Below are 57671 nucleotides of genomic sequence, written 5' to 3'. Positions count from 1 at the left end.
GCACGCGCGACGCATCGGCGAAGCGCGAGTACTTGCCGAACGAATCGAGCAGCACCATCACGATCGGACGGCTGTGAATCGTCGTCTGCATCACGAGGCACTCGCCCGCTTCGTTGATGAAACCAGTCTTCTGCAGGCCGATGTCCCACGAAGGATTGCGCACGAGCGCATTCGTGCTGTTGTACGCGAGCGTCCGCTTGCCGGTGTTCACCTCGTAGCTGCGGTCGGTCGAGAACTTGCGGATGAGTGGGTACTGATACGCCGCGTTCACCATCTTCACGAGATCGCGCGCGCTCGACACGTTCTGGCTCGACAGCCCAGTCGAGTTCTCGAAATGCGTGTCGGACATGCCGAGCGCCTTCGCCTTCGCGTTCATCGCGGCGATGAACGCCGGACGGCCGCCCTGGTAGTAGCGCGACAGCGCGGCCGCCGCGCGGTTCTCCGACGCCATCAGCGCGATGTGCAGCATGTCCTCGCGCGACAGCACCGAGCCCACCGACAGGCGCGAACCCGTGCCCTTCTCGTAATCGCGATCCTCGTCGGTCACTTCGACCTCGTCGGTGAGCTGCGACTTCGAATCGAGGACGACCATCGCGGTCATCAGCTTCGTGATCGACGCGATCGGCACGACCGCGTGCGAATTTTTGTCGAAGAGCGGCTCGGACGTGTTCTGGTCGACGACGTAGGCGACGCTCGAGCGCAGCGCGAGCGAATCGGGCGTGTCGTGCAGGCCGAACGCCTGGCCGACCGACGGCGGCCGCGGCTGGAACGCGACGCGGCGCACGCCGCTGTGGTGACGGCCGTTCGACACGTAGGTCACGCGCTTGCGCGCGCCTTTCGCGCGCGGTTCGGCGCTCGACGACGCGGCGCGCAGTGACTTCTTCGCCGCGCTCTTCTTGCCTTTCGCGCTCTGCGCGGTCTTGGCGGTGGCGGCGAACGCGTCCGCGGGCGCGACGGCGGCCGTCGCCACCATCAGCGAGACGGCGACCGAAACGGCGGTGCCGAGCGCCACGCTCTGCATCATCCTGAGCGGTGCAAACAGTTGGGCTTTCATTGGGGTCCGAACAAAACGGCGGGAGGTTTCCGCAAGTGTAGTAAAAGCTGAAAAAATAAGCAATATTAGGCACTTACCGATCTTCGTTAAACCGAAATGTAAGAATCGATCGTACCAGACCAATCGGCTCCGTCTCTTCCATCGAAAAATACGATGAAGAAAACGAAGCTCCCGACGCGCGCGACACACAAATCACCCACCGGTTGACCAGAATATCGGCGGCGCGACGGACAAGCTGAAGCAGGGGAAACCACGAATTCGACAGGCGAAGCGGGCCGGACGACCCGCCGATAGGCACGGCGGCGGGCGTTGACGCCCGCCGCCGTGCCGAAAACAGCGACCGCTTCGACATGCCAGAATGTTAAACGTTCCGTCACTCCGATCGGTTTACTCGCGTCGCGATGGTGCACTCTCGTGCGTGCGGCGGGCCTCCGAACCGGCTCGGGACACACGCTGAAACCGATCCCACCGAGACATTGCAAACTATTGTTTTGTCTGGAAATTGTCAGGTTTGTGCAATGCACCAAAAGTACTTGACATTCAATTCTGGCGCCCTAAAATAGAATCCATTGTTGCGTTGCACAAAGCAGTTTCAGGTATCTGTTCCCCAAAGTTGTGCCCTTTTCCTTCACGATCCCCGATCGAACTTCAGGAGCATGAACATGTCTTTGCTGACCCCCGAGCAAATCGCCGCTGCCCAGAAAGCTAACATCGAAAGCCTCTTCGGCCTCACGACGAAGGCGTTCGAAGGCGTCGAAAAGCTGATCGAACTCAATCTGCAAGTGGTGAAGTCGACGCTCGCTGAAAGTCAGGAAAACGTGCAGCGCGCGCTGTCCGTGAAGGACGCGCAGGAACTGCTCGCGCTGCAGGCGAGCCTCACGCAGCCGATCGCCGAGAAGGTGCTCGCGTACGGCCGCCACGTGTACGAAATCGCGTCGGCCACGCAAGCCGAATTCGCGAAGGTCGCTGAGGCGCAGTACGAAGAACAGAACCGCAAGGTGCAAGCGCTCGTCGACAACGTCGCGAAGAACGCGCCGGCCGGCTCGGAAACCGCCGTCGCCGCGCTGAAGTCGGCGATCAACGCCGCGAACACGACGTACGAAACGGTGCAGAAGGCCGCGAAGCAAGCGGTCGAAATCGCCGAGACGAACTTCAACGCCGCCGCTGCCGTCGCCACGAAGGCGGCGAATACCGCGGCCGCCGCGTCGCGCCGCAGCACCACCGGCGGCAAGACCGCGTAAGCGCCGGCGGCATCATCTGCTCGTTTGGGGAAAGCCGCGCATCTGCGCGGCTTTTTTCTCGGCCGAGAATGTCCGCCGCGCCGGGCGTCTTGTGCGCCCCCGCACAATGAAACGGCGCCTCCCCTTGCTGGGGGAGGCGCCGTTTCTTCGTGCGGCCGCTGCGTGGCGGCCGCGCCGCTTACTTCTTGCGCTGCGGCGGCAGGTCCGTGCAGACGCCTTCGTACAGCTCGGCCGCCATGCCGATCGATTCGCCGAGCGTCGGGTGCGGATGGATCGTCTTGCCGATGTCTTCCGCGTCCGCGCCCATCTCCACCGCGAGACACACTTCGCTGATGAGGTCGCCCGCGTTCAGGCCGACGATGCCGCCGCCGATCACGCGGTGGGTTTCCTCATCGAAGATCAGCTTCGTGAAGCCCTCGTCGCGGCCGTTCGCGATCGCGCGGCCCGACGCGGCCCACGGGAACACGGCCTTGCCGTACTTGATGCCTTCGGCCTTGCACTGATCTTCCGTCTTGCCCGCCCACGCGACTTCCGGATCGGTATAGGCCACCGACGGAATCTGCAGCGCGTCGAAGTACGCCTTCTCGCCGTGCGCGGCTTCCGCCGCCACGTGGCCTTCATGCACCGCCTTGTGCGCGAGCATCGGCTGGCCGACGATGTCGCCGATCGCGAAGATGTGCGGGACGTTCGTGCGCATCTGCGTGTCGACGTCGATGAAGCCCCGATCCGTCACCGCAACGCCTGCCTTGTCGGCGCCGATCTTCTTGCCGTTCGGGCTGCGGCCGACCGCGACCAGCACGAGGTCGTAGCGCTGCGGCTCCGCCGGCGCCTTCTCGCCCTCGAACGTCACGTAGATGCCGTCGTCCTTCGCTTGCGCGCCGACCGTCTTGGTCTTCAGCATCACGTTGCCGAAGCGCTTCGCGTTGTACTTCTCCCAGACTTTCACGAGATCGCGGTCCGCGCCCATCATCAGGCCGTCCATCATTTCGACGACGTCGATCTCGGCGCCGAGCGTCGAATACACCGTCGCCATTTCGAGGCCGATGATGCCGCCGCCGATCACGAGCATGCGCTTCGGCAACTGGCGCAGTTCGAGCGCGCCCGTCGAATCGACGACGCGCGGGTCCTCCGGCATGAACGGCAGCTTCACGGCCTGCGAGCCCGCCGCGATGATCGCCTGCTTGAACTTGACGATCTTCTTGCCGCCGTCCGTCTGCACTTCGATGTGGTGCGGATCGACGAACGCGCCGACGCCCGTCACCACGTCGACCTTGCGCGCCTTCGCCATGCCGGCGAGACCCGTCGTCAGCTTCTTGACCACGCCGCCCTTGAAGTCGCGCAGCTTGTCGAGATCGACTTGCGGCTTGCCGAACGAAATGCCGTGCGCGGCGAGCGCCTGCGCCTCCTCGACGACGAGCGCGGTGTGCAGCAGCGCCTTCGACGGAATGCAGCCGACGTTCAGACACACGCCGCCGAGCGTCGAATAGCGCTCGACGAGCACCGTCTTCATGCCGAGATCGGCCGAGCGGAACGCGGCCGAATAGCCGCCGGGGCCGGCGCCGAGCACGAGCATGTCGCACTCGACGTCGGCGGCGCCGCCGAAGCTGCCGGCTTGCGGCGCGGGCGCGCTCGCCGGTGCGGCTGCGGCTGCTGCCGGCTTCGCCGGTTCGGCGGGCTTGGCCGGCGCGGCCTCGGCCGACGCCTCGACGAGCGCGATCACCGTGCCTCGCGAGACTTTGTCGCCCGGCTTGATCTTGATTTCCTTCACGGTGCCGGCGACGTCGCTCGGCACTTCCATGGACGCCTTGTCCGATTCGAGCGTGAGGAGCGTCTGCTCCTTTTCGATCACGTCGCCGGGCTGGACGTTGACTTCGATGACGTCGACGCCGGTGAAATCGCCGATATCCGGAACCTTGACTTCGATGAGACTCATGTACCGTCCCCTTCTTGATTAACTGCTGACAGACGGAGGGAAAACTCGCGAATTGAACCTGAACTACGGCCTGACTGGAGAACGGGAGCATGGGCAGGACCACCTTTGCCGTCCGCCCAAGGACGCGCCTTTCTTTTGGTTACTTTTCTTTGGAAGACAAAGAAAAGTGACCGCCGCCCCGCGCAGGAGCGACGCCAGCAGATCGTTAGGAAAGCAAGTTCAACGATGAAACGTGGATAACCGACAAAAAACCCACGCCCCCGCGAGCCTCCCCGCTCATCAAAGAATCACGCGACGGAAGTCGCCGAGAATCGCGCCGAGATACGCATTGAACCGCGCGGCTTCCGCGCCGTCGATCACGCGATGGTCGTACGACAGCGACATCGGCAGCGTGAGGCGCGGCACGAACTGCTTGCCGTCCCACACGGGCTTCGTTGCGCTGCGCGACAGGCCGAGGATCGCCACCTCCGGCGCGTTGATGATCGGCGTGAAATGCGTGCCGCCGATGCCGCCCAGCGACGAGATCGAGAAGCAGCCGCCCTGCATCTGGTCCGGCTTCAGCTTGCCCTCGCGCGCCGCCTTCGACAGTTCGCTCATTTCCTTCGCGATGTCGACGAGGCCCTTCTTGTCCGCGTCGCGAATCACCGGCACGACGAGACCATTCGGCGTGTCGGCGGCGAAACCGACGTGGTAGTACTGCTTGAAGACGAGGTTGTCGCCGTCGAGGCTCGCATTGAACGTCGGGAACTTCTTCAGCGCCGAGACGACCGCCTTGATCACGAACGCAAGCATCGTGAACTTCACGCCCGCCTTCTCGTGCTCCTTGTTCAGTTGCACGCGCAGCGCCTCGAGCTCGGTGATGTCCGCTTCGTCGTTGTTCGTGACGTGCGGGATCATCACCCAGTTGCGATGCAGGTTCGCGCCCGAGATCTTCTTGATGCGCGACAGCGGCTTCGCCTCGATCGGGCCGAACTTCGTGAAATCGACCTTCGGCCACGGCAGCAGGTTCAGCTCGCCGCCGCCCGCCGGCGCGGCTGCCGCTGCGGGCGCCGCGCGTTGGCCCGTCATCACGCCCTTCACGAACGCGGTGACGTCTTCCTTCGTGATGCGGGCCTTCGGGCCCGTGCCCTGCACGCGCGACACGTCGACGCCGAGCTCGCGCGCGAACTTGCGCACCGACGGCGACGCGTGGCTCGCGCGATACTCGCCGCTCGCGGCAGGCGCGAGCGCGGCGGCGGGCGCCGCTCGCGGCGCGGGTGCGGCGGCGGGTGCAGGCGCGGAAGCCGCCTGAGCAGGCGCCGGCGCCGCCTGAGCGTGCGCCGCCTGCGGCGCGGCCGCGCCGCCCGCCGCTTCGAGCACGACGATCAGCGAGCCCTTCGACACCGCATCGCCCACCTTCACCTTGATGGCCTTGACGACGCCCGCGGTCGGGCTCGGCACGTCCATCGTCGCCTTGTCCGATTCGAGCGTGACGAGCGACTGCTCGGCCTCGACCGTATCGCCGACCTTCACCGATATCTCGATGACGGGCACGTCCTTGTAGTCGCCGATGTCCGGCACTTTCACGTCGACCGTGCCGCCGCCGCCGGCGGCCGGCGCGGGCGCCGCCGCGGCAGCGGCGGGCGCCGGCTGCGGGATGGGCGCCGCGGCGCCGTTCGCCTGCGCGGGCTTAGCGGCCGCTTGCGCGCCGTCGAGCAGCACGATCAGCGAGCCCTGCGACACCGCGTCGCCGACCTTGACCTTCACTTCCTTGACCGTGCCGCCGACGGGGCTCGGCACGTCCATCGTCGCCTTGTCGGACTCGAGCGTGACGAGCGACTGCTCGGCCTCGACCGCATCGCCCGGCTTCACGAGCACTTCGATGACGGGCACGTCCTTGTAATCGCCGATATCCGGCACCTTGACTTCGATCGCTTGACTCATCTGTTTCAGTCTCCTGTCGATCAGCGTCGCCGCGCGGGCGGCCGACTCTGATCCCATGCAAGGCGGAGCCGCGCCGCCCGCCCCGCCCTCGTCGACGAAAGCGGAAACGGGCGCGCGGCGTCACGCGGCGCGTGCGTTAAACCGTCATCGGGTTGGGTTTGGCCGGGTCGAGCTCGTACTTCGCGATGGCGTCCGCCACGACCTTGCGGTCGATCGCGCCTTCGTCGGCGAGCGCGTTGAGCGCCGCGACCGTGACCCAGTAGCGGTCCACTTCGAAGAAATGGCGCAGCGCCTTGCGCGTGTCCGAGCGGCCGAAGCCGTCGGTGCCGAGCACGACGTAGCGGCGATCGACCTGGCCGCGAATCTGGTCGGCGAGCGCGCGCACGTAGTCGGTCGACGCGATCACCGGGCCCTGCGCGTCCTTCAGGCACTTCTGCACGTGCGACAGGCGGCGCTCCTCGGCCGGATGCAGCAGGTTCCAGCGCTCGACTTCGTGGCCTTCACGGGCGAGCTCGGTGAAGCTCGGCACGCTCCACAGATCGGCCGCGACGCCCCAGTCGTTCTTCAGCAGATCCGCGGCGGCGATCACTTCGTTGAAGATCGTGCCCGCGCCGAGCAGTTGAACGCGCGGCGCCTTCTGATCGGCGTCGGCTTTCTTGAACGAGTACATGCCCTTGATGATGTCGGCCGCCACGTGCTCGCCCTGCGGAATCGCCGGGTGCTCGTAGTTCTCGTTCATCACGGTGACGTAGTAGTAGACGTCCTCCTGCTCCTGCACCATCCGGCGCAGGCCGTCCTGCATGATGACGGCGAGCTCGTAGCCGAACGTCGGATCGTAGCTCACGCAGTTCGGCACCGATGCGGCCCACAGCAGCGAATGGCCGTCCTCGTGCTGCAAGCCTTCGCCGTTGAGCGTCGTGCGGCCCGCCGTGCCGCCGAGCAGGAAGCCGCGCGAGCGCATGTCGCCCGCCGCCCATGCCAGATCGCCGATCCGCTGGAAGCCGAACATCGAATAGAAGATGTAGAACGGCACCATGATCTCGCCGTGCGTCGAGTACGACGTCGCCGCCGCGATCCAGTCGCACATGCCGCCCGCTTCGTTGATGCCTTCCTGCAGGATCTGGCCGGTTTCCGATTCCTTGTAGAACATCAGCTGGTCGGAATCCTCCGGCACGTACTTCTGGCCTTCCTGGTTCCAGATGCCGATCTGGCGGAACAGGCCCTCCATGCCGAACGTGCGCGACTCGTCCGGCACGATCGGCACGACGCGCTTGCCGAGCGTCTTGTCCTTCAACAGGATGTTCAAGATCCGCACGAACGCCATCGTCGTCGAGATCTCGCGGCCTTCGCCCGTGCCCTTCAGGAGCGGCTCGAACGCTTCGAGCGCCGGCACCGGCAGCGACTGCGCCTTCTCGCGGCGCTGCGGCAGGTAGCCGCCGAGGTCCATGCGCTGCTTGCGCATGTATTCGAGCTCCTTCGAGCCTTCCTCGAATTTCACGTACGGCACGTCGGCGATCTGCTCGTCGGTGATCGGCAGGCGGAACTGGTCGCGGAACTTCTTCAGTTGCTCGACGGGCAGCTTCTTCTGCTGGTGCGTGATGTTCATCGCCTGGCCCGACTCGCCCATCCCGTAGCCCTTGATGGTCTTCGCGAGGATCACGGTCGGCGCGCCCTTCGAGTTGCTCGCCTCGTGGAACGCCGCGTAGATCTTGTGCGGATCGTGGCCGCCGCGGTTCAGGTTCCAGATGTCGTCGTCGGACCAGTCGGCGACGAGCGCCTTGAGCTCCGGCGTGTTGAAGAAGTGCTCGCGCACGTACGCGCCCGACTCCGACTTGTACGTCTGATACTCGCCGTCGACGACTTCCATCATGCGGCGCATCAGCGCGCCCGTCTTGTCGCGCGCGAACAGCGCATCCCAGCGGCTGCCCCAGATCACCTTGATCACGTTCCAGCCCGCGCCGCGGAATTCCGATTCCAGCTCCTGGATGATCTTGCCGTTGCCGCGCACCGGGCCGTCGAGACGCTGCAGGTTGCAGTTGATCACGAACACGAGGTTGTCGAGCTTCTCGCGGCTCGCCATGCCGATCGCGCCGAGCGATTCCGGCTCGTCCGTCTCGCCGTCGCCGAGGAACGCCCACACCTTGCGGCCCTGCGTCTTCGCGATGCCGCGCGCTTCGATGTATTTCATGAAGCGCGCCTGATAGATCGCCATGATCGGGCCGAGGCCCATCGACACGGTCGGGAACTGCCAGAAGTCCGGCATCAGCCACGGGTGCGGATACGACGAGATGCCGTTGCCGCCCACTTCCTGGCGGAAGTTGTCGAGCTGGTTCTCGGTCAGGCGGCCGAGCAGGAACGCGCGCGAGTACACGCCGGGCGACGAGTGGCCCTGCACGAACACGAGATCGCCGCCGTGCTCGGCGGACGGCGCGTGCCAGAAGTGGTTGTAGCCGACGTCGTAGAGCGTGGCGGCCGACGCGAACGACGCGATGTGGCCGCCGACGTTCGTGTCCTTGCCCGCGCGCAGCACCATCGCGATCGCGTTCCAGCGCGTGTACGAGCGAATCCGGTGCTCGATGTCCTGGTCGCCCGGAATCTTCGCCTGGGCTTCGACGGGAATCGTGTTGATGTACGGGGTGTTCGCGGAGAAGGGCAGGTGCTCGCCGTGCATCCGCGCGAATTCGATCTGCTTTTCGATCAGGTAGTGCGCGCGGCCGGGGCCGACGGAGGAAATCACGCCGTCGAGCGCTTCGAGCCATTCGACGGTTTCCTGCGCGTCGTCGTCGCGTTCGGCCGCAACGTACTTCATCACTTCATTAGGTACAGCGGACATTCTCGTCTCCTGGGTGTCCTGGAATATGAAGATGGCCTTCGCGCGACGACGCATGCCGCCGGCTGCAACAAGCTCCCGCGGATTGTAAAGAGCGTCACACGCAGCGCGCAACAAAATTTTCGAATTATGAGATCATTTCTCGCAATACGAAATATTGCTGCGCCGCACCCATCCGATCGGCGTGTGCGGTTGATCATGCATCGATGATTCCGCTTTCGGTTCAACCTCTCTTGTACGCCTTTTGCGCATGGCGCGCTGAGCTACAATCCTGCCATGTTGACCGATCGGCTTTTCGCACGCTCGGCGCGACCGTCGGGCTCGCCGGCGGAGTCGCAGCCGTCCCGCTGGCACCACGGACCGTGGTGGTCCAACTCTTACCTGCTGACCCCCCTCCTGTCGATCCTGGTCTTTCTCGTGGTGATGAGCCTCATTCTGTGGAGCCTCAACCGCCGCGAGGAGCAGCAGCAGGAAGACACGCTGTTTCGCAACGTCGCGTGGGCCCAGCAGCAGATCCGGCTGTCGATGACGGGCGCGCAGGAGCAGCTTCAGGCGTTCGCGCGCGACATCGCCGCGGGCCGCGTCGACGAGCACGCGTTCCAGTCCACGGTCGGCGACGTGATGCAGGCGCATCCCGAGATCCTCTATCTGAACTGGTACACGGCGCCCGGCACGAAACGATGGCCGACGATGCAACTGCCGGTACTCGGCCAGCGGCTCGCGAAGCCGAACGACGCGCAGATGGACGAAGTCGTGCGCGGCGCGTACGGCGAGGCGCGCAGCACGCGCCGGCAATCGTATTCGCCGCTCGTCTACGACGACTTCGGCAACGGCTATCTGACGCTGCAGACGCCCGTGATCCGCGAGCGCGAATACCTCGGCTCGATCGCCGCGGTGTTCTCCGTCGAAGGGATACTGAAGCACGACATCCCGCCCGAGCTGTCCGCGAAGTACAAGATCTCGATCACCGACGCGAACAACCGCGAGCTCGCGTCGACGTCGTCGCGCCCGCGGCTGCCGCGCGACGCGCACTACGACCTGCCGCTCGATCCGCCCGGCCAGGGCCTCACGGTGCGCGTCTACGCGTACCCGCAGACGACGAACCTGACCAACAACACGCTCGTGTGGCTCGTCGCCGGCCTGTCGTGCTTCGTGCTGTGGAGCCTCTGGAGCCTGTGGAAGCACACGCGCCAGCGCTTCGAGGCGCAGCAGGCGCTGTACGCGGAGGCGTTCTTCCGCCGCGCGATGGAGAATTCCGTGCTGATCGGCATGCGCGTGCTCGACATGCACGGCCGCATCACTCACGTGAACCCGGCGTTCTGCCGGATGACGGGCTGGGACGAGAGCGACCTCGTCGGCAAGACCGCGCCGTTCCCTTACTGGCCGCGTGACGCGTATCCGGAAATGCAGCGCCAGCTCGACATGACGCTGCGCGGCAAGGCGCCGAGCTCCGGCTTCGAGCTGCGCGTGCGGCGCAAGGACGGATCGCTGTTCCACGCGCGCCTCTACGTGTCGCCGCTCATCGACAGTTCCGGCCGCCAGACGGGCTGGATGTCGTCGATGACCGACATCACCGAGCCGAAACGCGCGCGCGAGGAGCTCGCCGCCGCGCACGAGCGCTTCACGACGGTGCTCGAGAGCCTCGACGCGGCCGTGTCCGTGCTCGCCGCGGACGAAGCGGAGCTCCTGTTCGCGAACCGCTATTACCGCCATCTGTTCGGCATCCGTCCGGACGGCCATCTCGAGCTGTCGGGCGGCGGCTTCGACAGCGCGCAGGCGTCGTCGGACTCGATCGACATGGTCGACGCGTACGCGGGCCTGCCCGCCGCCGCGCTCACCGAGAGCACGGCGGACGCGCAAGAGGTGTACGTCGAGAGCATCCAGAAGTGGTTCGAAGTGCGCCGCCAGTACATCCAGTGGGTCGACGGCCACCTCGCGCAGATGCAGATCGCGACCGACATCACCACGCGCAAGAAGGCGCAGGAGCTCGCGCACCAGCAGGAGGAGAAGCTGCAGTTCACGAGCCGGCTGATGACGATGGGCGAGATGGCGTCGTCGATCGCGCACGAGCTGAACCAGCCGCTCGCCGCGATCAACAACTACTGCTCGGGCACGCTCGCGCTCGTGAAGAGCGGCCGCGCGTCGCCTGAAACGCTGTCGCCCGCGCTCGAGAAAACCGCGCAGCAGGCGCTGCGGGCCGGGATGATCGTCAAGCGAATCCGCGAGTTCGTCAAGCGCAGCGAGCCGAAGCGGCAGCCGTCGCGGGTCGCCGACATCGTCGCCGACGCGGTCGGCCTCGCCGAAATCGAGGCGAGAAAGCGCCGGATTCGGATCGTCACCGAAATCCGCGCAAGAATGCCTATTATTTATGTCGACCCCGTGTTGATCGAGCAGGTGCTCGTGAACCTGATGAAGAACGCGGCCGAGGCGATGCAGGAGGCGCGGCCGCAGGCGGAAAACGGCGTGATCCGCGTCGTCGCCGACCTCGAATCGGGCTTCGTCGACATCCGCGTGATCGACCAAGGTCCGGGCGTCGACGAGGCGACGGCCGAACGCCTGTTCGAACCGTTCTACAGCACCAAATCGGACGGGATGGGCATGGGGCTCAATATCTGCCGCTCGATCATCGAATCGCATCGCGGGCGTCTGTGGGTGGTCAACAACGTCGAGCCGGACGGCTTCGTGTCGGGCGCGACGTTCCACTGCAGCCTGCCCATTGGGGAACCGGAGGATCTCGGTCACCGATCCGAGACATCGCCATCACAAACCGTAACGGGAGAGATATGAATAGCCCTGTCACCACCTCTCAGGAAACCGTCTTTGTCGTCGACGACGACGAGGCCGTGCGCGATTCGCTGCGCTGGCTGCTGGAGGCAAACGGCTATCGCGTGCAATGCTTCTCGAGCGCCGAGCAGTTCCTCGATGCCTACCAGCCCGCGCAGCAGGCGGGACAGATCGCGTGCCTGATCCTCGACGTGCGGATGTCCGGGATGAGCGGCCTCGAGTTGCAGGAACGTCTGATCGCCGAGAACGCGGCGCTCCCCATCATCTTCGTGACCGGCCACGGCGACGTGCCGATGGCCGTGTCGACGATGAAGAAAGGCGCGATGGACTTCATCGAAAAGCCGTTCGACGAAGCCGAGCTGCGCAAGCTCGTCGAGCGCATGCTCGACAAGGCGAGAAGCGAAATCAAGAGCGTCCAGGAGCAGCGCGCGGCAAGCGAGCGCCTGTCGAAGCTGACCGCGCGCGAACAGCAGGTGCTCGAGCGGATCATCGCCGGCCGCCTGAACAAGCAGATCGCCGACGATCTCGGCATCAGCATCAAGACGGTCGAGGCGCACCGCGCGAACATCATGGAAAAGCTCAACGTCAACACGGTCGCCGATCTGCTGCGGCTCGCGCTGTCGAAGAAGCAGGCGTAAGCGCTTCTCTCCCCCTCCGCCGCCCGGCGCGCGCCGGGCGAGCGCGTTCTTTTGCGGCGCGGCATTCCGCCCGCCCCAACCGGTTTGCGCTCCCGCTCCCCCCATCCTCCGTTGCGCCGCGCCCCGTTTTCCATTCGTCTCGCGCGCCGCGCGCGGCGCGATTCGACTCGATCGATGTCGGGTGACGGCAGGCGGGCGGTATAATTCGATGCTTCGCTGCAGCGCAACCTGGCGCCGCACGCCCGCATCTCCAACCTTGTCAAGCAGATTCCCACCATGACAGCCACCCTGATCGACGGCAACGCCCTTTCGAAGACCCTGCGCGCGCAAGCGGCCGAGCGCGCCGCCGCGCTCGCCGCGCGCGGCCACCGGCCGGGCCTCGCGGTGATCCTCGTCGGCGACAGCCCGGCGAGCGAAGTCTACGTGCGCAACAAGATCAAGGCGTGCGAGGACAACGGCTTCTTCTCGCTGAAGGACCGCTATCCTGCGACGCTCTCCGAGCCCGAACTCCTCGCGCGCATCGACGAGCTGAACCGCGATCCGAAGATCCACGGCATTCTCGTGCAATTGCCGCTGCCCGCGCACATCGACAGCCACAAGGTGATCGAGGCGATCGCGCCCGAGAAGGACGTCGACGGCTTCCACGTCGCGAACGCGGGCGCGCTGATGACGGGCAAGCCGCTCTTCCGCCCGTGCACGCCGTACGGCGTGATGAAGATGTTCGACGCGTACAAGATCCCGCTGCAAGGCGCGAACGCGGTCGTGATCGGCCGCTCGAACATCGTCGGCAAGCCGATGGCGCTGCTGCTGCTCGAAGCGGGCGCGACCGTCACGATCTGCCACAGCAAGACGCGCGACCTCGCCGCGCATACGCGCGCGGCGGACGTCGTCGTCGCGGCGGTCGGCAAGCGCAACGTGCTGACGGCCGACATGGTGAAGCCGGGCGCGACCGTGATCGACGTCGGGATGAACCGCAACGACGAAGGCAAGCTGTGCGGCGACGTCGACTTCGCGGGCGTCTTGCAAGTCGCGGGCCACATCACGCCCGTGCCGGGCGGTGTCGGCCCGATGACGATCACGATGCTGCTCATCAATACGATCGAAGCCGCCGAGCGCGCCGCCGCGGCGGCCTGACGGCGAACGGCGCCGGGAACCTCGCGGCGCACGCGCCGAGCCGCTTCGATCGGCGATTCCCGTGCGCGGACGGCTCGCCGGCACCCGCCCGCGGCCCGTGCCGGGCGATGCGGCGGCGCAGTAGCGATCGGCGGGCGATGGCCGGTGATGCCTGCCGTTGGCCCACGGTGCGCCCGCGGTGCACCCACTGGTAGCCGATGGCCGCCGCGCGACGCCGGTCGCGCCATGCACCAGCGCCGGAACGCCGTCGGCGCCCGCAACCTGCCATCGCCTCTGAGCCCCGCCAAGCGTTCGCCGCCGCGCTGTACGCCATGGCCGCGCCCCCAGTGCCGCCACGCATGCGGCGGCCCTCGTCTCGCGGGGCACCCCGAGCAAGGCGCGCCGCGCGGGCGACCGACGGCCCGAAGAAGAGGCGCAATGGCGGATCTCGCGCGCCACCCCCTCCGCCCTCGCCGCACACATGCCGCACCCGCGCCGCCTGCGCGAATCGAACGGCCTTGCGCACGCCCGCTTCGACGCGCCGCCCGCGCGCGCCGTCCGGCTTTCCCCGCTGCGTACGCTCGGTCACCCATCGGCGCCCGGCGTTCCCGCCCCAATCGCTTCGTTAGAAACTATCGATTGGAAAGCGCGCGATGCGCCCCAATAATGTCGACATGAAGCGACGATCGGCGCCGTGCGCCGCCGTCATTCGCCTAACCCGAAACCGAAACCGCCAGGGAGCACTATGTCCGTCAGCGCAAACGCCAACCCGCTTCTCGATTTCTCAGGCCTCCCCCGCTTCGGCGAAATTCGCCCCGAGCACGCGACGCCCGCGCTCGACACGCTGCTCGCGAACGCGAACGACGCCGTCGAGCGCGCCGCGCGGCCCGACACGCCCGCGACCTGGGCGGCCGTCGTCGAGATCATCGAGCATGCGACCGAGCCGCTCGGCCGCGCGTGGGGTGTCGTCGGCCACCTGAACGCGGTCGCCGACACGCCCGAGCTGCGCGCCGTCTACGGCGAGAACCTGCCGCGCGTGACCGAATTCTGGTCGAGCGTCGGCCAGAATCTCGCGCTCTACGAGAAGTACAAGGCGATCGCCGCGAGCGCCGAATATCCGACGCTGTCCGCCGAGCGCAAGAAGATCCTCGACAACGCGCTGCGCGACTTCCGCCTGTCGGGCGCCGAGCTGCCCGAGGACCAGAAGCCGCGCTTCGCGGAGCTGCAGGAGCAGCAGGCGGCGCTGTCGAAATCGTTCTCCGATCACGTGCTCGACGCGACGAACGGCTACGCATACTTCGCGCAGGGCGAAGACGAGCTCGCCGGCCTGCCCGCCGATGCGATCGCGGCCGCACGCGAGGCCGCGCAGAAGGAAGAGAAGGCCGGCTGGAAATTCACGCTGCACTTCCCGTCGTATTTCCCGGTGCTGCAATACGCTCGGAACCGCGCGATGCGCGAGGCGATGTACCGCGCCTACGTGACGCGCGCGTCCGAGCTCGGCCCGCAATACGGCGACGGCAAGGCCGACTGGGACAACACGACGATCGTCGCCGACCAGCTCGCGCTGCGCCGCGAGGAAGCGCAGATGCTCGGCTATCACGACTTCGCCGAGGTGTCGCTCGCGCCGAAAATGGCGGAATCGCCGCAACAGGTGATCGCGTTCCTCGAGGATCTCGCGAAGCGCGCGCGCCCGTTCGCCGAGAAGGACTGGGACGAGCTGCGCGCGTTCGCGTCGAGCGAGCTCGGCCTCGCGGCGCTCGAGCCGTGGGACGTCGCGTACGCGGCCGAGAAGCTGCGCGAGCAGCGCTACGCGTTCTCCGAGAACGAGGTGAAGCAGTATTTCCCCGAGCCCGCGGTGCTGAAGGGCCTCTTCACCGTCGCCGAGACGCTGTTCGGCGTGAAGATCGCGCGCGACGAAGCGCCCGTCTGGCATGAGGACGTGCGCTTTTTCCGCGTCGAGAATCGCGACGGCTCGCTCGTCGCGCAGTTCTATCTCGACCTCTACGCGCGCGAAGGCAAGCGCGGCGGCGCGTGGATGGACGACGCGCGCTCGCGCGCGAAGCGCGGCGACGGCAGCGTGCAGACGCCCGTCGCCTATCTGACGTGCAACTTTTCGGCGCCGATCGGCGGCAAGCCCGCGTGCTTCACGCACGACGAAGTGATCACGCTGTTCCACGAGTTCGGCCACGGGCTGCATCACATGCTCACGCGCGTCGACGAGATCGGCGTATCGGGCATCAACGGCGTCGAATGGGATGCGGTCGAGCTGCCGTCGCAGTTCATGGAGAACTTCTGCTGGGAGTGGGACGTGCTGTCGTCGATGTCGTCGCACGTCGACACCGGCGAGCCGCTGCCGCGCGCGCTGTTCGACAAGATGCTCGCCGCGAAGAACTTCCAGAGCGGCCTCGGCACGCTGCGCCAGATCGTGTTCTCGATGTTCGACATGCTGCTGCACGTCGACTTCGATCCCACGGCGGACAACGCGAGCGTCAACGATTTCGCGCGCGAGATCAACGAGCGCTTCCACGTGATCCCGCAAGCGCCGTTCTCGCGCTGGCCGAACACGTTCAGCCACATCTTCGCGGGCGGCTATGCGGCCGGCTACTACAGCTACAAGTGGGCCGAAGTGCTGTCCGCCGACGCGTATGCGGCGTTCGAGGAAGCGGCCGGCTCGGCGGGCAGCGTGCTCGACGCGACGACGGGCGCGCGCTACCGGCGCGAGATCCTCGAAGTCGGCGGCAGCCGCGCGGCGATGGATTCGTTCAAGGCGTTCCGCGGCCGCGAGCCGAACATCGACGCGCTGCTGCGCCACAGCGGCATGGCGGACGCCGCGCCGGCGCGCGCGTAACGCAACGCACGCGCCGGCGCGGCGCGCTCGAGCCCGACGATCGGCCGAGCACGCGACGCCCCACCGCTGCTCCGCTGCTCCGCTGCTCCGCTGCTCCGCGATCCGCGATCCGCGATCCGCGATCCGCGATCCGCAAAAAGACGGCAACCCGCTGGCATGGGTTGCCGTTTTTTTTATCGCCCGTCGACACGGCAAGCGCCGGCCGCTCGATCACGCTTCGGGCGACGCGTCGTCGTCGAGACTTTCGTCCTCGTCGTCGAACAGCGCGATCTGCCCGTGCCGCTCGGCGGTATCCTCGTCGATCCGCACGCCGACGCCCAACAGCCGCACCGCCTGCTTGCGGCGCGCGAGCCCTTTCGCGAGCAGCGCGACGGCGGTCTCGGCATCGGTCGCATCGGCGACGCATTCGACCGTCGTGCGCTGGAAATCCGCGAAGCGGATCTTCACGTACAGCTTTCTGATCGAGCGCGCGGCGCCCGCCCGCTCGATCCGCGCATCGAGCAGCACCGTCAACCGCCGGATCTCGGCCGCGCATTGGTCGAGCGTGGCGAGATCCTGGACGTAGGTCGTCTCGACGCTCACCGACTTGCGCTCCTGGTCCGCGCGCACCGGCCGCTCGTCGATGCCGCGCGCGAGCTCGTAGAGCCGCCGGCCGAACGCGCCGAACTCGTGATGCAGATCGAACAGCGACCAGCCGCGCAGCTCGTCGCAGGTGCGGATGCCGAGCTTGTCGAGCCGCGCCGCCGTCACCTTGCCGACGCCGTGCAGCTTGCGCACGGGCAGCGCGGCGACGAACGCGTCCACTTCGTGCGGCCGCACGACGAAAAGCCCGTCGGGCTTGTTCCAGTCGGACGCGATTTTCGCGATGAACTTGTTCGGCGCGACGCCCGCCGACACCGTGACGCCCACCGTGTCGCGCACGCGCTCGCGGATCTCGCGCGCGATCAGCGTGCCGCTGCCGTGGCAGCGCGTCGCGCGGCTCACGTCGAGATACGCCTCGTCGAGCGACAGCGGCTCGACGTCGGGCGTGTAGTCGCGATAGATCGCCATGATGAGCCGCGACGCCGCGCGGTACTTGTCCATCGCGGACGGCAGAATCAGGAGATCCGGACACTTGCGCATCGCAAGCGCCGACGACATCGCCGAATGCACGCCGAAGCGGCGGGCCTCGTAGTTGCAGGTCGCGATCACGCCGCGCTGATCGGGGCGGCCGCCGACCGCGAGCGGGCGGCCGCGCAGCGACGGATCGTCGCGCATCTCGACCGACGCGTAGAAGCAGTCGCAGTCGCAATGAATGATCTTGCGCGCGAACGGGGCCGCGTCGCCCGAAGGCGGCGAAGACGTGTCGGAGGAAGGCGTCGGCTTGTCCAAGGTGCCGATACTGTACAAAAACACAGTGCGTGTTTCAACTGTGCGGCGGGGCGTGACGCCAAGCGCCCGAAAAGAAACAGGAACGCCGGCTGCAGCGGTTCGAACACACGGCAAGCGCCGCGCCGCGATCGCGACGACGGTCGCTCGATGCATATGCATCGAGCGAGAAGAAACAGGCATGCCAAGCATCGCGCGCACGCGTCGCTCGCGCAACCGTCAAGACCGGACGAGACGAGCACGCCGCCCGATCGAAGTCGAATGAAGCCGAAAACGGGAGAAAACCGGACGCGGAAAAACAAAAACCCGGCTCGAGAGCCGGGTTTTTGTCTTGGCGATTCGCGCATCGGTCACTTGCGCGTGGGACATCGCCGAATTTGGTTGCGGGGGTAGGATTTGAACCTACGACCTTCGGGTTATGAGCCCGACGAGCTGCCAGACTGCTCCACCCCGCGTCAGAGAAATAAAAGTATATGGGTTTTAAGCAGGTACGTCAAACTTTATTTCAAACAATCGTCACACACGCCGCCGCGCACCCGCCGATCGAACTAGTCCGGTCGACCCATCGGCACGCACGCGCCCGTTCTCCCGGCGAATAGGCAAGCGCGCCGCCCGTCCCTACTCTTGAGACGCTCCTCCTCGTCCCGAGAGAATCGTCATGGCTTCAATCTCCGCTCCTCCCGCATCGCTCGACAAGCGCGCGATGCCCGTGCTCGCGTCGAGCACGATTGCGTTCACGCTGTGCTTCGCCGTCTGGATGATGTTCGCGATCCTCGGCATTCCGCTCAAGAAAACGCTCGGCCTGAACGACACCGAATTCGGCCTCATCGCCGCGATGCCCGTGCTCACCGGCTCGCTGATCCGCGTGCCGCTCGGCATCTGGACCGACCGCTACGGCGGGCGCATCGTGTTCTTCATCCTGATGCTCGTCACCGTCGCGCCGATCTGGCTGATCGCGTACGCGACCGAGCTCTGGCAGTTCCTCGTGCTCGGCCTCTTCGTCGGGCTCGCGGGCGGCTCGTTCTCGGTCGGCACGCCGTACGTCGCGCGCTGGTTCCCGAAGGCGCGCCAGGGCCTCGCGATGGGCGTGTTCGGCGCCGGCAACTCGGGCGCGGCCGTCAACAAGTTCGTCGCGCCCGCGCTCATCGCCGCGGCCGGCACGTGGACCATCGTGCCGCGCGTCTATTCGATCGCGATGCTCGCGATGGCGCTCATCTTCTGGGTGTTCTCCGCGACCGATCCCGCGCACCGCTCGACAAACGCGACGTCGCTGCGCGCGCAGCTGCGCGTGCTGAAGGACCCGCGCGTGTGGCGCTACTCGCAGTACTACTCGGTCGTGTTCGGCGGCTATGTGGGGCTGTCGCTGTGGCTCACGCAGTACTACGTCGGCGAATACGGCTTCGGCATCCAGTCGGCCGCGTTCCTCGCCGCGTGCTTCTCGCTGCCGGGCGGCGTGCTGCGCGCGATCGGCGGCTGGCTGTCCGACCGCTACGGCGCGTATCGCACCACCTGGTGGGTGATGTGGGTGTGCTGGGTGATGTTCTTCCTGCTCAGCTATCCGCCGACCGACTTCACGATCCGCGCCGCGCACGGCCCGCTCGGCTTCCATCTGTCGCTCACGCCCGTCATGTTCACCGTGCTGCTGTTCGCGGTCGGCATCGCGATGGCGGTCGGCAAGGCGTCGGTCTTCAAGTTCATCGCCGACGAGTTCTCGGACGACATCGGCGCGGTGTCGGGCATCGTCGGTCTCGCGGGCGGCCTCGCCGGCTTCGCGCTGCCGATCCTGTTCGGCGCGCTCGTCGATCTGACGGGCGTGCGCTCGACCTGCTTCATGCTGCTCTACGGCGCCGTCAGCGTGAGCCTCGTCTGGATGTACTTCAGCTTCCGCGCCGAGCGCGCGGCGCACGACCAGCGCGTGCTCGCCGCCCGCTCCGCGTGAGCAGTTCCTTCGTCATCTTCGTTCACTCAACGGATTCGATCATGTCCACTTCTCTACTCGTGCGCTGGGACCCCGAAAACCCGGCCTTCTGGCAAGCCAAGGGGCGCCCCGTCGCGTGGCGCAATCTCGCGATCTCGATTCCCGCGCTGATGCTCGCGTTCGTCGTCTGGTCGCTCTGGAGCGTCGTCGTCGTCAATCTCGATCGCGCCGGCTTTCACTTCAGCAAGAACCAGCTGTTCTGGCTCACCGCGCTGCCCGCGCTCTCGGGCGCGACGCTGCGCATCTTCTATTCGTTCCTCGTGCCGATCTTCGGCGGCCGCCGCTTCACCGCGATCTCGACCGCGACGCTCCTGATCCCCGCGCTCGGGATGGGCTTCGCGCTGCGCGATCCGGGCACGGGCTATCCGACGCTCCTCATCCTCGCGCTCCTCTGCGGCTTCGGCGGCGCGAACTTCAGCTCGTCGATGGCGAACATCAGCTTCTTCTTCCCGAAGGCGAAGAAAGGGCTCGCCACGGGGCTCAATGCGGGGATCGGCAATTTGGGGGTGTCCGTCGTGCAGTTCGTCACGCCGCTCGTGATCTCGGCCGGCCTCTTCGGCGCACTCGCGGGCGATCCGCAGACCGTCTCCGCGCACGGCACGACGACGAGCCTGTGGCTGCAGAACGCGGGCTTCGTGTGGGTGCCGTTCATCGTCGTCGCGACGCTCGCCGCGTGGTTCGGGATGAACGACATCGCCGACGCGAAGGCGTCGTTCGCCGAGCAGGCAGTGATCTTCCGCCGGCTGCACAACTGGCTGATGTGCTGGCTGTACGTCGGCACCTTCGGCTCGTTCATCGGTTTCTCCGCGGGCTTCGCGCTCCTCACGAAGGCGCTCTTCCCGAGCGTGAATCCGACCGCGTACGCGTTCATCGGCCCGCTCGCGGGCGCGCTGATGCGGCCCGTCGGCGGCTGGGTGTCCGACCGGATCGGCGGCGCGCGCGTGACCTTCTGGACCTTCGCCGCGATGATCGCGGCGGTCGCGGGCGTGATCGCGTTCCTGCCGTCGGGCAGCGACGCGGGCAATTTCGCGGGCTTCCTCGCGATGTTCATCGTGCTGTTCGCGCTGACGGGCGTCGGCAACGGCTCGACGTTCCGGATGATTCCCGTGATCTTCCTCACCGAGCGGCAGCGTGCGGCGCAGGGCCAGGACGAAGCCGCGCAGAAGCAGGCGGTGCTCGACGCCGGCAAGGAATCGGCCGCGGTGCTCGGCTTTTCGGGCGCGATCGGCGCGTACGGCGGCTTCTTCATTCCGAAGAGCTTCGGCACGTCGCTCGACATCACGGGCTCGGCCGTGCCGGCGCTCGCGTGCTTCATCGCGTTCTACGTGTCGTGCGTCGCGATCACCTGGTGGTTCTATGCGCGCCGCAACGCGTCGATGCCGTGCTGAACGCGCGCTGACGCAGCCCCTTTCCGGACGCGGCGCGCTGCGACACGCCGCCGCACCGGACATGCATTCCGCCAGGGCGCGCCGCGCCCTCTAGTTCTTTCGAACTAGTTCTTCTCCCTCCCCTGTCCCGCTCCATCGGCGAATGGGCGCGCGAGCGCACGCGCCGTAATCTCGGAGTGTCCCCTGACACAAGCATTCGCAGCACCCGAGGGCGACCGCGGATGCCCTTGGAGAAACACACGATGAGTCACTTTCTGGATCGGCTGAAGTTCATGTCGCGCGTGAAATCCACGTTCTCCGACGGCCACGGCGCCGTCGTCGACGAGGACCGGCGCTGGGAAAACGGCTACCGCAGCCGCTGGCAGCACGACAAGATCGTCCGCTCGACGCACGGCGTGAACTGCACCGGCTCCTGCTCGTGGAAGGTCTACGTGAAGAACGGCCTCATCACGTGGGAAACCCAGCAGACCGACTATCCGCGCACCCGCGCCGATCTGCCGAACCACGAGCCGCGCGGCTGCCCGCGCGGCGCGTCCTACAGCTGGTACGTCTACTCCGCGCAGCGCGTCAAGTACCCGATGATCCGCGGCCGCCTGATGGAAATGTGGCGCGAGGCGCGCAAGACGATGGACCCGATCGCCGCGTGGGAATCGATCAGCCAGAATCCGGAGAAGGCGCGCCGCTACAAGAGCGTGCGCGGACTGGGCGGCTTCGTGCGCGCCGACTGGAACACCGCGACCGAGCTCATCGCCGCCGCGAACGCGTACACGATCAAGCGCTACGGCCCGGACCGCGTGGTCGGCTTCTCGCCGATTCCGGCGATGTCGATGGTGTCGTACGCGGCGGGCGCGCGCTACCTGAGCCTGATCGGCGGCGCATGCCTGTCGTTCTACGACTGGTACTGCGACCTGCCGCCCGCGAGCCCGCAGGTGTGGGGCGAGCAGACCGACGTGCCCGAATCGGCCGACTGGTACAACTCGAGCTACCTGCTCGTCTGGGGCTCGAACGTGCCGCAGACGCGCACGCCCGACGCGCACTTCTACACCGAGGTCCGCTACAAGGGGACGAAGACGGTCGCGATCTCGTCCGACTACGGCGAGATGGTCAAGTTCGGCGACATCTGGCTCGCGCCGAAGCAAGGCACCGACGCCGCGCTCGCGATGGCGATGGGCCACGTCGTGCTGAAGGAATTCCACGCGGCGAACAAATCCGCGTACTTCCGCGACTACGTGAAGCAATACACCGACATGCCGATGCTCGTGCTGCTGCGCGAGCGCGACGGCGTGCTCGTGCCCGACCACTTCCTGCGCGCGTCGCACCTCGCCGATTCGCTGAACGAAGCGAACCATCCGGAATGGAAGACGCTCGCGATCGACGCCTCGACGGGCGACATCGTCGCGCCGAACGGCTCGATCGGCTTTCGCTGGGGCGAGGCCGCGCACAACGGCGGCGAGAAGGTCGGCCACTGGAATCTCGAAATGAAGGACGGCGGCAGCGGCCGCGCGATCGATCCGAAGCTTTCGCTCGTCGATGCGCACGACGAAATCGTCGACGTCGGCTTCCCGTACTTCGGCGGCGAGCACGAATCGCTGCTCGCGCGCCGCGTGGCCGCGAAGCGCGTCGCGCTCGCCGACGGCACGAGCGCGGTCGTCGCGACCGTGTACGACCTGCAGATGGCGAACTACGGCGTCGACCAGGGCCTCGGCGGCCCGAACGTCGCGGCGAGCTTCGACGACGACGTGCCCTACACGCCCGCGTGGCAGGAAAAGCACACGGGCGTCGCGCGCCACCTCGTGATCCAGGTCGCGCGCGAGTTCGCCGACAACGCGGACCGCACGCGCGGCAAGAGCATGGTGATCGTCGGCGCGGCGCTCAACCACTGGTATCACAACGACATGATCTACCGCGGCATCATCAACCTGCTGATGATGTGCGGCTGCATCGGCCAGAGCGGCGGCGGCTGGGCGCACTATGTCGGCCAGGAGAAGCTGCGTCCGCAGTTCGGCTGGGCGCCGCTCGCGTTCGCGCTCGACTGGTCGCGCCCGCCGCGCCAGATGAACGGCACGTCGTTCTTCTACAACCACACGAGCCAGTGGCGTCACGAAAAGCTCGCGGTGGACGAGATCCTCGGGCCGACCGCCGATCGTTCGAAGTACGAAGGCATGACGCTGCTCGACCTGAACGCGAAGTCCGAGCGGATGGGCTGGCTGCCGTCCGCGCCGCAGCTCGGCAAGAATCCGCTCGACGTCGTCGACGAAGCCGAGCGCGCGGGCAAGGAGCCCGTCGCGTACGCAATCGAGATGCTCAAGAGCGGCAAGCTCGCGTTCGCGTGCGACGATCCCGACAACCCCGCGAACTTCCCGCGCAACATGTTCGTGTGGCGCTCGAACATTCTGGGCAGCTCGGGCAAGGGCCACGAGTATTTCCTCAAATACCTGCTCGGCACGCAGAACGCGCTCTTCAGCGACGAGGCGGATGCGCTCAAGCCGTCCGAGGTGCACGTGCGCGACGCCGCCGTTGGCAAGCTCGACCTGCTCACGGTGCTCGACTTCCGGATGAGCACCACGTGCCTGTACGGCGACATCGTGCTGCCGACCGCGACCTGGTACGAGAAGGACGACCTCAACACGTCGGACATGCACCCGTTCATCCATCCGCTGTCCGAAGCCGTGCAGCCGCTGTGGGAAAGCAAGACCGACTGGGAGATCTACAAGGCGATCGCGAAGAAGTTCAGCGAGATCGCGGGGCCGTACCTCGGCACGCGGCGCGACCTCGTTTGCACGCCGCTCATGCACGACACGCCGGGCGAGCTCGGCCAGCCGTTCGAGCCGAAGGACTGGCGCCGCGGCGAATGCGACCTGATCCCCGGCAAGACCGCGCCGTCGATGACCGTCGTCGAGCGCAACTACGGCGACATCCACAAGAAGTTCACGTCGATCGGGCCGCTCCTCGACAAGCTCGGCAACGGCGGCAAGGGCATCACGTGGAACACCGAGCATGAGGTGAAGGAGATCGGCGCGCTGTCGGACACGGTCGCCGAACCCGGCGTGAGCCGCGGCCGCCCTCGCCTCGACACCGCGATCGACGCGGCCGAGATGATCCTCACGTTCGCGCCGGAGACGAACGGCCACGTCGCGGTGAAGGCATGGGACGCGCTCTCGAAGATCACGGGCCGCGATCACACGCACCTCGCGATCGGCCGCGAGCACGACAAGATCCGCTTTCGCGACGTGCAGGCGCAGCCGCGCAAGATCATCTCCGCGCCGACGTGGTCGGGCCTCGAATCGGAGGAAGTGAGCTACAACGCCGGCTACACGAACGTTCACGAGCTGATTCCGTGGCGCACGCTCACGGGCCGCCAGCAGTTCTATCAGGATCACCGCTGGATGCTCGACTTCGGCGAAGGCTCGTGCGCGTACCGGCCGGCGATCGACACGAAGACCGTCGCGCCGCTGCACAAGCGGATGTCGAACGGCCAGCCCGAGCTCGTGCTGAACTGGATCACGCCGCACCAGAAATGGGGCATCCACTCGACCTACTCGGACAACCTGCGGATGCTGACGCTCTCGCGCGGCGGCCCGCACGTGTGGATCTCGGAGGCCGAGGCGCAGCAGGCCGGCATCCGCGACAACGACTGGGTCGAGGTGTTCAACGTGAACGGCACGCTGACCGCGCGCGCGGTCGTGTCGCAGCGCGTGCCGGCCGGCATGTGCCTCATGTATCACGCGCAGGAAAAGATCGTGAACGTGCCCGGCGCGGAGACGAGCGGCAAGCGCGGCGGCATTCACAACTCGGTCACGCGCACCGTGACGAAGCCGACGCACATGATCGGCGGCTACGCGCAGCTCGCGTACGGCTTCAACTACTACGGCACCGTCGGCAGCAACCGCGACGAATACGTGATCGTGCGCAAGATGAACCGGGTGGACTGGCTCGAAGAGCCGCTTAACGAAGGAGCAGAACAATGAAGATCCGCGCACAAGTGGCGATGGTGCTCAATCTCGACAAATGCATCGGTTGCCACACCTGCTCCGTCACCTGCAAGAACGTGTGGACCTCGCGCGACGGCGTCGAGTATGCGTGGTTCAACAACGTCGAGACGAAGCCGGGCGTCGGCTACCCGCGCGAGTGGGAGAACCAGGACAAGTGGCAAGGCGGCTGGAAGCGCAACGACGCCGGCAAGCTCGAGCCGCGCCAGGGCGGCAAGCTGAAGATCCTCGCGAACATCTTCGCGAATCCGAACCTGCCCGCGATCGACGATTACTACGAGCCGTTCACGTACGACTACGCGCATCTGCAGAACGCGCCGCTCTCGCAGACGCCGCCGACCGCACGCCCGGTCTCCGCGATCACCGGCCAGAAGATGGAGAAGATCGAATGGGGGCCGAACTGGGAAGACGATCTCGGCGGCGAGTTCAAGTCGCGCAGCCGCGACAAGCTGTTCGAGGCCGTGCAGAAGGAGATGTACTCGACGTTCGAGAACACCTTCATGATGTACCTGCCGCGCCTTTGCGAGCATTGCCTGAACCCGGCCTGCGTCGCGTCGTGCCCGTCCGGCTCCGTCTACAAGCGCGAGGACGACGGCATCGTGCTCGTCGACCAGGACAAGTGCCGCGGCTGGCGCATGTGCATCTCCGGGTGCCCGTACAAGAAGATCTACTTCAACTGGCAGACGGGCAAGGCCGAGAAGTGCGTGTTCTGCTTCCCGCGCATCGAGGCCGGCCAGCCGACCGTGTGCTCGGAAACCTGTGTCGGCCGCATCCGCTATCTCGGCGTGATGCTCTATGACGCGGACCGCATCGAGCAGGCCGCATCCGTCGCCGATCCGCAACAGCTCTACGAAGAGCAGCTCGCGGTGTTCGTCGATCCGCACGATCCGGCGATCGAGCGCCAGGCGCTCGCCGACGGCGTCCCGCAAAGCTGGATCGACGCGGCGAAACGCTCGCCCGTGTACCGGATGGCGTGCGAATGGAAGGTCGCGTTCCCGCTGCATCCGGAATACCGGACGCTGCCGATGGTCTGGTATGTGCCGCCGCTCTCGCCGATCCAGGGCGCCGCGCAGTCGGGGCACATGGGGATGAACGGCGTGATTCCCGACGTGCGCAGCCTGCGGATTCCGCTGCGCTATCTCGCGAACCTCTTGACGGCCGGCGACGAAGCGCCGATCGCCGCCGCGCTCGACCGGATGCTCGCGATGCGCGCGTACAAGCGCGCGCAGACCGTGCACGGCGAGCACGACGCGCAGGTGCTCGAACAGGTCGGGCTCACCGCCGAGCAGGTCGAGGACATGTATCAGCTGATGGCGATCGCGAACTACGAGGACCGCTTCGTGATTCCGTCGTCGCACAAGGAAATGGCCGAGGACAGCTTCGACGAGAAAGGCAGTTGCGGCTTCTCGTTCGGCAACGGCTGCTCCGGCGGCACGTCGGACGGCACGCTGTTCGGCCGCAAGAAGGAAACGGCGGTGTCGTACGCGGCGCTGCCGAGCGTCACGCGCAAGAAAGCGAGCGCCGCATGAGCGCATCGCACGAGGAAAACGTCATGTCGATCTATCCGATTCTGTCCGCCCTCCTGACCTATCCCGAGCAGGAGCTGCTCGACGCGCTGCCCGACGTCGAGCGCGCGCTCGACGCGTTCCCCGACGCGCGCGCGACGCTCGCGCCGCTCGTCGAATCGCTGCGCGCCGCGCCGCTCATCGAGCTGCAGGAGCGTTACGTCGCGACGTTCGACCGCACGCCGTCGCACTCGCTGCATCTGTTCGAGCACGTGCACGGCGAGAGCCGCGACCGCGGCCAGGCGATGGTCGATCTGCTCGACGAATACCGCCGCCGCGGCTTCGAGCCCGTCGGCAGCGAGCTGCCCGACTACGTGCCGCTCTTCGTCGAGTTCCTCGGCGCGATCGAGGACGACGGCGACGCCGATCACGCGGCGCGGCTTCTCGGCGACGCGATCGACGTGCTCGCCGCGCTCGGCGAGCGCCTCGCGCGCGCGCAGAGCCCGTATGCGGCCGCGTTCGCGGCGCTGCGCGCGCGCTCGCCCGTCGAGCCGCGGCCCGTCGCCGAGCCGCCGCCGCGCACGATGGACGAAGCGCTCGAGCGCTTCGGCCCCGGCCACGACGGCGTCGAGCCGCTCCTCGCGCCCGCGGCGAACGCGTCGAACGCGCAGCCGATCCGCTTTCATCCGCCGCGCCGCGCGGCGACGCCCGCTCCCCGCGCGTGACGCGGGGGCGTCGCGAACCCGTTTCGAGGTCACGTCATGGATTATCTGAATACGTTCGTCTACGGCATCTATCCGTATATCGCCGCCGCCATCTTCCTGTTCGGCAGCCTCGCGCGCTTCGAGCGCGAGCAGTACACGTGGAAGTCCGACAGCTCGCAGCTCTTGCATCGCGGCGCGCTGCGCACGGGCAACATCCTCTTTCACGTCGGCGTGCTCGGGCTCTTCTTCGGGCACCTCGTCGGGCTGCTCACGCCCGTGGCGGTGTGGGACGCGCTCGGCGTCACGCATCACTTCAAGCAGCTCGTCGCGATGACGGCGGGCGGCGTGATGGGCTCGCTCGCGCTCGCGGGCCTCGCGATCCTGCTGCACCGGCGCCTGACGAACGCCCGCATCGCGGCCGTCACGCGCCGCGGCGACAAGGTGCTGCTCGCGTGGCTCCTCGTCACGCTGGTGCTCGGCCTGTCGACGATCTTCGAATCGGCGAGCCACACCGACGGCCATCTGATGGTGCAACTGATGACCTGGGCGCAGCACATCGTCACGTTCCGCGGCGACGCGGCGAGCTACGTCGCCGACGCGCCGTTGCTCTTCAAGGCGCACCTGTTCATGGGCATCTCGCTTTTCGCGATCTTCCCGTTCACGCGGCTCGTTCATGTGTGGAGCGGCTTCGCGTCGGTCACGTACGTCGGCCGCGCGTGGCAGCTCGTGCGCACACGCCGCTAGGCGCGGTTCGAGCGGGGTCGGAGCAAACGCATCGCGGCGCGCCGGGCGGGTGCGCCGCGATGCCTCACGCGCCGGAATGTCGCATCGGGAGCGCAACATTCGGCAGGACAATTGTCATGTTCAAAAAAATCATGACGTGCTATGCCCCCCGCCCTCCCCGACTCCCCCGCCCCGTGGCGGCACCGCCTGTCGACGCGGATCGTCGCGCTCTCGGCGATCGCGTGGGCGCTCGTCCTCGCGATGGTGGGCGGCACGCTGTGGCTGTCGTGGCAGCTCGAAGGCGCGGGCGCGGCGATCAACGACGCCGGCAGCCTGCGGATGCGCGCGACGCGCACGTACGTCGAGATGACGGGCGCGGGCGTCGAGCCGCGCCGCCAGCTCGCGGCCGAGGTCGACACGATCGACGGCACGCTCGCGCGGCTGCGCCGCGGCGATCCGTCGCGCCCCCTCTTCCTGCCGAACACGTCCGTCATCCAGCATCAGCTCGACATCGTCACCGACCGCTGGAGCGGCACGCTGCGCCCGCTCGCCGCCGCGGCGCTGCCGGGCGCGCCTCAGCCTGACGCGGCGGCCGCCTATCTCGTCGCGCTGCCGGGCTTCGTCGACGAAGCCGATCTGCTCGTGCGCGAGATCGAATCGGACAACGCGCGCAAGACGACGTGGCTGCGCCTGTCGCAGATCGTGCTCGGCCTGCTCGCCTGCTCGGGCACGGTCGCCGTCATCTATCTGCTGTTCCTGTGGATCATCCTGCCCGTGATGCAGCTGCGCGACGGCCTGAAGCGGATGGCCGCGCGCGAATTCGCGGTGCGGCTGCCCGTGCAGACGCGCGACGAGTTCGGCGATCTCGCGCGCGGCTTCAACCGGATGGCGAGCGAGCTGCAGGAGGTCTACGCGGGGCTCGAGGAACGCGTGCAGCAGAAAACCGCGCAGCTCGCCGCGCAGAACCGCGAGTTGAGCGCGCTCTACGAGATCACCGCGTTCCTGAACCGCCCGCAGGCCGTCGACGAGATGTGCGCGGGCTTCCTGTCGCGCACGATCGCGCAATTCGACGCCGACGCGGGCAGCATCCGCGTCACCGATCCGACGGGCGAGAAGCTGCACCTCGTGATCGCCGAGGGGCTGTCGGCCGAGCTCACCGATCTCGAGCGCTGCATGCCCGTCGACGACTGCTTCTGCGGCACCGCGACGCGCGCCGAGACGGCCGTGCTGCACGACCTGCGCGGCGGCGCCGCGCACTCGCCGACGCCGTGCTCGCGCGAAGGCTTCGCGGCCGTCGCGGTGTTCAGGGTGATGACGCAGGACGCGGTGCTCGGCTCGTTCTCGCTGCATTATCGCGATGCGTCGCGGCTGCCCGCCGACGAGCGGCGCGTGCTCGAGACGCTAGGCCGCCATCTCGGGATCGCGCTCGATCACGTGCGGCTGTCGGCGAGCGCCCGGCAGCTCGCGGTCGCCGAAGAGCGCAATCTCGTCGCGCAGGGGCTGCACGACAGCATCGCGCAGAGCCTGAATTTCGTGAACCTGCAGACGCAGATGCTCGGCGACGCGATCGCGCACGACAATCTCGCCGATGCGCGCGACATCGTGCCGATGCTCAAGCATGGCGTCGAGCAAAGCTACGCGGACGTGCGCGAGCTGCTGCTGAACTTCCGCACGCGCCTCGCGCAAGGCGAGCTGAAGGCGGCGATCGAGGAAACGATCGCGCGCTTCGAGAAGCAGACGCGCATCGCGTGCGCGCTCGACTATCGCGAGACAAGCGGCGCGCCGCTGCCGCCCGACGAGCAGCTGCAGGTGCTGTTCATCCTGCAGGAAGCGTTGTCGAACGTGCGCAAGCACGCGCACGCACGGCACGTCGCCGTCGAAGTCGACAACGGCGCCGCGTTCCGGCTGTCCGTCGCCGACGACGGCTGCGGCTACGATCCGGCCGCGCTCGCCGCGCGCGCGGACACGCACGTCGGACTCACGATCATGCGCGAGCGCGCCGCCCGCCTGCGCGCGACGCTCACGTTGACAGGCGCGCCGCAACGCGGCGCGCGCGTCGAGCTGGTGCTGCCCGCCGACGCGCGACAGGCGGCATAGGAACAAGAACGAGGACCAGCATCATGACCATACGCGTACTGTTGATCGACGACCACACGCTCTTTCGCAGTGGCGTCAAGCTGCTGCTGCAACGCCAGCCGGATTTCGAAGTCGTCGACGAAGCGTCCGACGGCGTGGAGGGCGTGAAGCGCGCGAAGCGGCATCAGCCCGACGTGATCCTGCTCGATCTGAACATGCCGGGGCTGTCGGGGCTCGAAACGCTGCAACTGCTCGTGCAGGACGTGCCGTCCGCGCACGTCGTGATCCTCACGGTGTCGGAGGACGCCGAAGAGCTGACGACCGCGCTGCGCGACGGCGCATGCGGCTTTCTCGTGAAGAACATCGACGCGGAGACGCTCGTCGCGGGCATCCGCAAGGCGGCCGCGGGCGAGCCGGTGATCGCCGAGAGCATGACGGCGAAGTGGATCGCGAGCCTGCGCGCGCCGCAGCCCGCCGCACGGCCCGCGCCGGCCGCCGCGCCCGCCGCCGCGCACGCGTCGGTCGATCCCGACCAGTTGACGCCGCGCGAGCACGACATCGTGCGCGCGCTCGCGCGCGGCACGAGCAACAAGGAGATCGCGCGCGAGTTCGACGTCGCCGAGAGCACGGTGAAGATCCACGTGCAGAACATCCTGAAGAAGCTGAACCTGACGAGCCGCGTGCAGATCGCGGTGTATGCGGTCGAGCGCGGATTGACCGCGCAGCATCCGGCCGAGGTGTGACGCGGCGGCGGCGATCGGGGCACGCCACCGTACGCCGGCGCGCATCGCGCGATCCGTGATATCCGCGGCCTCGACCGCTGCGGCGCCGAGCGTTCCGCGCTCCGGCGGTCCGGCCTCGCCCCGGCGTTGTCATGGATGTCCATGGCTCGCGGTAAGATGACGGCCTCACGCATCCTGCCGATCCTCCCATGAAAATCGCCACCTGGAACGTCAACTCCCTGAACGTGCGCAAGCAGCACGTGCTCGACTGGCTCGCACAGAGCGGCGCCGACGTGCTGTGCCTGCAGGAGCTCAAGATCCCCGACGAGAAATTCCCGAGCGACGAGCTCGAAGCCGCCGGCTACCGCAGCTGGTTCGCGGGCCAGAAGACCTACAACGGCGTCGCGATCCTCGCGCGCGCGAGCCTGCCGTTCGACGAAACGGACGTCGTGCGCAACATCCCCGGCTTCGAAGATGCACAGCAGCGCCTCATCGCCGCGACGGTCGGCGGCGTGCGGATCGTGTCCGCGTATTTCCCGAACGGCCAGGCGCTCGACTCCGACAAGTTCGTCTACAAGATGCAATGGCTCGACGCGCTGCAGGCGTGGCTGAAGGACGAGTTGCAGCGCTACCCGAAGCTCGCGCTGCTCGGCGACTACAACATCGCGCCCGAGGATCGCGACGTGCACGATCCCGCGAAATGGGAAGGCCAGAACCTCGTGTCGCCGCAGGAGCGCGCGCACTTCGCGCAACTGATCGGGCTCGGTTTCGCCGATGCGTTCCGCCGCTTCGATCAGCCCGAGAAGACTTTCACGTGGTGGGACTACCGGATGCTCGCGTTCCGCCGCAACGCGGGGCTGCGGATCGATCACATCCTGCTGTCGCCCGCGCTCGCCGAGACCTGCACGAGCTGCACGGTCGATCGCGTGCCGCGCACGTGGGAGCAGCCGTCCGATCACACGCCCGTCGTCGCGCAGATCGGCTGAGCCCGCTGCGCGCGGCCCCCCGCCGCCGCCGCTCGGCGACGCGCGGCGTTCGCCGCACGCGAGGCGGCGGCGCGCCGCGGCGGACGCCACGCCGATGCCGAACGTCGCGCCGAACGCGACGCAAGCGCCGCGCCGCGCGCATCTGCGAACGCATCGCCACGCCGCCCGATGCAAACGGGGCGCTCGAAGCGCCCCGTTTGCGTCAGCCTACCGATGCGGGCGCCATCCGCGCAGCCCGCATCGCCTCGCGCCGGATCACGATTCGAGATGCAGTTCCTGAATCTTGCGCGTGATCGTGTTGCGGCCGATGCCGAGCCGCTCCGCCGCCTCGACCTTGCGGCCGCGCGTGAAGTCGAGCGCCTCGCGAATCACCGCGGCCTCGAAGCGGCGCGCGAGCGCGTCCATCACGTCCGCCGAATTCTCGCGCAGCAGGCGCGCGACCTCGGTCCGCAGCCCGTGCTCCCACAGCGGATGCCCGGCCATCGTGCCCACGGCCGCGTGCGCGCTCGCGACGACGGGTGCGGCGAGCACCGCGCTCGCCGCGTGCGGCTCCGCCGCGCCGTTGCCGGCGACCGATGCGTCCGCATTCGCCGCCGCCTCCACCGGCGCGGCGCTGCCCGACGCCGTCTGCGTCGCGACGAGATCGGGCGGCAGATCCTTGATCTCGACCGTCTGCGCGGGCGCCATCACCGTCAGCCAGTTCGCGAGGTTCTCGAGCTGCCGGACGTTGCCCGGAAACGGCAGCGACGTGAGGTACGCGAGCGCCTCGTCCGACACGCGCTTCGGCTCGACGCCGAGATCGCGCGCGCTCTTCTGCAGGAAATGCCGCGTGAGGAGCGCGATGTCCTCGCTGCGTTCGCGCAGCGGCGGCAGCCTCAGCCGGATCACGTTGAGCCGGTGATACAGATCTTCCCGGAAGAGCCCCTGCCGCACGCGCGCCTCGAGGTTCTGGTGGGTCGCCGCGATCACGCGCACGTTCGCGCGCAGCGGGCTGTGGCCGCCGACGCGATAGAACTGCCCGTCCGACAGCACGCGCAACAGGCGCGTTTGCAGGTCGAACGGCATGTCGCCGATTTCGTCGAGGAACAGCGTGCCGTTCTCGGCCTGCTCGAAGCGGCCCTGGCGCGTCGTCTGCGCGCCCGTGAACGCGCCGCGCTCGTGGCCGAACAGCTCGGATTCGAGCAGATCCTTCGGGATCGCCGCCGTGTTCAGCGCGATGAACGGGCCGTTCGCGCGCGGGCTGTGCCGATGCAGCGCGCGCGCGACGAGCTCCTTGCCCGTGCCCGATTCGCCCGTGATCAGCACGGTCGCGGCCGAATGCGACAGCCGCCCGATCGCGCGAAACATGTCCTGCATCGCGGGCGCCTGGCCGAGCATCTCGGGCGCTTCGGCGAGCTTGTCGTCCTCGGGCACGCCGCCGCGCAGGCTCTCTTCGACCGCGCGCCGGATCAGCTCGACCGCCTTGTCGACGTCGAACGGCTTGGCGAGATACTCGAACGCGCCGCCCTGAAACGCCGCGACCGCGCTGTCCAGATCCGAGAACGCCGTCATGATGATGACGGGCAGCCCCGGCAGCCGGTCGTGCATCGCCTGCAGCAGTTCGAGCCCCGAGCCGCCCGGCATCCGGATGTCGGATACGAGCACCTGCGGCGTTTCCTGGTCGAGCGCGGCGAGCGCGTCGCGTACGTTCGCGAAGCTCCTCGTCGCGAAGCTCTCGCGTGCGAGCGCCTTCTCGAGCACCCAGCGGATCGATTGGTCGTCGTCTACTATCCAGATCGGCTTCATAGTCGGTCAGAGGTATGGAGAATCGCTGCGCCGCCGCTCAATGATCGAGCGGCAGCAGAATCTGAAATTCGGTTCGGCCCGGCCGGCTGTCCACTTCGATCATCCCGTCGTGCTGCTGGATGAACGTCTGCGCGAGCGTGAGCCCGAGCCCGCTGCCGTCGTCGCGGCCCGACACGAGCGGATAGAAGATCCGGTCGCGGATGTCGTCCGGAATGCCGGGGCCGTTGTCTATCACGTGCAAGTCCAGTGCCAGCTTGTACAGGCGCTTGGCGATCGTCACCTTGCGCGCGATGCGCGTGCGCAGCTCGATCTTCGCGTCGCCCTGCGCGATCCGCTCGCGCAGCGCCTGCGCCGCGTTGCGCACGATGTTCAGGAGCGCCTGGATCAGCTGCTCCTTGTCGCCGCGCAGATCGGGCACGCTCACGTCGTAATCGCGCTCGATCGTCAAGCCGCGCGGAAATTCCGCGAGCATCACCGCGCGCACCCGTTCGCACACTTCGTGGATGTTCACATCGCCGACGATGTGCGGATGGCGATGCGGCTCGAGCAGCCGGTCGACGAGCGTCTGCAGCCGGTCCGATTCCTTGATGATCACCTGCGTGTATTCGCGCAGCTCGCCGCGCTCGCGCTCGCCGAGCTCGAACTCGAGCAACTGCGCGGCGCCTCGAATCCCGCCGAGCGGGTTCTTGATCTCGTGCGCGAGATTGCGGATCAGCTGCTTGTTGACGGCCGTGAGGTCGTGGATGCGCTCCTCGCGGTCGGTACGCGACTGCCGCTCGTTCTCGAACAGCTCGACGAGCACGAAATCCTGCGCGCCCTCGAGAAAGCCGACGATCGCGTGCACGTGCAGCGGCTCGCGGCCCGGGCGGTCGAGCACGGTGTCGAGATGCGTCGCATGAAAGCGCTCCTCGCCGATCGCGGTGATCGTCGTCGCGAGCTCGCTCGCGTTCGGGAAGATCTCGCCCCACGGCATCTGCGACAGCTGCCGGCGCGAGATGTCGAGCATCGCCTCCGCCGACGGATTGGCGAACGCGATCGTGAGCGTGCGCCGGTCGAGCACGAGCACGACCGTCGGCAACGCTTCCAGCCCCGTGAGGAGCCCCGAGCGCACGAGCCGGTCGTCGTCCGACAAGCGCTCCGGGTGGCCGGCCCTGGCCTTGATCAGATTCTTCAGAACCATCTTGCGTGGATGCCGTGTCAAAAACCGCCGTCGCGGGCGGAGCAAAAAGGGGACGGCGTCCCGCCGTCCCCTTTCAAGGCCCGATGCCTTCGCGCGCAGTTGCCGCGCGAAGGCCGGTGGGCGCCGCGGCGCTTCGTCCGCCGACGAGACGAAGCGCCATCGCCGCTTACAGCGAGTAGTACATCTCGAACTCGATCGGGTGCGTCGTCATGCGGAACTTCGCGAGCTCCTGCTCCTTGAGGCCGAGGTACGCATCGATCATCGCGTCCGTGAACACGCCGCCGCGCGTCAAGAACTCGCGGTCGTTGTCGAGTGCTTCGAGCGCCTGGTCGAGGCCCGCGCACACGGTCGGGATCTTTGCATCCTCTTCCGGCGGCAGATCGTACAGGTTCTTGTCCGCGGCCTCGCCCGGATGGATCTTGTTCTGGATGCCGTCGAGACCCGCCATCATCAGCGCGGTGAAGCACAGGTACGGGTTCGCCATCGGGTCCGGGAAGCGCGTTTCGATGCGGCGGCCCTTCGGGTTCGACACGTGCGGAATGCGGATCGACGCCGAGCGGTTGCGCGCCGAGTACGCGAGCTTCACGGGCGCTTCGAAGTGCGGCACGAGACGCTTGTAGGAGTTCGTCGTCGGGTTCGTGATCGCGTTCAGCGCGCGCGCGTGCTTGATGATGCCGCCGATGTAGAAGAGCGCCGTTTCGGACAGGCCCGCGTAGCCGTTGCCCGCGAACAGGTTCTGGCCGTCCTTCCAGATCGACTGGTGAACGTGCATGCCCGAGCCGTTGTCGCCGACGACGGGCTTCGGCATGAACGTCGCCGTCTTGCCGTACGAGTGCGCGACGTTATGGATGATGTACTTCGCCCATTGCGTCCAGTCCGCGCGCTCGACGAGCGTCGAGAACTTCGTGCCGATTTCGTTCTGGCCCTGGCCCGCCACTTCGTGGTGGTGCACTTCCACCGGAATGCCGATCTGCTCGAGCAGCAGGCACATTTCCGAGCGCATGTCCTGGAACTGGTCAACCGGCGCGACCGGGAAGTAGCCGCCCTTCACGCCCGGGCGGTGGCCCGTGTTGCCGCCTTCGAATTCCTTGCCCGACGACCACGGCGCTTCTTCCGAGTTGATCTTCACGAAGCAGCCCGACATGTCGGTGTTCCATTGCACCGAGTCGAAGATGAAGAATTCCGGCTCCGGACCGAAGTACGCGGTGTCGCCGATGCCCGTGCTCTTCAGGTACGCTTCGGCGCGCTTCGCGAGCGAGCGCGGATCGCGCTCGTAGCCCTTGCCGTCCGCGGGCTCGACGACGTCGCAGGTCAGAACGAGGGTCGACTCTTCGTAGAACGGGTCGATGAAGGCGGCGTTCGGGTCCGGCATGAGCAGCATGTCCGACGCCTCGATGCCCTTCCAGCCCGCGATCGACGAGCCGTCGAACGCGTGGCCGCTTTCGAACTTGTCCTCGCCGAAGGCCGACACCGGCACCGACACGTGTTGCTCCTTGCCGCGCGTGTCCGTGAAGCGGAAATCGACAAACTTGACGTCCTCGTCCTTCACGAGCTGCATGACGTCGGCGACGGTTTTACTCATAACCTCTTCTCCTGATTGAACAAATCCGGCGGACTGGGACCGCCTCGTTAAGCGAGCTGCTGAGCGCAGCGTTCTTTGCCGCGTACAACCGATTCGAACGGGATCTTTGTAGCAGCTTCCATGCCATGCATGCGCCAGATCGGCGCGAAACGCGCGAGGGCTCGCCCCGTCAGGGCCGGGGCGCGCCCTTTCGGGGCTTCGATGCGCCCGGACGCCGCCCAGCGCGCACCTCGGTTGTGCAATGTATGGTTCCGCACACACGAAAATCCCTATTTTGGTGCCGATCGAGCATTTTGCACCTTTTCGGTGACAACCGCACATCGAAGCGATCGCCTGCCGGAAATCGCCGGCCGTCGCCGCGCACCCGGCGCGCTAGAATGCTTTTTTGATCCGCAGGAGACCTCCCGCCATGAGTACGCTTGAACAGCTTTACGCGCAAGCCGACACGCGCCGCACGCAAGGCAACCTGAACTACGCGGGCGCGCTCTCGCCCGCCGAGGCCTTCGAACTGCTGCAACTCGATCCGACCGCGCGCCTCGTCGACGTGCGCACCCGCGCGGAGCTCGACTGGGTCGGCCGCCCGCTCGTCGGCGACGGCCAGTACGCGCACATCGAATGGACCCGCTATCCGGGCGGCGTGCCGAACGCGGAATTCATCGATCAGCTGCGCATGGCCGCGCAGCCCGATCAGCCGATTCTGTTCCTGTGCCGCAGCGCCGCGCGCTCGAAGCTTGCCGCGGTGGCCGCCGCGCAGGCCGGCTTCACGAAGGCGTTCGATCTGCTTGAAGGGTTCGAAGGCGCAAAGGACGCGCAAGGACACCGCAAGACCGTCGAAGGCTGGTGCCATCGCGGCCTGCCCTGGATCGGCGCGTAACGCGCACTGCCGCCCGCCATCGTCGGGCCGGCCGATGACACGGCGATGACGTGACGCGCCACGGCGGCGCCGGGGCGCCGGCGTCGGGCGGCCCGGTGTGGGGCGAGGCAGTCGGTCGGGTCGGGTCGGTCGGGTCGGGTCGGTCGGGTCGGTCGGGTCGGTCGGGTCGGTCGGGTCGGTCGGGTCGGTCACGCAAGATGCGACGCCCGTCGGCGTCGACGGGCATGCGGCCCGGGCGCGATCAAGCGCCCTTCCTCTTTTCTTCTATCGCCTGGCAATCTTGCATCGGCGCGGCGATGGCCTGCGCCGCCCGCCCGGCTCAGCCGCGTTGCGGCTCGACGATATCGCCGCCGAGCAGATGCACGCCTTCGCGCAGCTTCACGAACGCGGCCGCGACCGCTTCCGGCTCGCCCTTCACGCCGAGATCGATGTGCCGGCGCGCATAGATCCCGCCCTTTTCCGCATCGCCCACGCTCGGCAGGCTGAACACCCGCACGCCCGGAAAGTCGCGCTCAATCTTCTCCATCAGCGGCGTCAGCGTCGATTCGGGCAGCTCGAACACATAAAGCGAACGCTCCGCGTGCGGCGTCGCGTGGTGCAGGTGCGCGTACTTCGTGTCGAGCACCCATTCGATCATCGGCCACGCCATGACCGGAAAACCAGGCACGAAGTGGTGGTCGGCGCACGAAAAACCCGGAATCCGGTTGTAGCCGTTCGGAATGATCGTCGCGCCGCGCGGAAACACGCCCATGTTGAGGCGATGGCGGTTCTCGGGCGAATCGAGATCGACGGGCGTCGCCGGGTCCGTGTGCGTCTCGCGAATCCGCTCCTCGATCAGCGCCTTCGCCTGCGGGTGCAGCTCGAGCGGCACGCCGAGCGCGGCGGCCGCGCACTGGCGCGTGTGGTCGTCGGGCGTCGCGCCGATGCCGCCCGTCGAGAACACGATGTCGCCCGACGCGAACGTGCGCGCGAGCGTCGCCGTGATCCGCGCGGGATCGTCGCCGACGTACTCGGCCCAGCCTAGCGCGAGCCCCCGCGCGCTCAGGAGCTCGATCACCTTTGCGAGGTGCTTGTCTTCGCGGCGGCCGGACAGGATCTCGTCGCCGATGATGATGATGCCGATGGTCATGCTTGCCTCGTCAAATCCGTGGAAGTCGCGCTCGCCGCCGCCGCGCGTTGATCCTGCAGCGCGCGCAGGCAATAGAAGCCGAACCACAGCGCCGAAAACACCAGGATGAACGCGTAGACCCAGATCATCGCGGCGGCGACGAACGGAAACAGCACCATCATCCAGATCGACGACACCCAGATGAAAGTCGGCACGGTGCCGAGCAGCCCGCTCGCGACGCCGATCCCGAAGAGCGGCCAGCGATGCTTGCGGACGAGCATGCGGCGCTCGTCCGCGCTCGCGTGCAGCGCGAGCGCGTCGTAGGTCATCACGCGGTACGTGAGCCAGCCCCAGATCACGGGCGGCAGCAGCGCGAAGAACGGCGGAATCAGCCACAGCGGCACCGTGACGATCAGCAGCACGATGCTCGCGAGCGCGGCCCACAGCGAATTGAACACGCTGCCGAACCAGTTGCCGCCGCGCTTCATCTCGAGCGATGCGAACTGCCGCTTCGACAGATGGGTGACGACGGCCGGCATCGACAGCGTCGCGATCAGCAGCAGCACGGTCAGCACGATGAGCGGGATCGTGAGCGACACGACGACGAACGGCGCGACGACCGCATGCAACTGCGACGCGCCGATCGCGTTGAAAAACTTATAGAGGAGCGCCGTCAGCGCGAAGCCGTCGAGCGCGGCGCGCGCGGCGTCGACGAGCGGCTGCCACGCGAACCACAGCACGACGCCCCAAACCACCGCGGCGACGATAAACGGCATGAAGGTGAGCCAGAGCATCCGCGGGTGCAGCGCACTCGCGAGCGCCCGGCCGAAGGAGCGCAGCAGATCGTTCATGCGGGACGGATCATCGATCGAGAATTGGGAAAGGCTCGGAAAGGATAAACCACGCGGCATGCGCGCGGCAAAACGGGGCGGCAGCACGGCGTCGGATGGCGAACGCGAGAATCGCGTGCATGCGCCGCGGGCGATGGCCGGCGAGCGTCGGGCGATGCGCGATGGGCAACGGAAACGAGAGCGGGCGTGACAGGCAACGGGTGACGAACAAAGGGCAGCGGGCAGTTGGGCGGTTGGGCAGCGATCGCGGCGTCGCGCGACCAATATGGCAATGGCCGGCCGCCGAAATACGGTATCAACGGCGAATGAAACCCGAAGCGAAAAGCCGCCCGGCATCGCCCGGGAAACCGCCGCCGCGCTCGCATGCCGTCCGCCGGGCGTCGGGCGTCGGCAAAAGTCCGGACGCGGCCCGAAAACGCGTGAAAACACAGATGGGCAGCGACGGAAATCGCCCGGAAACGAACACAAAGCGCCGCTGAAAGCGCCGCTCGACGCGACGCCGAGAAAGAAGCGACAGACTCGCCGGGAACGACGGCCCCGGGCGGCCCATTCGAAAGACCCGCTTCGCGGACGAAACGCACGGCGCGGCGCGCGCGATTTCCAGCTGGCGCCGCACGCCGCCGCGCCCCCCCGCCCGAGCCGGCCCGAAACGCCGCTCGCCCCGCCCCCGCCGCGCCCCGCTTACGCCGAAGCAGCGCCGCGCGCCTTCTTCGGCGCGAGCCGCCGTGCGATCCGCACGAACGCGAGCCAGTGCTGCGCCCAGAAGCCGTCGCCATACGACACCCCTTCGTACTGCTCGCGGATTCCCGTCGGCTCCGGCGTGCGGTTCCACGACGCGGTGCGAAACAGCATGTCCCACCACGGGAACAGCACGCCGAAGTTGCAGCCGTATTTCGTGCCCTCGTGGCCATAGCCGACCGCATGATGGCGGCGGTGGAACGTCGGGCTGACGAACAGGCGTTCGCCGAGCCAGCCGAACGGCAGCCTAGCGTTCGTATGCTGGACACTCTGCACGAAGTTCGTGAGCGCGGTCAGCACGACGAACTGCGACGGCGACACGCCGATCACGAGCGCGATCGCCGCGAAAAAGCACGCCTGGATCACGTCGTCGAGCAGGTGATTGCGGTCGTCGCACCAGAGCGACATCTGGCGCTGGCTGTGATGCACCGCGTGCAGCTCCCACCACACGCCGATCCGGTGCTGCCAGCGGTGATACCAGTAGCCGGCGAAATCGAGCACGATCAGGTAGATCGCGAACGCGACGACCGGCTTCGACGTGACGCCCGGCCACAGGTAGTCGAGATTGAAGTTCGAGACGCCATAGAGGCGCAGCCGCGCCTGGAAGTTGTCGAAAAGCGGCTGCAACGCGAAAAAGAAGAACAGGTTGAAGATCCCGAGCTTCGCGATCAGCGTGTAGATCACGTCGACCCGCGCCTCCTTGCGGTTCGCCCATTGCTCGACCGGGCGCAGCGCCTCGAGCGGGCGCAGCAGCACGTACATCGCGACGACTTGCAGCGCGCCGACGATCACCCAGTAGAGCGCGTCGTACGTGTCCTCGTCGTAATCCATCAGGCCGACCTTGAACATCACCGGCTGCACGACATCGACGTACAGCCAGGTCTGCAGATCGGACACGAAGCCGTCGAGCGCGGCGACGATCATATGCAGCATGAACCGCTCCCCCGCCTCGTCACGCGCCGTTCGGCGCCGTCCACGGTGCCCGGTCGTAGAAATAGATCCCGTGCGGCGAGCGGCCGACCGAAATCGTCTGGATCAGCTTGCGGCTCGGCAGGTCGATCACGCCGACCTTCTTCGCGAAGCGGAACGTCACCCACAGCGTCTTCTTGTCGGCGGACAGCTCCATGTCGTCCGGGCCGGGCAAAAGGCCCGTGATGTCGCCGACGTTCACGAGCGCGTTCTCGTCGATGATGCTGATCGTGTTCGCGACCCGGTTCGTCACGGCGACGTGCGTGCCGTCCGCGAGCGAGCGGAAGTTGTGCGCGCCCTTGCCGGTCGGAATCGTTTTCACGATCTTCTGGTTGCGCCAGTCGACGACGGCGACGTAATCGGCGCCCGTCATCCCGATCAGCACGTACTTGTCGCCGGGCGTGAGCCAGAGGCCCGCCGGCACCTTGCCGACCTTCATCTTCCACTTGACCGTCTGCGTCGCCAGATCGATCGCGGCGAGCTCGCCCGACACCTGCAGCGACACGAGCACCGTCTTGCTGTCCTTCGTGAACGCGAGGTGGCTCGGCATCACCTCGAGCGGCACGCGCTTGGCGAGCTTCAGATCGCGGCCGTCATAGCTGTAGATGTCGACGCGGTCGAGCCGCAGGCCCGCCGCGACGAACCACTTGCGGTCGGGCGAGAAGCCGAGCTGGTACGGATCGTCGATTCCTTCGAGCGTGCGCTGCGGCTTGCCCGTCTTCGGATCGAGGAACATCAGGCTGTTGGACACCGAGTTCGCGACGATCAGCGACGAATTGTCGGGCGTCGCCATCAGGTGGTGCGGCTCCTTGCCGGTCGGATACTGACCGACGACCTGGCGGGAGCCCTCGTCGATCAGGGAAAGCGTCGCTTCGGCCGAATTCAGCACGATCACGTTGTTCGCGAAGGCGGCGACGGGCGCCAGCACGGCGGCGGCAAGCGCGAGCGTGCGGCCGAGGAAGAGGAAATTGCGCATGAAGACTCACGTCGTGGACTGGCGTGATTGTAAAACGCGCGAGAGCGCCGCCGGTTGACGTCCCGCGCCCGTGTGTGAACCCGCATACTCTGAACCGCGTTCAGCGCTGCATCGACTCCCACACTTTGTAGAGCCGCTTGACCGACACCGGCATCGGCGTGCGCAACTCCTGTGCGAAAAGCGAGATCCGCAGCTCCTCGAGGAGCCACCGGAACTCGGCGAGCCGCGCGTCCGACACGCCGCCGCGCTGCGCGACCGAGCGCTGATAGTGCTGCGCGAGCGGCTGCAGCTCGGCGAACTGGCGCGCATCGCGGGCGGGATCGGCCTTCAGCTTGTCGATCCGCAGCGCGACTCCCTTCAGGTAGCGCGGGAAGTGCGCAAGCTGTGCGTAAGGCGTGTCGACGACGAAGCGCTTGCCGGCGAGCGCCGCGAGCTGGCCCTGCATGTCCGCGTGCGCGGCCGGGAACGGCTTCGCCTGCGCGAGCTTCTTCGCGAGCCCCGCGTATTCGGCGAGGATCTGCCCGACGAGCCGCGCGATCTCCTGCGCGAGCAGGTTCAGGCGGCTCCGGCCCTCGTCGCGGCGCGCGTGGAAGCTCGCGTCGTCGGCGGGCAGCGGCTCCTGCAGGCACGCGCGATCGAGCGCCGTCGCGATCAGCTGGTCGCGCAGCTCGTCCTGCGTGCCGAGCGACATGTACTGCATCGCCATCTCGCGCAGCCCCGGCAGGTTCTTCTCCAGATACTTGATCGGCTCCTTGAGCTGCAGCGCGAACAGGCGTCTGAGGCCCGCGCGGTGAATCCGCGCCGCCTCCTCGGGCGAATCGAACACCTCGACGTCGCAATGCGTGCCGCGATCGACGAGCGCCGGATAGCCGAACAGCGTCTCGCCGCGCCGGCGGATCTCGAGCAGCTCCGGCAGCTTGCCGAAGTTCCACGTCGTGAGGTTCTCGTAGAGCGCCGTCGCGCCGGCGTCGGCCGCGCCCGCTTGCGCCGCCGACGGCGCCGCGGCCTGCGACGACGCGCCGGCGCGCGCACCTGCACCTGCACCTGCACCTGCACCGGCGCGGGCGCGGGCGGCGGGCCGCGCGCCGCCCGCCGCAATCGCGGCGGCGGCCGTGCCCGCGCCGTCGCCCGCCGGCGCGAGCGTGGCCGCGGCGGCGATCTTCTGGAAGTGCTGCTGCGCCTGCGCGCCCAGCTCCGCGCGCAACTGCGCGAGATTGCGGCCCATCGCGAGCTGCCGGCCGTGCTCGTCGATCACCTTGAAGTTCATGAACAGGTGCGCGGGCAGCGTCTCGAGCTTGAAGTCGGACGTCTTCGTCGCGACCTGCGTCTCTGCGCGGATGTCGGCGATCAGCGCCTCGACGAGGCCGCCCACGCCTACGCCGGCCGCGCCGAAGCGCTCGGCGCCGGCGCGCTCGACGAAGCCCGCCGCGTACTCGGGCAGCGGCACGCAATGGCGGCGCAGCTTCTGCGGCAGCGACTTCAGCAGCAGTTGCACCTTCTCCTTCAGCATCCCCGGCACGAGCCACTCGGCGCGGCGCGCGTCGACCTGGTTCAGCGCGAACAGCGGCACCGCGAGCGTCACGCCGTCGCGCGGCGCGCCGGGCTCGAAGTGATACGAGAGCGCCATCTCGACGCCCGCCATCGTCGCGCGCTTCGGGAACAGGTCGGTCGTCACGCCGGCGGCCTCGTGGCGCATCAGGTCGTCGCGCGACAGATACAGCAGGCGCAGCTTGTCCTCCGGCTGCCCGCTCTTCCTCACCTCGTCGCGATACCAGCGCTCGAACGCGGCGCCCGTATAGACGCCCTGCGCAATCGCCTGATCGTAGAACGCGTGGATCAGTGCGTCGTCGACGAGCACGTCCTGCCGGCGCGACTTGTGCTCGAGCTGCTCGATGTCGGCGAGCAGCTTGCGGTTGTGCGCGAAGAACGCGAGCTTCGTGTCGAATTCGCCGTCGACGAGCGCGCCGCGAATGAAGAGCTCGCGCGCGCGCGCCGGGTCCTGCCGGCCGAACGCGACGCGCCGCCGGTGATAGACGGTGAGCCCGTACAGCGTCGCGCGCTCGTACGCGCTGACCTGCGCCGGGCGCTTCTCCCAGTGCGGCTCCGACAGCGATTTCTTCAGCAGGTGCGCGCCGATCCGCTCGATCCATTCGGGCTCGATCTTCGCGATGCAGCGCGCGTACAGGCGGCTCGTCTCGACGAGTTCGGCCGCCATCACCCAGCGCCCCGCCTTCTTCACGAGCGCGGAACCGGGCCACAGATGGAACTTGATCCCGCGCGCGCCGAGATAGTGCGGCTCGTCGTCGGCCTTGAAGCCGATGTTGCCGAGCAGGCCCGTCAGCAGCGACAGGTGGATCTGCTCGAACGTCGCTTCGGCCTCGTTCAGCCGCCAGCCGTGCTCGCGCACGACGGTCAAGAGCTGCGAGTGGACGTCGCGCCACTCGCGCAGCCGCAGGTGCGACAGGAAATTCTGCCGGCACGCGTCGACGAGCTGCCGGTTGGACTTCTTGTGCGCGACGGCCTCCTCGAACCACGCCCAGATCCTGAGCCACTGGACGAATTCGGAGCGCTCGTCGGCGAAGCGCCGGTGCGCCTGGTCGGCCTGCTCCTGCGCGTCGAGCGGGCGGTCGCGCGGGTCCTGCACCGACAGCGCGCTCGCGATCACGAGCACTTCCCGCAGAGCCTGCTGGTCGCGCGCGGCGAGGATCATCCGCCCGACCCGCGGATCGAGCGGCAGGCGCGCGAGCTCGCGGCCGAGCGGCGTGAGCGCGTTGTCGTCGTCGACCGCGCCGAGCTCGTTGAGCAACTGATAGCCGTCCGCGATCGCTCGGCCGGGCGGCGGCTCGATGAACGGGAACGATTCGATCGCCGACAGATGCAGCGATTTCATCCGCAGAATCACCGAGGCGAGCGACGAGCGCAGGATTTCCGGATCGGTGAAGCGCGCGCGGCCGGCGAAATCGCTCTCTTCGTAGAGGCGGATGCAGATGCCGTCGGCGACGCGGCCGCAGCGGCCCGCGCGCTGGTTCGCGGCCGCCTGCGAAACCGACTCGATCTGCAACTGCTCGACCTTGTTCCGGTACGAATAGCGCTTCACGCGCGCGAGGCCCGTATCGACGACGTAGCGGATGCCCGGCACCGTGAGCGACGTCTCGGCGACGTTCGTCGCGAGCACGATCCGGCGCGCGTTCGACGGCTTGAACACGCGCTCCTGCTCGGCCGCCGACAGCCGCGCGAAGAGCGGCAGGATCTCGGTGTGCGGCGGATGGTGCTTGCGCAGCGCCTCGGCCGCGTCGCGGATCTCGCGCTCGCCGGCGAGGAACACGAGCACGTCGCCCGGGCCTTCGCGGCACAGCTCGTCGACCGCGTCGACGATGCCGTCCATCAGGTCGCGCTCCGCCTCGCGCGCGGTCTTCGCGCGGTCGCGGCCCGAGCCCGCGCCCTCCGCGTGGCGCACGGCGGCCGGCCGGTCGTCGGCGATCGGCCGGTAGCGCAGTTCGACCGGATACAGCCGCCCGCTCACCTCGATCACCGGCGCGGGCCGCTCGTCGCTGCCGAAATGGCGCGCGAAGCGGTCCGCGTCGATCGTCGCCGACGTGACGATCAGCTTCAATTCCGGCCGCTTCGGCAGGATCTGCTTCAGGTAGCCGAGCAGGAAATCGATGTTCAGGCTGCGCTCGTGCGCCTCGTCGATGATGAGCGTGTCGTACGCCTTCAGCAGCGGATCGGTCTGCGTCTCGGCAAGCAGGATGCCGTCCGTCATCAGCTTGACGGACGCGCCCGGCGCGAGATTGTCGGTGAAGCGCACCTTGTAGCCGACCACCTCGCCGAACGGCGTGCCGAGCTCCTCCGCGATCCGCCGGCCCGTCGACGACGCCGCGAGCCGGCGCGGCTGCGTGTGGCCGATCAGGCCCGAGCCGCCCGCGCCGAGGCCGCGACCGAGCGCGAGGCAGATCTTCGGCAACTGGGTCGTCTTGCCCGAGCCCGTCTCGCCGCAGACGATCACGACCTGGTGAGCGGCGATCGCGCGCGCGATCTCGTCGCGCTTGCCCGACACGGGCAGGCTCTCGGGAAACGTGATCGGCGGAACGGGATTCGGCGCGATGCGCGCGCGCGGCGGCCGGGCGGCGCGAGGGCCGCAATCGCGGCGCTCGGCGCTCGGCGCGCGATCCGGCTCGGGGGCCGTCTGCCGGGGGCGCGGCGGCCGTTGCGCCGACGCGCCGGCGGGGCGCGGCTCGCCCGGCGTGCCCGCGCTTTTTTGAGCGGGACTTTTAGGTACATTCGACATGGGGGCGCATTATAATCCCGCCCATGAATTCCCAAACCGACCTTCCCGCCGCCCAATCGGGCGTCGCGCCCCAGCAATCCGCCGACGAAGCCGTCCATCACGCGCAGTTCGTCGACTGGATGCGCTCCGTCGCGCCCTATATCCACAAGTTCCGCAACAGCACGTTCGTCGTCGGCTTCGGCGGCGAGGTCGTGCAGCGCGGGCTGCTGAGCGCGCTCGTGTCCGACATCGCGCTGCTGCAGGCGATGGGCATCCAGATCGTGCTCGTGCACGGCTCGCGGCCGCAGGTCGAGGAGCAGTTGAGCCTGCACGGCGTCGAATCGGCGTTCTCGCACGGCCTGCGGATCACCGACGCGCGCGCGCTCGAATCGGCGAAGGAGGCGGCGGGCGAAGTGCGCCTCGACATCGAGGCGGCGATCAGCCAGGGCTTGCCGAACACGCCGATGGCGCACGCGCACATCAGCGTCGTGTCGGGCAACTTCGTCACCGCGCGGCCGGTCGGGATTCTCGACGGCGTCGACTTCGCGCACACGGGCGTCGTGCGCAAGATCGACGCCGAATCGATCCGCCATTCGCTCGCGAGCCGCAAGCTCGTGCTGCTCTCGCCGCTCGGCTTCTCGCCGACGGGCGAGGCGTTCAACCTGTCGATGGAAGACGTCGCGTCGGCGGCCGCGATCGCGCTGCGCGCGGACAAGATCATCTTCCTCACCGAGTCGCCCGGCATCGTCGACGAAGCGGGCGAACTCGTGCGCGAGATGTCGCTCGACGTCGCGGCCGAGCTGCTCGACTCGGGCGACCTGCAAGGCGACGACGCGTTCTACCTGAAGCACGCGATCCGCGCATGCCGCGGCGGCGTCGCGCGCGCGCACCTGATTCCGCAGTCGCTCGACGGCAGCGTGCTGCTCGAGCTGTTCCTGCACGACGGCGTCGGCACGATGATCTCGTACGAGAACCTCGAGAGCCTGCGCGAGGCGACGCCGGACGACGTCGGCGGCATCCTGACCCTCATCGAGCCGCTCGAGACGGACGGCACGCTCGTGCGGCGCGGCCGCCACCAGATCGAACGCGACATCGATCATTTCTCGGTCATCGAGCACGACGGCGTGCTGTTCGGCTGCGCGGCGCTCTATCCGTACTCGACGGAGAAGATCGGCGAGATGGCGTGCCTGACGGTCGCGCCCGAAGCGCAAGGCTCCGGCGACGGCGAGCGGCTCCTCAAGCGGGTCGAGCAGCGCGCCCGCGCACGCGGCCTCACGCGGATCTTCGTGCTCACGACCCGCACCGAGCACTGGTTCCTGAAGCGCGGCTTCGTGAAGGCGAGCGTCGACGACCTGCCCGAAGACCGCCGCAAGCTCTATAACTGGCAGCGCAAGTCGCTCGTGCTGATGAAGCAGCTCTGAGCGGCGCGGCGCGCCCTTCCCCCCAGATTACGATTACAGGAGAGGTACACGATGGCCCGGATGATTCACTGCGCGAAGCTCGGCAAGGAAGCCGAGGGACTCGACTTCCCGCCGCTGCCCGGCGAGCTCGGCAAGCGGTTGTACGAGAGCGTGTCGAAGGAAGCATGGCAAGGCTGGCTCAAGCAGCAGACGATGCTCATCAACGAGAACCGGCTGAACATGGCCGATCCGCGCGCGCGGCAGTATCTGATGAAACAGACCGAGAAGTATTTCTTCGGCGAAGGCGCGGACCAGGCGTCCGGCTACGTGCCGCCGACGCAGGGCTGACGCGCGCGGCCGCTTCCGCGCTCCACGTTCCACGTTCCGCGCGTCGGATGAAAACCTCGGGCAGCTATCGCTGCCCGAGGTTTTTTTACGGGCATGTTCCGTGCGCCGAGCGATCGCGCGCCGGCCCGCCGCGCCACGCCGTCACGGCTTCGCGAGCGCCGCGCGCGCCGCCCCGACGTCGGCGCGCCTGCCGCGCTCGAGCGTCGCGATGCACACGAGCGACACCGCCGCGAGCGCGCTGTAGAACGCGGCGAGCGGCCACCACTGGCCGGCGAAACGGTGCGCGAGCAGCGTGCCCGCGAGCGGCGTGAGCCCGCCCGCGAGCGCCGCGCACAGCTGATACGACAGCGAGATCGCCGAGTAGCGCACGCGCACGTCGAATGCGGTGGACATGAAGCCCGCCATCACCGCGTACGAGCTCGACATGCACATCACCGCGATCGCGATGCCGGCGACGATCGCGACGGGCCGCCCCGTCGACACGAGCGCGAACATCGGATACGGCGAAGCGATCGCGAGCGCGGCGGCCGTCTTCAGGAAGCGCCCCGTGCCGATGCGCTGCGCGAACCAGCCGGACGCGAGCTGCGTGCCGAGCTGGATGAACGCGACGACGAACAGGCAATCGAGGATCATCGCGCGATCGAGCCCGAGCGTTTGCGTCGTGTAGTTCAGCATGAACGTATTCACGAACCACGCGCCGGCGACGCCGATCACGTTCGCGCCGAGACAGAGCAGCACCGTGCGCCACGCGTTGCGCACCACTTCTGCGACGGGCAGCGCCGACGTGAGCCGCTGCGCCTTCACGCGCGCGAACTCCGGCGATTCGGCGACGCCCGCGCGAATCGCGAGCCCGACGACGAGAAGCGCCGCGCTCGCGAGAAACGGCAGCCGCCAGCCCCACGACAGGAACGCGTCGCGCTCCATCCCGGCCGCGAGACGAAACGCGAGGAGCGCGAGAATCAAGCCGGCCGGGCTGCCGAGCTGCGCGAACGACGCGAAGAACGTGCGCCTGTCCGCGCCCGCGTGCTCGCTCGCCATCAGCACCGCGCCGCCCCATTCGCCGCCGATCGCGATGCCCTGCGCGATCCGCAGCACGACGAGCGCGAGCGGCGCGACGACGCCCGCCTGCGCATACGCGGGCAAGAGCCCGATGCCGACCGTGCCGAGCGCCATGATCACGAGCGTCGCGACGAGCGCCTTCTTGCGGCCGATCCGATCGCCGAGATGGCCGAACAAGAGGCCGCCGAACGGCCGCGCGAAAAAGCCGACCGCGAACGTGCCGAACGACGCGAGCGTGCTGAAGAACGGCTCGCTCGACGGAAAGAACAGCTTGCCGAAGATGAGCGCGGACGCGGTCGCGTAGATGTAAAAGTCGTACCACTCGATCGTCGTGCCGACGAACGCCGCGAGCGCGGCGCGCGCGGGCTGGCCGACCGGCGCGCGGTCGGCGCGGTCATCGTGCAGGGATGTCATCGTTGTCTCCATGTCTTTCATCGGTGGCGCGACTCGCGCGCGCCTTCACCGTTCGGGCCGGATCGCTCCGGGTTCGGCCGTGCGAAGCGGGCGTCGCGGGCGGTTCGGCCGACGGGCGCATCGATCGCCCTCGGACGCCCGGCCGCGCGCTCGCCCCGCGCCGACCATCGAGCCGCGGCCGCCGCGTCAAGCCGGCGGCCGCGTCCATTCGCTCATGTCGCCTCCTTCAGCACGCCCGCCTCGGCGAGCCGCGCCTGCGTCGCCGCGTCGATGCCGAGCGCATCGAGCACCGCGCGCGTGTCGCGGCCGAGCGACGGCGGCGCGACGCGGTACGTCGCGGGCGTGCGCGACAGCTTGATCGGCGACGCCGCCCCGCGATAGCGGCCCATCTCGACGACGAGCGCGCGATGCAGCGTGTGCGGATCGCGCGCGACGGCGTCGACCGTGCGCACCGGCCCGCACGGCACGCCCTCGCCCATCAGCTCGCGCGCGAGCGTCTCGCAGTCGTGCTCGGCGAGCCGCGCTTCGAGGCGCGCCTTCAGCTCGGCGCGGTGCGCGCAGCGGCTGCGGTTGTCGACGAAACGCGGATCGCTCGCGAGCGACGGCACGCCGAGATGCGCGCATAGCCGCGCGAACTGACGGTCGTTGCCGACCGCGAGAAAAATCGGCGCGCTCGCGGTGCGATAGCTGTCGTACGGCGCGATGTTCGGATGCGCGTTGCCGCTGCGCGCGGGCGTGCGCCCCGAGCCGAACCAGTTCGGCAGATGCGGATGCAGGAGCGACACGCCGCAGTCGTACAGCGCGATGTCGATCGACTGGCCGGCGCCGCTCTTCTCGCGCTCGGCGAGCGCGAGCAGGACGCCGGCGAGCGCGTTCAGGCCCGTCACCATGTCGACGATCGGCAGGCCGATGCGCGTCGCTTCGCCGTCGGCGTCGCCGTTGACGCTCATCAGGCCCGCCATCGCCTGAATCACCGCGTCGTAGCCCGGCAGCCCGCCGAGCGGGCCGTCGGCGCCGAAACCGGTGATCGCGCAGTGAATCAGGCGCGGAAAGCGCGCGCGCAGGTCGCGTTCGTAATCCATCCCCCAGCGCGCGAGCGTGCCGGGTTTGAAGTTCTCGACGAGCACGTCCGCGTCCTCGAGCAGACGCCAGAGAATCGCGCGGCCTTCGTCGCGCGACAGGTCGAGCGCGATGCCCTCCTTGTTGCGGTTCACGCCGATGAAGTACCACGCGTCGTCGTCGAAGAACGGCGGGCCCCAGCCGCGCGTTTCGTCGCCCGTCGGCGGCTCGATCTTGATCACGCGCGCGCCGTGGTCCGCGAGCGCCTGCGTGCAATACGGGCCGCCGAGGACGCGGCTCAGGTCGATCACCTTGAGGCCGGCGAGCGCACTGGGTGGCGCGGTCGTAGTCGTCGTCGCGTTTTTTGGGATGGTTGGGTTCGGTGTGTTTGCGGTGTTTGCGGTGTTTGCGGTGTTTGCGGTGTTTGCGGTGTTTGCGGTGTTTGCGGTGTTCGCGGTGTTCGCGGTGTTCGCGGTGTTCGCGGTGTTCGCGATGGATACGATTCTCATCCCCGGCTCGCTAGACGGCACGAGCGATTCGCGCGGCGCGAACGCCGAACACGATGCGTGCGCTGCATGCCCCGCCGCGCCGGCGCCACCGGATGCCTGCGCCGAACCGATCGCCCGCGCAGCCGCCGCATCGACCACAAGCCCGCTCGACGGCGGGAACCGCTTCGAGACATCGCCGCTCATGCCGCCTCTCCCGACCCATCGCCGAGCAGCCGCAGCGCATCGTCGAGCGCGATCGGCCGATCGTTCAGCAGCGCCGCGAGCACGCCGGCGGGCGCATCGGCGCGCGGCAACGCGAGCGGATCGACGGGCGAAAGCCTGTAGCGCAACACGAGATGCGCGAGCGCGAGCCGCCGGTGATCGGGCGCAAGCCGCATCCCTTCGCTCGCGAGCAGGATCGCGGTCGTCGCGTGATAGAGCGCGGACGCCGCCTGCCGCACGAGCGCGTCTTCCCCCGTCCGCGCGACATGCTCGATCGCATCGCTCGCGCGATCGAGCGCGCGGCGCAAACGCGTCGCACTCGCGTCGGGCAGCCGCGCCGCGTCGAGCGTGGCGCACAGGAACGCGCGCAGCGGCGCGAGCGCGCCTTCGCGCTTGACCGCCCGCGCGACGTCGAGCGCGACGATGTTGCTCGTGCCCTCCCAGATCGAGCCGAGATGCGCGTCGCGCAGCACGCGCGCGTCGCTCCACTCCTCGATGTAGCCGGTGCCGCCGCGCACCTCCATCGCGTCGCCGGCGACGCGCCGCGCATCGCGGCACGCGCGGAACTTGATGAGCGGCGTGAGGAGCCGCACGCAGCCGGCCGCCTGCGCATCGCCCGCGTCCGCCTTCGTGAGCAGCAGCGCGATCTGCATGAAGAGCGACCGCGCCTGCTCGGTCGGCACGAGCATCTTGACGAGCTGCCGCTGCATCAGCGGCATGTCGATCAGCTTGCGGCCGAACGCCTCGCGATGGCGCGCGACGTGCAGCGCCTCCGTCGCCGCGCGGCGCATCAGCCCCGCCGCGCGCACGCCGTTCGACAGCCTCGACATGTTGATCATGTCCGCCATCTGATGAAAGCCGCGCCCGATCTCGCCGATCAGATACGCTTGCGCGCCCTCGAGCGTGATCTCGCCGCTCGCCATCGAGCGGCTGCCGAGCTTGTCCTTCAGCCGCACGATCCGATAGCGGTTGCGCGAACCGTCGGCGAGCGTCTTCGGCAACAGGAACAACGCGAGCCCCTTGACGCCCTCGGGCGCGCCCTCGGGCCGCGCGAGCACCATCGCGAGATCGGCGTCCGCGTTCGAGCAGAACCATTTGTCGCCGTACAGACGCCAGGCCGTCGAGCCGTCGGCGGCCGTCTCGCGCACCGCGCGCGTCGCGATCCGGCCGACGTCGGAACCCGCCGCCTGCTCGGTCATGAACATCGCGCCTTGATACAGCACGTCGAAATCGCGCGACGCGAGCCGCGGCAGGAAGCGCTCGACGAGCTCGCGCGAACCGTAACGGCGCAGCGTGCGCGTCAGCGAATCGGTCATGCTGACGGGACAGCAGAGACCGAACTCGGCCTGGACGAACAGGAACGTCAGCGCGTACTTGACGAGCGGCGGCGGCGCATCGGCGCGATGGCTCATCGCCGCCAGCCCGAGCTCCGCATACGCGACGCGCTCGAGCGCGACGTAGTCCGGATGCTTGTCGATCGATTCGAGGGGCTCGCCGCGGCGCGTGCGCGGATGAAGCGCGGGCGGATTCTTGTCGGCGCGCGACGCGAGACGGTCGAGCTCGTCCGACGCGCGCAGCCCGAGCGCGCGCAGCTCGGGCTCGAGCCCGCGATAGCGCGCGTCGCCGAGATGCAGCCGCAACAGCGCCGCGCAATCGGGGTCGCTCGTGAAGAAGTTGATGCCCCGCGAGTCGGGGATGTTGGCGGCGCCCGCCGCGGGCGCGCTCGCGTCGACGATTTCCTTCATCATGTTCATCGCTTGTCTCCTGGCGCATGTCTCCTGGTTCGACGAGCGTAGAACCCCGATCGATAATCGTCCAATACAGGATTTATCCAGTACGATAAGCTGCATTTATCGATCGACCCGAGCGGAGACGTGATGGACCTGAAGCAATTGCGCTACTTCGTCGCCGTCGCGGAGGAACTGCATTTCGGCCGCGCGGCGAAACGGTTGTTCATCTCGCAGCCGGCCCTCAGCTTCGACATCCGCAAGTTCGAGGACGAACTCGGCGTGCAGCTGTTCGCGCGCACGAGCAAGTCGGTCGCGCTGACGAATGCCGGCGAAGTGCTGCTCGGCGAGGCGCGCCGGCTGCTGCTGCAGGCGCAGGAAGCGCGACGTCTGACGATTCGGTCGGCGTCGGGGCTCGCGGGACGGCTCAGGATCGGCTTCGTCAATTCGATGCTGTACCGCGGACTGCCGCCCGCGGTGCGGCGCTTCGAGGCGGACTATCCGAACGTCGAAGTCGTGCTGAAGGAGATGAACACGCACGAGCAGGTGCAGGCGATCCTGCGCGCGCAGATCGACGTCGGCTACGCGCATTGGGGCACGTTCCCGCCCGAAATCGACGCCGACACGATCTTCTCCGAGCCGTTCCTTTGCTGCCTGCCCGCGTCGCACCGGCTTGCACGGCGCAAGCGCATCGATCTCGCGACGCTTGCGCACGAGCCGTTCATCCTGTTCCCGCGCGACGCGGCGCCCCACTACCACGACCTCATCATCGCGCAGTGCGTGAGCGCCGGCTTCAGCCCGCAGATCCGGCACGAGGCGCGCTTGTGGCAAACGGTGCTGACGATGGTCGAATTCGAGATGGGCGTCGCGCTGGTGCCGAGCGTGCTGCGCCAGGTGCGCAGCGAGCGGCTGCGCTACCTGCCGCTTGGCGGCGATGCGCTCGAATCGCACACGTTGCGGCTGCGGCGCGCGAACGAGCGGGAACCCGTCGCCGAGCGGCTCGGGGAGTATCTGGACGACGAGATCCGGCGCCTTCGCGGCGCGACGAAGTGACGGCGCACGCGGCGCTAAAAAAGTGCTGGATAAAAGTGCCCGATTGCCGGTAGAATCCGGTCCCGGGCCGCGCGATGCGCGGTCCGCACCCGTCAGATGGGTTATGTTGGAAAAAGTGCTTTACGAAACGAAAAAGCTCTGACATAATTTATAGCTCTTTGGGCGGTTAGCTCAGCGGTAGAGCACTGCCTTCACACGGCAGGGGTCACTGGTTCGATCCCAGTACCGCCCACCAAAGAATTCAAGCACTTATCTAGTGCTCAAACGCCTCCTAGTTTGCTCTCGGGACACTCCGGGGACACCTAGGAGGCGTTTTCACATGGCGACCATTACCCGTCGCGACACCCAATCCCCAGAGCATCGTTGGCAAGCAAAGGTGCGACTCAAGGGATTCCCCACTCAATCCCAATCATTTCCCACCAGGGTGCAGGCTGAGGACTGGGCGCGGGATGTCGAAACCGAGATGCGGCGCGGCATGTTCGTGGATACTGCTACGGCCCGCGAAACCACTCTAGGAGACCTCCTCCAAAAGTACGCGGAGCGCGTCTCACCAACCAAGAAAAGCGGAACCGGTGAGGCAAAGCGCATCCGGTCAATGCTTAAGTGGCATCTCTGCAAGTACGCGGTTGCAAACGTTACGGCTGTCGTCCTCGCCGAATGGCGCGACGAACGGCTACAAGCAGTAAGCGGAAGCACGGTCAACCGGGAGCTAAACCTCCTCTCGCACGTATTCTCTACAGCGATGATCGAATGGGGAATCCATCTCCCCACCAACCCGGTTAGCCGGATACGCCGCCCAAAGCACAACAAGCCCCGCAACAGGCGCACGGAGGGAGGCGAGGAATCGCTATTGCTCTACGAATGCAGAAAGGCACGCAACAAACATCTTTACCCTGCCGTTCTACTCGCTATTGAGACCGGCATGCGTCGAAGCGAGGTTGTCGACATCGAGTGGCCCAACATTGACATCGACCGGCGCGTCCTCTGGCTCCCGGATTCCAAGAATGGCGAAGGTCGGGCAATAGCTCTTTCAACGCGCGCGGTACAGGCATTAGCAGCTATTGCCACCGACAGGGGCGGGCCTGTATTCCCCGGCCTAACGGTGGATGCCATCAAATGCGCGTACAGGCGAGCCAGGGCACGGGCCAAGATCGACGGGCTACGCTTCCACGACCTCCGGCACGAAGCAACAAGCAGGCTATTCGAGAAAGGTCTCAATCCGATGGAAGTTGCCAGCATCACCGGCCATAAGACGCTGAGCATGCTCCAACGCTACACGCATCTGCGCGCCGAGGATTTGGCGAAGAAGCTGGGTTAAGGAGACTTCCGGGGCCGTCGCGCACGCTTAGGCGGCGGCTCTTGCTGCTGACTCTCCCGTATTATCCGGGCTGATGCTTCCTTGAGCCGTTGCCAATTCTCATCCTGCTACGCCTTGAAAGCTTCTCCGCTCAACTCTTCTCGTCGTGCCGGTATCGGCTCGTTCGGATCGGGCCCAAGTTGTACCTCCTTCGACAACGGATGATCGGCCCAATTCTTCGCCGCTGCGATTTTCTCCTGAATAACATTCTTCGAACGGGCGGACCTGATCAGTACTCCGTCCGCGTCGCGTCGCTCTGGGTACTCGTCGGGTATGTGGATGCCGTACCAGTCAGCGGCGGTTGCGATGCCCCAGATAAACCCCTTCACATCCGTGATTGCCGGGGCCACTTCGATAACGACGGGCTTACCGGTCAACGTGTCTTGAACCGTCGTACCCTTGACGTTATAGCCCACCGGCCCCCGCAGATTTGCATAGACCCTCTTACCGTCCCTGCTTCTACGGTGGAACACCTCAACGATGAACGGCTCACCCAGCATCTCGGCTATGTGGGTAGCGCCTCCGCCACATGCCTCGTCCATCGCGTCGAATAGCTCATAGAAGCTGGCCCCGTACGACATGTCTAACGTCTCCCGCGCAGTGATCCGTACCGGGATCACCAGCCCTTCCTGTACGGTAGGTTCGTGATTCGGGCCGCTCAGTTCAAAGACAAGATCGACCTTTTCGCGGTCGATCTTCTTGCCCTCGAATTCTTCCTCATGCGTGCCAAGCTCGAAATAGCCGACGAAACGGGCGCGGGCTAATCCCTCAGCCGGAGGAATGTACCCAACGTTAGCCGGATCACGCATATTAGGAAGTCGCCCATCTTCCACCGCCTGCTTAACTCGCTTTGCAATGTCGTCGTTCATGCCAACCTCGAAAGGAATCGATTCGGCATCTTAACAAGGTGTAAATCCGGACTCGAACTCCGGATTCGAACAGGCACTACCTAAACATCGTACTCCTTCACAGTTCCGTACCGACGTTGCAGAATGTCCGCTCCAAGCCCAGGAGGGAGCTATGCCGAGAATCAGAACGAACCACTTACCTGAATCGCGACATCAACCGCAAGTGATCCGGGAGATAGTCAAGCAAGGGCCAGGAATTTCCGAGTTGGATGCACTCCACATCGCCACCAAGGCCGTCGAGATATACGCCGCTCGGCATCCTCGCCCGCCGCACGTAACGATTACGCAGGCGGCGGAAATGCTGGGAGTCTCACGACCTACTGCGCGGCGCATCCTGACGGATGCCAGAGTGGGGAGGAACCACGTGGGGATGGTCCCAATTGAGGAAATTGATAGGGTACTGGCCGTACACCCGAACTACATCAAATAGCCGGATGCTCGCTGCAAACGACTAGCAATCACACCCGCTCCGACCGCTGCCCCGTATACGACCAGATATCCACGTACCGGAGCCGCTCTTTCCGTCTTTCCTTATCGGACTCACGGGTAGCACGCTGCAAATCTGCATAGAGCCGATCCAGCCGGGGACTTTCCTTGTACTCTCGCTCAAGCCGTTCCCGGTTCTCCTTCTGCTTACCCTCAGCCCCATCTACTGCACGCTTGTCAGCTAGGCGGAACTCTCCCAGGCCGATGTTGCGGAGTCGTAGAACAGCTAGTAGCGGTACGTCTACACCAGCAATACGGATGCAGAAATCGTTCTCCGCTTTCCCCATTGGGGTGCGCTCTCTGGGCCGGTACTGGAACGACACTCCGTCAATCTCGATGTGGTCTGCGTGGAACTTGGTCGATATCGTCGCAGGCTTCGCAGACCCAGCGCGTATGCTCTCCTTCACGATGTCTCTGATGCTCAACCCCGTGGTCAATGTAGTGGTGTCGTAACCGTGCTTGTCCAGGATTGCGGCTACGAGTGTCCGCTGTGCACGGGACAGACGTTTGGACAACCGGTTAGCCGTGAACGCTTGCAAGCGCAAAGCCTCTTTCAGCAAATCCGCCATACGCTCCCTATTCCCATTCGCCAATCCTGGGTCGGCGCATAGCATCTCCGCCAGGACGGTAGCCCAATGAGCCGATCCGTCCTCGACATATACGTCGGTCTTGACCGTGACGCTCACACCAGTCGAAGCGGCGAGCGCTTCCGCCTTCTCTGCTGCGGGCTGGATAACGGACTTCGCCGCCATCACGGCCCAATCAGCCGTCGTTGGTCCTGCATTCAAATGCTTTGATCCTCCTGGGATGACGAATCACCCCCACGAAACGCGCAATATGTTCCAAGTTGTCACCACCTTTCCCCCGTGGTTGCCTGAATGATCTTCCGCACTATGGAATTTGCACAAAATATATGCATGGAGTTGACCCTGTAATCCCGGACACGGCGTCACACTAAGGTTGCTGAATCCATCGAGCGCCGGAACTCGCGAGGCGAGCGGTACTTCAGTGCGCTAT

General features: G+C 67.1%; 38 protein-coding genes and 2 tRNA genes (1 of these 40 running past the window's edge). 20 read left to right on the top strand and 20 right to left on the bottom strand.

Going from position 1 to position 57671, the window contains the following annotated elements:
* A protein-coding gene (pbpG, locus tag X946_RS15155; protein ID WP_038748814.1) for a D-alanyl-D-alanine endopeptidase crosses the window boundary here: on the bottom strand, positions 1-1054 show its 5' portion. 68 nt of this gene lie to the left of the window's left edge; the window shows 1054 of its 1122 coding nt (coding positions 1-1054); the start codon lies at positions 1052-1054; its stop codon lies off the left edge, out of view.
* A gap of 662 nt (positions 1055-1716) precedes the next feature.
* Between pbpG and X946_RS15150 the strand changes: the two genes are divergently transcribed.
* Positions 1717-2295: a phasin family protein gene (locus X946_RS15150; RefSeq protein WP_038748848.1), complete on the top strand. Its 579-nt coding sequence runs from the start codon at positions 1717-1719 to the stop codon at positions 2293-2295.
* A gap of 178 nt (positions 2296-2473) precedes the next feature.
* On the opposite strand, the gene lpdA is transcribed toward X946_RS15150, so the two are convergent.
* The 4 genes from lpdA to X946_RS36245 form a co-directional block, all read right to left on the bottom strand.
* Complete coding sequence (gene lpdA, locus X946_RS15145) at positions 2474-4228, bottom strand: dihydrolipoyl dehydrogenase (protein WP_038748812.1); 1755 nt, start codon at positions 4226-4228, stop codon at positions 2474-2476.
* A 279-nt stretch (positions 4229-4507) separates the two neighbouring features.
* Positions 4508-6151: a dihydrolipoyllysine-residue acetyltransferase gene (gene aceF / locus X946_RS15140; RefSeq protein WP_038748810.1), complete on the bottom strand. Its 1644-nt coding sequence runs from the start codon at positions 6149-6151 to the stop codon at positions 4508-4510.
* A 136-nt stretch (positions 6152-6287) separates the two neighbouring features.
* On the bottom strand, positions 6288-8984 hold the full coding sequence (aceE, locus tag X946_RS15135; RefSeq protein WP_038748808.1) for a pyruvate dehydrogenase (acetyl-transferring), homodimeric type: 2697 nt from the start codon (positions 8982-8984) through the stop codon (positions 6288-6290).
* Positions 8985-9116: 132 nt separating this feature from the next.
* Positions 9117-9338 carry a hypothetical protein gene (locus tag X946_RS36245; protein ID WP_081989599.1) on the bottom strand — a complete coding sequence of 74 codons (222 nt, stop codon included), beginning with the start codon at positions 9336-9338 and terminating at the stop codon, positions 9117-9119.
* Between X946_RS36245 and fixL the strand changes: the two genes are divergently transcribed.
* From fixL to X946_RS15115, 4 genes are all read left to right on the top strand, one after another.
* Entirely contained in the window at positions 9258-11768 is a 2511-nt protein-coding gene (gene fixL, locus X946_RS15130; protein WP_038748806.1) for an oxygen sensor histidine kinase FixL, read from the top strand. The two genes, X946_RS36245 and fixL, sit on opposite strands and share 81 nt — an antisense overlap.
* Positions 11765-12403 carry an oxygen response regulator transcription factor FixJ gene (gene fixJ, locus X946_RS15125; RefSeq protein WP_038748804.1) on the top strand — a complete coding sequence of 213 codons (639 nt, stop codon included), beginning with the start codon at positions 11765-11767 and terminating at the stop codon, positions 12401-12403. Before fixL ends, fixJ begins: the two co-directional genes overlap by 4 nt.
* A 276-nt stretch (positions 12404-12679) precedes the next feature.
* Positions 12680-13537: a bifunctional methylenetetrahydrofolate dehydrogenase/methenyltetrahydrofolate cyclohydrolase FolD gene (folD, locus tag X946_RS15120; RefSeq protein WP_038748803.1), complete on the top strand. Its 858-nt coding sequence runs from the start codon at positions 12680-12682 to the stop codon at positions 13535-13537.
* 724 nt (positions 13538-14261) lie between these two features.
* Positions 14262-16364 carry a M3 family metallopeptidase gene (locus X946_RS15115; RefSeq protein ID WP_038748801.1) on the top strand — a complete coding sequence of 701 codons (2103 nt, stop codon included), beginning with the start codon at positions 14262-14264 and terminating at the stop codon, positions 16362-16364.
* A 210-nt stretch (positions 16365-16574) separates the two neighbouring features.
* Here X946_RS15115 and dinB read toward each other — a convergent pair whose 3' ends face one another.
* Both dinB and X946_RS15105 read right to left on the bottom strand, forming a co-directional pair.
* On the bottom strand, positions 16575-17735 hold the full coding sequence (dinB, locus tag X946_RS15110; protein WP_081989593.1) for a DNA polymerase IV: 1161 nt from the start codon (positions 17733-17735) through the stop codon (positions 16575-16577).
* A gap of 375 nt (positions 17736-18110) precedes the next feature.
* Positions 18111-18187, bottom strand: a tRNA-Met gene (locus X946_RS15105).
* Positions 18188-18390: 203 nt separating this feature from the next.
* Here X946_RS15105 and X946_RS15100 point away from each other — a divergent pair.
* The 9 genes from X946_RS15100 to xth all read left to right on the top strand — a co-directional run bounded on the left by X946_RS15100 (position 18391) and on the right by xth (position 31803).
* The gene (locus tag X946_RS15100; protein WP_038748797.1) at positions 18391-19671 is read left to right on the top strand and encodes an MFS transporter; all 1281 of its coding nucleotides are present in this window, start codon (positions 18391-18393) and stop codon (positions 19669-19671) included.
* 41 nt (positions 19672-19712) lie between these two features.
* On the top strand, positions 19713-21098 hold the full coding sequence (locus X946_RS15095) for a NarK family nitrate/nitrite MFS transporter (protein WP_038748795.1): 1386 nt from the start codon (positions 19713-19715) through the stop codon (positions 21096-21098).
* A gap of 242 nt (positions 21099-21340) precedes the next feature.
* The gene (locus X946_RS15090; RefSeq protein WP_038748846.1) at positions 21341-25066 is read left to right on the top strand and encodes a nitrate reductase subunit alpha; all 3726 of its coding nucleotides are present in this window, start codon (positions 21341-21343) and stop codon (positions 25064-25066) included.
* A complete protein-coding gene (gene narH, locus X946_RS15085; RefSeq protein ID WP_038748793.1) occupies positions 25063-26616 on the top strand; it encodes a nitrate reductase subunit beta in 1554 nt (517 codons plus the stop codon). Before X946_RS15090 ends, narH begins: the two co-directional genes overlap by 4 nt.
* Positions 26613-27317: a nitrate reductase molybdenum cofactor assembly chaperone gene (gene narJ / locus X946_RS15080; RefSeq protein ID WP_038748791.1), complete on the top strand. Its 705-nt coding sequence runs from the start codon at positions 26613-26615 to the stop codon at positions 27315-27317. Before narH ends, narJ begins: the two co-directional genes overlap by 4 nt.
* Before the next feature lie 36 nt (positions 27318-27353).
* Positions 27354-28040, top strand: a complete 687-nt coding sequence (gene narI, locus X946_RS15075) for a respiratory nitrate reductase subunit gamma (RefSeq protein WP_038748789.1) — start codon at positions 27354-27356, stop codon at positions 28038-28040.
* A 141-nt stretch (positions 28041-28181) separates the two neighbouring features.
* Positions 28182-30116 (top strand): type IV pili methyl-accepting chemotaxis transducer N-terminal domain-containing protein, encoded by a 1935-nt coding sequence (locus X946_RS15070; protein ID WP_038748787.1) that lies wholly within the window; start codon positions 28182-28184, stop codon positions 30114-30116.
* A 23-nt stretch (positions 30117-30139) separates the two neighbouring features.
* Complete coding sequence (locus tag X946_RS15065; protein ID WP_038748785.1) at positions 30140-30838, top strand: response regulator; 699 nt, start codon at positions 30140-30142, stop codon at positions 30836-30838.
* 188 nt (positions 30839-31026) lie between these two features.
* Positions 31027-31803, top strand: a complete 777-nt coding sequence (gene xth / locus X946_RS15060) for an exodeoxyribonuclease III (protein WP_038748783.1) — start codon at positions 31027-31029, stop codon at positions 31801-31803.
* A 255-nt stretch (positions 31804-32058) separates the two neighbouring features.
* Here the strand turns inward: xth and ntrC are convergent, their stop codons facing one another.
* The 3 genes from ntrC to glnA form a co-directional block, all read right to left on the bottom strand.
* Positions 32059-33588: a nitrogen regulation protein NR(I) gene (gene ntrC / locus X946_RS15055; RefSeq protein WP_038748781.1), complete on the bottom strand. Its 1530-nt coding sequence runs from the start codon at positions 33586-33588 to the stop codon at positions 32059-32061.
* 37 nt (positions 33589-33625) lie between these two features.
* Positions 33626-34768 carry a nitrogen regulation protein NR(II) gene (gene glnL, locus X946_RS15050; protein ID WP_038748779.1) on the bottom strand — a complete coding sequence of 381 codons (1143 nt, stop codon included), beginning with the start codon at positions 34766-34768 and terminating at the stop codon, positions 33626-33628.
* 166 nt (positions 34769-34934) lie between these two features.
* Positions 34935-36350, bottom strand: coding sequence for a type I glutamate--ammonia ligase (gene glnA / locus X946_RS15045; RefSeq protein ID WP_038748777.1), 1416 nt, complete (start codon positions 36348-36350; stop codon positions 34935-34937).
* A gap of 409 nt (positions 36351-36759) precedes the next feature.
* On the opposite strand from glnA, the gene X946_RS15040 reads away from it, so the two are divergent.
* Entirely contained in the window at positions 36760-37224 is a 465-nt protein-coding gene (locus X946_RS15040) for a rhodanese-like domain-containing protein (RefSeq protein ID WP_038748775.1), read from the top strand.
* Between the two features lie 319 nt (positions 37225-37543).
* On the opposite strand, the gene X946_RS15035 is transcribed toward X946_RS15040, so the two are convergent.
* The 5 genes from X946_RS15035 to hrpA form a co-directional block, all read right to left on the bottom strand.
* Positions 37544-38353 carry a competence/damage-inducible protein A gene (locus X946_RS15035; protein WP_038748774.1) on the bottom strand — a complete coding sequence of 270 codons (810 nt, stop codon included), beginning with the start codon at positions 38351-38353 and terminating at the stop codon, positions 37544-37546.
* Positions 38350-39183 carry an EI24 domain-containing protein gene (locus tag X946_RS15030; RefSeq protein WP_038748772.1) on the bottom strand — a complete coding sequence of 278 codons (834 nt, stop codon included), beginning with the start codon at positions 39181-39183 and terminating at the stop codon, positions 38350-38352. Before X946_RS15030 ends, X946_RS15035 begins: the two co-directional genes overlap by 4 nt.
* 681 nt (positions 39184-39864) lie before the next feature.
* The gene (locus tag X946_RS15025; protein WP_038748770.1) at positions 39865-40854 is read right to left on the bottom strand and encodes a sterol desaturase family protein; all 990 of its coding nucleotides are present in this window, start codon (positions 40852-40854) and stop codon (positions 39865-39867) included.
* Positions 40855-40873: 19 nt separating this feature from the next.
* The gene (locus X946_RS15020; protein ID WP_038748769.1) at positions 40874-41866 is read right to left on the bottom strand and encodes a YVTN family beta-propeller repeat protein; all 993 of its coding nucleotides are present in this window, start codon (positions 41864-41866) and stop codon (positions 40874-40876) included.
* A 100-nt stretch (positions 41867-41966) separates the two neighbouring features.
* Positions 41967-46154: an ATP-dependent RNA helicase HrpA gene (hrpA, locus tag X946_RS15015; protein ID WP_038748767.1), complete on the bottom strand. Its 4188-nt coding sequence runs from the start codon at positions 46152-46154 to the stop codon at positions 41967-41969.
* A gap of 23 nt (positions 46155-46177) precedes the next feature.
* Here hrpA and argA point away from each other — a divergent pair, with 23 nt between their 5' ends.
* Together argA and X946_RS15005 are read left to right on the top strand one after the other, a co-directional pair.
* Positions 46178-47554: an amino-acid N-acetyltransferase gene (gene argA / locus X946_RS15010; RefSeq protein WP_038748765.1), complete on the top strand. Its 1377-nt coding sequence runs from the start codon at positions 46178-46180 to the stop codon at positions 47552-47554.
* A 51-nt stretch (positions 47555-47605) separates the two neighbouring features.
* Positions 47606-47881, top strand: a complete 276-nt coding sequence (locus X946_RS15005; protein WP_038748763.1) for an oxidative damage protection protein — start codon at positions 47606-47608, stop codon at positions 47879-47881.
* Between the two features lie 141 nt (positions 47882-48022).
* On the opposite strand, the gene X946_RS15000 is transcribed toward X946_RS15005, so the two are convergent.
* The 3 genes from X946_RS15000 to X946_RS14990 all read right to left on the bottom strand — a co-directional run bounded on the left by X946_RS15000 (position 48023) and on the right by X946_RS14990 (position 52877).
* The gene (locus X946_RS15000; protein WP_038748844.1) at positions 48023-49354 is read right to left on the bottom strand and encodes an MFS transporter; all 1332 of its coding nucleotides are present in this window, start codon (positions 49352-49354) and stop codon (positions 48023-48025) included.
* Positions 49355-49566: 212 nt separating this feature from the next.
* Positions 49567-51105 carry a CaiB/BaiF CoA transferase family protein gene (locus X946_RS14995; protein ID WP_038748761.1) on the bottom strand — a complete coding sequence of 513 codons (1539 nt, stop codon included), beginning with the start codon at positions 51103-51105 and terminating at the stop codon, positions 49567-49569.
* The gene (locus tag X946_RS14990) at positions 51102-52877 is read right to left on the bottom strand and encodes an acyl-CoA dehydrogenase family protein (protein ID WP_081989589.1); all 1776 of its coding nucleotides are present in this window, start codon (positions 52875-52877) and stop codon (positions 51102-51104) included. The genes X946_RS14995 and X946_RS14990 overlap by 4 nt, the downstream gene beginning before the upstream one ends.
* Positions 52878-53000: 123 nt before the next feature.
* Here X946_RS14990 and X946_RS14985 point away from each other — a divergent pair, with 123 nt between their 5' ends.
* From X946_RS14985 to X946_RS14975, 3 genes are all read left to right on the top strand, one after another.
* Positions 53001-53903, top strand: coding sequence for a LysR family transcriptional regulator (locus X946_RS14985; RefSeq protein ID WP_038748759.1), 903 nt, complete (start codon positions 53001-53003; stop codon positions 53901-53903).
* Positions 53904-54063: 160 nt separating this feature from the next.
* Positions 54064-54138: transfer RNA gene (locus X946_RS14980), tRNA-Val, on the top strand.
* An 84-nt stretch (positions 54139-54222) separates the two neighbouring features.
* The gene (locus X946_RS14975) at positions 54223-55221 is read left to right on the top strand and encodes a tyrosine-type recombinase/integrase (protein WP_038748758.1); all 999 of its coding nucleotides are present in this window, start codon (positions 54223-54225) and stop codon (positions 55219-55221) included.
* 107 nt (positions 55222-55328) lie between these two features.
* Here X946_RS14975 and X946_RS14970 read toward each other — a convergent pair whose 3' ends face one another.
* Both X946_RS14970 and X946_RS14965 read right to left on the bottom strand, forming a co-directional pair.
* Positions 55329-56129 (bottom strand): hypothetical protein, encoded by an 801-nt coding sequence (locus tag X946_RS14970; RefSeq protein ID WP_052145096.1) that lies wholly within the window; start codon positions 56127-56129, stop codon positions 55329-55331.
* A 497-nt stretch (positions 56130-56626) separates the two neighbouring features.
* Positions 56627-57406: a hypothetical protein gene (locus tag X946_RS14965; protein ID WP_038748756.1), complete on the bottom strand. Its 780-nt coding sequence runs from the start codon at positions 57404-57406 to the stop codon at positions 56627-56629.
* Positions 57407-57671 lie beyond the last annotated feature (265 nt).

This window comes from Burkholderia sp. ABCPW 111 (genome assembly GCF_000773065.1).
Lineage (GTDB): Bacteria > Pseudomonadota > Gammaproteobacteria > Burkholderiales > Burkholderiaceae > Burkholderia > Burkholderia savannae.
This window is presented reverse-complemented; position numbering and strand designations above follow the sequence as displayed.

Bases quoted from the DNA above. Each gene is read 5' to 3' on its own strand.
- X946_RS15150 (WP_038748848.1), top strand. From the start codon at position 1,717: ATGTCTTTGCTGACCCCCGAGCAAATCGCCGCTGCCCAGAAAGCTAAC.
- lpdA (WP_038748812.1), bottom strand. From the start codon at position 4,228: ATGAGTCTCATCGAAGTCAAGGTTCCGGATATCGGCGATTTCACCGGC.
- aceF (WP_038748810.1), bottom strand. From the start codon at position 6,151: ATGAGTCAAGCGATCGAAGTCAAGGTGCCGGATATCGGCGATTACAAG.
- aceE (WP_038748808.1), bottom strand. From the start codon at position 8,984: ATGTCCGCTGTACCTAATGAAGTGATGAAGTACGTTGCGGCCGAACGC.
- fixL (WP_038748806.1), top strand. From the start codon at position 9,258: ATGTTGACCGATCGGCTTTTCGCACGCTCGGCGCGACCGTCGGGCTCG.
- fixJ (WP_038748804.1), top strand. From the start codon at position 11,765: ATGAATAGCCCTGTCACCACCTCTCAGGAAACCGTCTTTGTCGTCGAC.
- folD (WP_038748803.1), top strand. From the start codon at position 12,680: ATGACAGCCACCCTGATCGACGGCAACGCCCTTTCGAAGACCCTGCGC.
- X946_RS15115 (WP_038748801.1), top strand. From the start codon at position 14,262: ATGTCCGTCAGCGCAAACGCCAACCCGCTTCTCGATTTCTCAGGCCTC.
- X946_RS15100 (WP_038748797.1), top strand. From the start codon at position 18,391: ATGGCTTCAATCTCCGCTCCTCCCGCATCGCTCGACAAGCGCGCGATG.
- X946_RS15095 (WP_038748795.1), top strand. From the start codon at position 19,713: ATGTCCACTTCTCTACTCGTGCGCTGGGACCCCGAAAACCCGGCCTTC.
- X946_RS15090 (WP_038748846.1), top strand. From the start codon at position 21,341: ATGAGTCACTTTCTGGATCGGCTGAAGTTCATGTCGCGCGTGAAATCC.
- narH (WP_038748793.1), top strand. From the start codon at position 25,063: ATGAAGATCCGCGCACAAGTGGCGATGGTGCTCAATCTCGACAAATGC.
- narJ (WP_038748791.1), top strand. From the start codon at position 26,613: ATGAGCGCATCGCACGAGGAAAACGTCATGTCGATCTATCCGATTCTG.
- narI (WP_038748789.1), top strand. From the start codon at position 27,354: ATGGATTATCTGAATACGTTCGTCTACGGCATCTATCCGTATATCGCC.
- X946_RS15070 (WP_038748787.1), top strand. From the start codon at position 28,182: ATGCCCCCCGCCCTCCCCGACTCCCCCGCCCCGTGGCGGCACCGCCTG.
- X946_RS15065 (WP_038748785.1), top strand. From the start codon at position 30,140: ATGACCATACGCGTACTGTTGATCGACGACCACACGCTCTTTCGCAGT.
- xth (WP_038748783.1), top strand. From the start codon at position 31,027: ATGAAAATCGCCACCTGGAACGTCAACTCCCTGAACGTGCGCAAGCAG.
- ntrC (WP_038748781.1), bottom strand. From the start codon at position 33,588: ATGAAGCCGATCTGGATAGTAGACGACGACCAATCGATCCGCTGGGTG.
- glnL (WP_038748779.1), bottom strand. From the start codon at position 34,768: ATGGTTCTGAAGAATCTGATCAAGGCCAGGGCCGGCCACCCGGAGCGC.
- glnA (WP_038748777.1), bottom strand. From the start codon at position 36,350: ATGAGTAAAACCGTCGCCGACGTCATGCAGCTCGTGAAGGACGAGGAC.
- X946_RS15040 (WP_038748775.1), top strand. From the start codon at position 36,760: ATGAGTACGCTTGAACAGCTTTACGCGCAAGCCGACACGCGCCGCACG.
- X946_RS15035 (WP_038748774.1), bottom strand. From the start codon at position 38,353: ATGACCATCGGCATCATCATCATCGGCGACGAGATCCTGTCCGGCCGC.
- X946_RS15030 (WP_038748772.1), bottom strand. From the start codon at position 39,183: ATGAACGATCTGCTGCGCTCCTTCGGCCGGGCGCTCGCGAGTGCGCTG.
- X946_RS15025 (WP_038748770.1), bottom strand. From the start codon at position 40,854: ATGCTGCATATGATCGTCGCCGCGCTCGACGGCTTCGTGTCCGATCTG.
- X946_RS15020 (WP_038748769.1), bottom strand. From the start codon at position 41,866: ATGCGCAATTTCCTCTTCCTCGGCCGCACGCTCGCGCTTGCCGCCGCC.
- hrpA (WP_038748767.1), bottom strand. From the start codon at position 46,154: ATGTCGAATGTACCTAAAAGTCCCGCTCAAAAAAGCGCGGGCACGCCG.
- argA (WP_038748765.1), top strand. From the start codon at position 46,178: ATGAATTCCCAAACCGACCTTCCCGCCGCCCAATCGGGCGTCGCGCCC.
- X946_RS15005 (WP_038748763.1), top strand. From the start codon at position 47,606: ATGGCCCGGATGATTCACTGCGCGAAGCTCGGCAAGGAAGCCGAGGGA.
- X946_RS15000 (WP_038748844.1), bottom strand. From the start codon at position 49,354: ATGACATCCCTGCACGATGACCGCGCCGACCGCGCGCCGGTCGGCCAG.
- X946_RS14995 (WP_038748761.1), bottom strand. From the start codon at position 51,105: ATGAGCGGCGATGTCTCGAAGCGGTTCCCGCCGTCGAGCGGGCTTGTG.
- X946_RS14990 (WP_081989589.1), bottom strand. From the start codon at position 52,877: ATGAACATGATGAAGGAAATCGTCGACGCGAGCGCGCCCGCGGCGGGC.
- X946_RS14985 (WP_038748759.1), top strand. From the start codon at position 53,001: ATGGACCTGAAGCAATTGCGCTACTTCGTCGCCGTCGCGGAGGAACTG.
- X946_RS14975 (WP_038748758.1), top strand. From the start codon at position 54,223: ATGGCGACCATTACCCGTCGCGACACCCAATCCCCAGAGCATCGTTGG.
- X946_RS14970 (WP_052145096.1), bottom strand. From the start codon at position 56,129: ATGAACGACGACATTGCAAAGCGAGTTAAGCAGGCGGTGGAAGATGGG.
- X946_RS14965 (WP_038748756.1), bottom strand. From the start codon at position 57,406: ATGGCGGCGAAGTCCGTTATCCAGCCCGCAGCAGAGAAGGCGGAAGCG.